General features: G+C 65.7%; 48 protein-coding genes and 1 tRNA gene (2 of these 49 running past the window's edge). 23 read left to right on the forward strand and 26 right to left on the reverse strand.

Going from position 1 to position 57,296, the window contains the following annotated elements:
- From pheT to VSR34_RS02215, 12 genes are all read right to left on the reverse strand, one after another.
- Positions 1–2,271, reverse strand: the 5' portion of a protein-coding gene (gene pheT / locus VSR34_RS02160; RefSeq protein WP_342961748.1) for a phenylalanine--tRNA ligase subunit beta. 174 nt of this gene lie to the left of the window's left edge; only the first 2,271 of its 2,445 coding nucleotides appear in the window; it begins with the start codon at positions 2,269–2,271; the stop codon falls past the left edge of the window.
- 109 nt (positions 2,272–2,380) lie between these two features.
- Positions 2,381–3,394: a phenylalanine--tRNA ligase subunit alpha gene (gene pheS, locus VSR34_RS02165; RefSeq protein ID WP_028210143.1), complete on the reverse strand. Its 1,014-nt coding sequence runs from the start codon at positions 3,392–3,394 to the stop codon at positions 2,381–2,383.
- A 223-nt stretch (positions 3,395–3,617) separates the two neighbouring features.
- A complete protein-coding gene (rplT, locus tag VSR34_RS02170; protein WP_004192938.1) occupies positions 3,618–3,977 on the reverse strand; it encodes a 50S ribosomal protein L20 in 360 nt (119 codons plus the stop codon).
- 30 nt (positions 3,978–4,007) lie between these two features.
- Positions 4,008–4,205 (reverse strand): 50S ribosomal protein L35, encoded by a 198-nt coding sequence (rpmI, locus tag VSR34_RS02175; protein ID WP_004191477.1) that lies wholly within the window; start codon positions 4,203–4,205, stop codon positions 4,008–4,010.
- A gap of 276 nt (positions 4,206–4,481) precedes the next feature.
- Positions 4,482–5,003: a translation initiation factor IF-3 gene (infC, locus tag VSR34_RS02180; RefSeq protein ID WP_081715833.1), complete on the reverse strand. Its 522-nt coding sequence runs from the start codon at positions 5,001–5,003 to the stop codon at positions 4,482–4,484.
- Between the two features lie 50 nt (positions 5,004–5,053).
- The gene (gene thrS / locus VSR34_RS02185) at positions 5,054–6,961 is read right to left on the reverse strand and encodes a threonine--tRNA ligase (protein WP_342961749.1); all 1,908 of its coding nucleotides are present in this window, start codon (positions 6,959–6,961) and stop codon (positions 5,054–5,056) included.
- A 279-nt stretch (positions 6,962–7,240) separates the two neighbouring features.
- Positions 7,241–7,317 (reverse strand) — tRNA-Val (locus VSR34_RS02190).
- 74 nt (positions 7,318–7,391) lie between these two features.
- Positions 7,392–9,641 (reverse strand): bifunctional (p)ppGpp synthetase/guanosine-3',5'-bis(diphosphate) 3'-pyrophosphohydrolase, encoded by a 2,250-nt coding sequence (locus tag VSR34_RS02195; protein WP_342961750.1) that lies wholly within the window; start codon positions 9,639–9,641, stop codon positions 7,392–7,394.
- 87 nt (positions 9,642–9,728) lie between these two features.
- Entirely contained in the window at positions 9,729–10,082 is a 354-nt protein-coding gene (locus tag VSR34_RS02200; protein WP_028210147.1) for a RidA family protein, read from the reverse strand.
- 96 nt (positions 10,083–10,178) lie between these two features.
- The gene (locus VSR34_RS02205; protein WP_342961751.1) at positions 10,179–11,072 is read right to left on the reverse strand and encodes an alpha/beta hydrolase; all 894 of its coding nucleotides are present in this window, start codon (positions 11,070–11,072) and stop codon (positions 10,179–10,181) included.
- Between the two features lie 287 nt (positions 11,073–11,359).
- On the reverse strand, positions 11,360–12,001 hold the full coding sequence (locus VSR34_RS02210) for a CoA transferase subunit B (RefSeq protein WP_028210149.1): 642 nt from the start codon (positions 11,999–12,001) through the stop codon (positions 11,360–11,362).
- A 15-nt stretch (positions 12,002–12,016) separates the two neighbouring features.
- A complete protein-coding gene (locus tag VSR34_RS02215) occupies positions 12,017–12,724 on the reverse strand; it encodes a CoA transferase subunit A (RefSeq protein ID WP_028210150.1) in 708 nt (235 codons plus the stop codon).
- A gap of 257 nt (positions 12,725–12,981) precedes the next feature.
- Here VSR34_RS02215 and VSR34_RS02220 point away from each other — a divergent pair, with 257 nt between their 5' ends.
- Positions 12,982–13,554: a LuxR C-terminal-related transcriptional regulator gene (locus tag VSR34_RS02220; protein ID WP_028210151.1), complete on the forward strand. Its 573-nt coding sequence runs from the start codon at positions 12,982–12,984 to the stop codon at positions 13,552–13,554.
- A 46-nt stretch (positions 13,555–13,600) separates the two neighbouring features.
- On the opposite strand, the gene VSR34_RS02225 is transcribed toward VSR34_RS02220, so the two are convergent.
- The gene (locus VSR34_RS02225) at positions 13,601–14,041 is read right to left on the reverse strand and encodes an acyl-CoA thioesterase (RefSeq protein ID WP_028210152.1); all 441 of its coding nucleotides are present in this window, start codon (positions 14,039–14,041) and stop codon (positions 13,601–13,603) included.
- Between the two features lie 66 nt (positions 14,042–14,107).
- Complete coding sequence (locus VSR34_RS02230; protein ID WP_028210153.1) at positions 14,108–14,887, reverse strand: SDR family oxidoreductase; 780 nt, start codon at positions 14,885–14,887, stop codon at positions 14,108–14,110.
- A gap of 176 nt (positions 14,888–15,063) precedes the next feature.
- Here VSR34_RS02230 and VSR34_RS02235 point away from each other — a divergent pair, with 176 nt between their 5' ends.
- A complete protein-coding gene (locus tag VSR34_RS02235) occupies positions 15,064–16,737 on the forward strand; it encodes an electron transfer flavoprotein-ubiquinone oxidoreductase (RefSeq protein ID WP_342961752.1) in 1,674 nt (557 codons plus the stop codon).
- Between the two features lie 107 nt (positions 16,738–16,844).
- Here VSR34_RS02235 and aroC read toward each other — a convergent pair whose 3' ends face one another.
- The 3 genes from aroC to VSR34_RS02250 all read right to left on the reverse strand — a co-directional run bounded on the left by aroC (position 16,845) and on the right by VSR34_RS02250 (position 20,663).
- A complete protein-coding gene (aroC, locus tag VSR34_RS02240; RefSeq protein ID WP_028214659.1) occupies positions 16,845–17,945 on the reverse strand; it encodes a chorismate synthase in 1,101 nt (366 codons plus the stop codon).
- Positions 17,946–18,115: 170 nt separating this feature from the next.
- Positions 18,116–20,104 (reverse strand): MFS transporter, encoded by a 1,989-nt coding sequence (locus tag VSR34_RS02245; protein ID WP_342961753.1) that lies wholly within the window; start codon positions 20,102–20,104, stop codon positions 18,116–18,118.
- A 103-nt stretch (positions 20,105–20,207) separates the two neighbouring features.
- On the reverse strand, positions 20,208–20,663 hold the full coding sequence (locus VSR34_RS02250; RefSeq protein WP_028214657.1) for a CBS domain-containing protein: 456 nt from the start codon (positions 20,661–20,663) through the stop codon (positions 20,208–20,210).
- 299 nt (positions 20,664–20,962) lie between these two features.
- Between VSR34_RS02250 and VSR34_RS02255 the strand changes: the two genes are divergently transcribed.
- The 3 genes from VSR34_RS02255 (at position 20,963) to VSR34_RS02265 (ending at position 23,560) form a co-directional block, all read left to right on the forward strand.
- Positions 20,963–22,315 carry an O-acetylhomoserine aminocarboxypropyltransferase gene (locus VSR34_RS02255; RefSeq protein ID WP_028231704.1) on the forward strand — a complete coding sequence of 451 codons (1,353 nt, stop codon included), beginning with the start codon at positions 20,963–20,965 and terminating at the stop codon, positions 22,313–22,315.
- On the forward strand, positions 22,312–23,151 hold the full coding sequence (locus tag VSR34_RS02260) for an alpha/beta hydrolase (protein WP_342961754.1): 840 nt from the start codon (positions 22,312–22,314) through the stop codon (positions 23,149–23,151). The genes VSR34_RS02255 and VSR34_RS02260 overlap by 4 nt, the downstream gene beginning before the upstream one ends.
- 88 nt (positions 23,152–23,239) lie before the next feature.
- The gene (locus VSR34_RS02265; RefSeq protein WP_028214655.1) at positions 23,240–23,560 is read left to right on the forward strand and encodes an Mpo1-like protein; all 321 of its coding nucleotides are present in this window, start codon (positions 23,240–23,242) and stop codon (positions 23,558–23,560) included.
- 54 nt (positions 23,561–23,614) lie between these two features.
- Here the strand turns inward: VSR34_RS02265 and VSR34_RS02270 are convergent, their stop codons facing one another.
- On the reverse strand, positions 23,615–24,916 hold the full coding sequence (locus tag VSR34_RS02270) for a YihY family inner membrane protein (protein ID WP_028214654.1): 1,302 nt from the start codon (positions 24,914–24,916) through the stop codon (positions 23,615–23,617).
- A 112-nt stretch (positions 24,917–25,028) separates the two neighbouring features.
- On the opposite strand from VSR34_RS02270, the gene wrbA reads away from it, so the two are divergent.
- The 4 genes from wrbA (at position 25,029) to VSR34_RS02290 (ending at position 28,560) form a co-directional block, all read left to right on the forward strand.
- Complete coding sequence (gene wrbA, locus VSR34_RS02275; RefSeq protein ID WP_028214653.1) at positions 25,029–25,646, forward strand: NAD(P)H:quinone oxidoreductase; 618 nt, start codon at positions 25,029–25,031, stop codon at positions 25,644–25,646.
- Positions 25,647–25,750: 104 nt separating this feature from the next.
- On the forward strand, positions 25,751–26,083 hold the full coding sequence (locus VSR34_RS02280) for a DUF2069 domain-containing protein (protein WP_342961778.1): 333 nt from the start codon (positions 25,751–25,753) through the stop codon (positions 26,081–26,083).
- Positions 26,084–26,276: 193 nt separating this feature from the next.
- On the forward strand, positions 26,277–27,713 hold the full coding sequence (locus VSR34_RS02285) for an FAD-binding oxidoreductase (RefSeq protein ID WP_028214651.1): 1,437 nt from the start codon (positions 26,277–26,279) through the stop codon (positions 27,711–27,713).
- Positions 27,714–27,753: 40 nt separating this feature from the next.
- Positions 27,754–28,560: a metallophosphoesterase gene (locus tag VSR34_RS02290; protein ID WP_028214650.1), complete on the forward strand. Its 807-nt coding sequence runs from the start codon at positions 27,754–27,756 to the stop codon at positions 28,558–28,560.
- A gap of 21 nt (positions 28,561–28,581) precedes the next feature.
- Here the strand turns inward: VSR34_RS02290 and VSR34_RS02295 are convergent, their stop codons facing one another.
- Both VSR34_RS02295 and VSR34_RS02300 read right to left on the reverse strand, forming a co-directional pair.
- Entirely contained in the window at positions 28,582–28,725 is a 144-nt protein-coding gene (locus VSR34_RS02295; RefSeq protein ID WP_167334429.1) for a hypothetical protein, read from the reverse strand.
- A gap of 175 nt (positions 28,726–28,900) precedes the next feature.
- The gene (locus tag VSR34_RS02300) at positions 28,901–29,839 is read right to left on the reverse strand and encodes a LysR family transcriptional regulator (protein WP_028214649.1); all 939 of its coding nucleotides are present in this window, start codon (positions 29,837–29,839) and stop codon (positions 28,901–28,903) included.
- 156 nt (positions 29,840–29,995) lie between these two features.
- On the opposite strand from VSR34_RS02300, the gene VSR34_RS02305 reads away from it, so the two are divergent.
- The 5 genes from VSR34_RS02305 (at position 29,996) to VSR34_RS02325 (ending at position 37,180) form a co-directional block, all read left to right on the forward strand.
- Positions 29,996–31,624: an efflux transporter outer membrane subunit gene (locus VSR34_RS02305; protein ID WP_342961755.1), complete on the forward strand. Its 1,629-nt coding sequence runs from the start codon at positions 29,996–29,998 to the stop codon at positions 31,622–31,624.
- A 12-nt stretch (positions 31,625–31,636) separates the two neighbouring features.
- Positions 31,637–33,871 (forward strand): FUSC family protein, encoded by a 2,235-nt coding sequence (locus tag VSR34_RS02310; RefSeq protein ID WP_342961756.1) that lies wholly within the window; start codon positions 31,637–31,639, stop codon positions 33,869–33,871.
- Positions 33,861–34,061 (forward strand): DUF1656 domain-containing protein, encoded by a 201-nt coding sequence (locus VSR34_RS02315; protein WP_028208049.1) that lies wholly within the window; start codon positions 33,861–33,863, stop codon positions 34,059–34,061. The genes VSR34_RS02310 and VSR34_RS02315 overlap by 11 nt, the downstream gene beginning before the upstream one ends.
- A 52-nt stretch (positions 34,062–34,113) precedes the next feature.
- Complete coding sequence (locus tag VSR34_RS02320; RefSeq protein WP_028214646.1) at positions 34,114–34,977, forward strand: HlyD family secretion protein; 864 nt, start codon at positions 34,114–34,116, stop codon at positions 34,975–34,977.
- Between the two features lie 244 nt (positions 34,978–35,221).
- Positions 35,222–37,180 (forward strand): propionate--CoA ligase, encoded by a 1,959-nt coding sequence (locus tag VSR34_RS02325; protein ID WP_342961779.1) that lies wholly within the window; start codon positions 35,222–35,224, stop codon positions 37,178–37,180.
- 88 nt (positions 37,181–37,268) lie between these two features.
- Here the strand turns inward: VSR34_RS02325 and VSR34_RS02330 are convergent, their stop codons facing one another.
- Together VSR34_RS02330 and VSR34_RS02335 are read right to left on the reverse strand one after the other, a co-directional pair.
- Positions 37,269–38,087: a 5'-methylthioadenosine/adenosylhomocysteine nucleosidase gene (locus VSR34_RS02330; protein ID WP_342961757.1), complete on the reverse strand. Its 819-nt coding sequence runs from the start codon at positions 38,085–38,087 to the stop codon at positions 37,269–37,271.
- A gap of 41 nt (positions 38,088–38,128) precedes the next feature.
- Positions 38,129–40,504, reverse strand: a complete 2,376-nt coding sequence (locus tag VSR34_RS02335; RefSeq protein WP_028214643.1) for a UvrD-helicase domain-containing protein — start codon at positions 40,502–40,504, stop codon at positions 38,129–38,131.
- Between the two features lie 278 nt (positions 40,505–40,782).
- On the opposite strand from VSR34_RS02335, the gene VSR34_RS02340 reads away from it, so the two are divergent.
- Positions 40,783–43,662 carry a valine--tRNA ligase gene (locus VSR34_RS02340; protein WP_342961758.1) on the forward strand — a complete coding sequence of 960 codons (2,880 nt, stop codon included), beginning with the start codon at positions 40,783–40,785 and terminating at the stop codon, positions 43,660–43,662.
- A gap of 81 nt (positions 43,663–43,743) precedes the next feature.
- Entirely contained in the window at positions 43,744–44,625 is an 882-nt protein-coding gene (gene galU / locus VSR34_RS02345) for a UTP--glucose-1-phosphate uridylyltransferase GalU (protein WP_028214641.1), read from the forward strand.
- Positions 44,626–44,726: 101 nt separating this feature from the next.
- Here galU and VSR34_RS02350 read toward each other — a convergent pair whose 3' ends face one another.
- From VSR34_RS02350 to VSR34_RS02365, 4 genes are all read right to left on the reverse strand, one after another.
- Positions 44,727–44,954 (reverse strand): sulfurtransferase TusA family protein, encoded by a 228-nt coding sequence (locus VSR34_RS02350; protein ID WP_028214640.1) that lies wholly within the window; start codon positions 44,952–44,954, stop codon positions 44,727–44,729.
- Between the two features lie 120 nt (positions 44,955–45,074).
- Positions 45,075–46,130: a Gfo/Idh/MocA family oxidoreductase gene (locus tag VSR34_RS02355; protein WP_342961759.1), complete on the reverse strand. Its 1,056-nt coding sequence runs from the start codon at positions 46,128–46,130 to the stop codon at positions 45,075–45,077.
- Positions 46,131–46,192: 62 nt separating this feature from the next.
- Entirely contained in the window at positions 46,193–47,233 is a 1,041-nt protein-coding gene (gene iolG / locus VSR34_RS02360; RefSeq protein ID WP_342961760.1) for an inositol 2-dehydrogenase, read from the reverse strand.
- Entirely contained in the window at positions 47,226–48,116 is an 891-nt protein-coding gene (locus VSR34_RS02365) for a MurR/RpiR family transcriptional regulator (RefSeq protein ID WP_028214637.1), read from the reverse strand. Before VSR34_RS02365 ends, iolG begins: the two co-directional genes overlap by 8 nt.
- A gap of 335 nt (positions 48,117–48,451) precedes the next feature.
- Between VSR34_RS02365 and VSR34_RS02370 the strand changes: the two genes are divergently transcribed.
- The 7 genes from VSR34_RS02370 to iolB form a co-directional block, all read left to right on the forward strand.
- A complete protein-coding gene (locus tag VSR34_RS02370; protein ID WP_238328106.1) occupies positions 48,452–49,468 on the forward strand; it encodes a sugar ABC transporter substrate-binding protein in 1,017 nt (338 codons plus the stop codon).
- A 290-nt stretch (positions 49,469–49,758) separates the two neighbouring features.
- Positions 49,759–50,922 (forward strand): ABC transporter permease, encoded by a 1,164-nt coding sequence (locus tag VSR34_RS02375; RefSeq protein ID WP_342961761.1) that lies wholly within the window; start codon positions 49,759–49,761, stop codon positions 50,920–50,922.
- Positions 50,923–50,937: 15 nt separating this feature from the next.
- Positions 50,938–51,747: an ATP-binding cassette domain-containing protein gene (locus VSR34_RS02380; RefSeq protein ID WP_028214634.1), complete on the forward strand. Its 810-nt coding sequence runs from the start codon at positions 50,938–50,940 to the stop codon at positions 51,745–51,747.
- Positions 51,748–51,785: 38 nt separating this feature from the next.
- Entirely contained in the window at positions 51,786–53,786 is a 2,001-nt protein-coding gene (gene iolC / locus VSR34_RS02385) for a 5-dehydro-2-deoxygluconokinase (protein ID WP_342961762.1), read from the forward strand.
- Positions 53,783–55,774: a 3D-(3,5/4)-trihydroxycyclohexane-1,2-dione acylhydrolase (decyclizing) gene (gene iolD, locus VSR34_RS02390; protein WP_342961763.1), complete on the forward strand. Its 1,992-nt coding sequence runs from the start codon at positions 53,783–53,785 to the stop codon at positions 55,772–55,774. Before iolC ends, iolD begins: the two co-directional genes overlap by 4 nt.
- A gap of 30 nt (positions 55,775–55,804) precedes the next feature.
- On the forward strand, positions 55,805–56,719 hold the full coding sequence (gene iolE, locus VSR34_RS02395; RefSeq protein WP_342961764.1) for a myo-inosose-2 dehydratase: 915 nt from the start codon (positions 55,805–55,807) through the stop codon (positions 56,717–56,719).
- Positions 56,716–57,296: the 5' portion of a 5-deoxy-glucuronate isomerase gene (iolB, locus tag VSR34_RS02400; RefSeq protein WP_028214465.1), read on the forward strand. The gene runs 223 nt beyond the window's last position; the window shows 581 of its 804 coding nt (coding positions 1–581); the start codon lies at positions 56,716–56,718; its stop codon lies off the right edge, out of view. The genes iolE and iolB overlap by 4 nt, the downstream gene beginning before the upstream one ends.

The raw sequence follows: 57,296 nt of genomic DNA on the forward strand, positions 1-57,296 counted from the left end.
ATCGAAGAGCGCAACCCTCTGCACAATCCGGCAAGGCTCATCTTGCATGCCCTTCTGGAACTCGTCGAGCAGCGCTTGCACCTCGATCTTTTGATCGACGACAAGCGCGATGTCACGGCGGACCGGCGGGAATTTCGAGACTTCGCCAGGCGTGGGCAGATCGCGCGCCATCAGTGCCTCGGCCTCGACTTCGAAGAGGATCGGCGCGTGCGGCAGGTCGTACTTCTGCATCCAGCGCGGATGCAGCTCGCCGATCCAGCCCACGGCACGGCCATCGACTTCGATGCGCGCGCTACGTCCCGGGTGCAGCGCAGGGTGCTCGGCCTTCACGAAACGCGGCGCCTTGGCTGCGCCAAGCGGTGCGAACAGCGCTTCCAGGTCACCCTTGACGTCGAAGAAGTCCACGCCGCGCGTTTGCACGCCCCACTGCTCTTCGAGCGCGGGACCGTAGGCAAGCGCGCCGATCATCTGCGGTTGTGCGAAACCTTCGACCGTCATCTCACCGGCCTTGATCGACGGATCGTGCAGGAACACGCGACCCGCTTCGAACACGCGCACGCGGTCCGCGCGGCGATTGAGGTTGTGGCGCAGCACGTTGACGAGGCTGCCGAACAGCGTCGTGCGCATGACCGAGAGCTGGCTCGCGATCGGGTTCAGCAGCTTCACGGGATTGGCATTGCCCGCGAAGTCCTGCTCCCACTCGGCATCGACGAAGCTGAAGTTGATCGTCTCGGCGTAGTCGCGCGCGGCGAGCGCGTGACGGATCGCGTGGATCGAGCGGCGCGTTTCGTGAGTCGCGCGCATTTCGCTGCGCGCCACCGGCGGAAGCGCCGGAATCTTCTCGAAACCATAGATGCGCGCGACCTCTTCGATCAGGTCTTCCTCGATCTCGATGTCGAAACGATAAGGCGGCGGCGTCACGCTGAACGACTCATCGCCATCGCGTTCGAACGCAAGACCGAGGCGCGTGAAGATCTCCGCGATCTCGTCGGCGCCGATCTTCACGCCGATGATGCGGTTCGCGCGTGCCACGCGCATCTTCACCGGCTCGCGCTTTGGCACGTTGACCGTTTGATCGTCGACCGGGCCGGCTGCGCCGCCGCAGATATCGAGGATCAGCTGCGTGATGCGCTCGATGTGCTCGACGGTCGTCGACCAGTCCACGCCGCGCTCGAAGCGATGGCCGGCATCGGTCGAGAAGTTGTAGCGGCGCGAGCGGCCACGAATGCTGTCCGGCCACCAGAACGCGGCTTCGAGATAGATGTTCGTGGTGTCGAGCGTGACCGCCGTGCTGTCGCCGCCCATGATGCCCGCGAGGCTTTCGATCTCGCGGTCGTCGGCGATCACGCCCACGGTCTCATCGACTTCGACGGTGTTGCCGTTGAGCAGCTTGAGCGTCTCGCCTTTGCGGCCCCAGCGCACGTCCATCGAGCCATGGATCTTGTCGAGATCGAACACGTGCGACGGGCGGCCTAGTTCGAGCATCACGTAATTCGAAATGTCGACGAGCGCCGAGATGCTGCGCTGGCCCGAGCGCTCGAGACGCTCGACCATCCACGCAGGCGTCTTCGCGCGCGCATTCACGCCACGGATCACGCGGCCCGAGAAACGGCCGCACAGGTCCGGCGCCGAAATCTTCACGGGCAGCTTTTCGTCGAGCTTCACCTCGACTTTCGGATACACGGGCGCCGCAAGCGGCGCGCCGGTGATCGCCGCCGTTTCGCGCGCGACGCCGTACACCGAAAGGCAATCGGCCTTGTTCGGCGTGAGCTTGATTTCGAAGATGGTGTCGTCGAGATTGAGCGCTTCGCGGATATCCTGACCGATGGGCGTGTCTTCGGGCAGGATCATCAGGCCGCTGTGGTCTTCCGAGAGCTTGAGCTCGCGCGCCGAGCACAGCATGCCCTGGCTTTCCACGCCGCGCAGCTTCGAGAGCTTGATCGCAAAAGGCTTGCCGCCTTCTTCGGCGGGCGGCAGTTCGGCGCCCACGAGCGCCACGGGCACCTTGATGCCGGGCGCGACGTTGGGCGCGCCGCACACGATCTGCAGCGTGGCGCCGGTGCCGGCGTCGACCTGCGTGACGTTGAGCTTGTCGGCATCGGGATGCTTCACGACTTCGAGCACGCGGCCCACGACGATCTTCGTGGTGGGCGGCGCGGCCGGGCTCAGGCCTTCGACTTCGAGGCCGGCCATGGTGAGCGCATGGGCCAGTTCATCGGTCGTGAGCTTCGGATCGACAAAGCTTCTCAGCCAGGATTCGGGGAATAGCATTTGGTTTTACGTTCCAGACAGATTGTGACCGTCGCGAGGGCGGGTTCCCGCGCACCTTCTTCAGATGCTGCGTCCGCCTCGCGCTCTGCAAGCGAATGCGTCGCTTCGATCAGGCGAACTGGCGCAGGAAGCGCAGATCGCCTTCGAAGAACAGGCGCAGGTCCTGCACACCGTAACGCAGCATCGTCAGGCGTTCGAGGCCGCTGCCGAACGCAAAGCCGATGTAGCGCTCCGGGTCGAGGCCCATGTTGCGGATCACGGTCGGATGCACCTGGCCCGAGCCCGAGATCTCGAGCCACTTGCCGGCATTCTTGCCCTGCTCGAACATCATGTCGATTTCGGCCGAAGGCTCCGTGAACGGGAAGTACGACGGACGAAAGCGCACCTGGATGTCGTCACGCTCGAAGAACTTCTTGAGGAAGTCGGTGTAGACACCCTTGAGGTCTGCGAAGCTGATGTTCTCTTCGATCCACAGGCCTTCGACCTGGTTGAACATCGGCGAGTGCGTGGCGTCGCTGTCCACCCGATACGTGCGGCCCGGCACGATCACCTTGATGGGCGGCGTGTGCGTGCGCGCGTAGCGCACCTGCATCGGGCTCGTGTGCGTGCGCAACAAAAGCTGACGGCCATCGGCGTCCTTGCCGTCCACGTAGAACGTGTCCTGCATCGAGCGCGCCGGATGGTTTTCCGGGCTGTTGAGCGAGGTGAAGTTGTACCAGTCGGTTTCGATCTCGGGACCGTCGGCCACGTCGAAACCAATCGAGCCGAAGATGCGCTCGACGCGCTCCCACGTTTGCATCACGGGGTGCAGGCTACCGGTGCCGGTGCCGCGGCCCGGCAGCGTGACGTCGATCGCCTCGGAGGCGAGGCGCTGGTTCAGCAGTGCGTCGGCGAGCGCCTGGCGGCGCGCGTTGAGCGCGGCTTCCACCTGCTGCTTGACGGCGTTGATGCGCGCGCCCTCGGTCTTGCGCGTTTCCGGGTCGAGCTTGCCGAGGCCCTTGAGCAGTTCGGTCAGCGCGCCGGATTTGCCGAGAAAGCGGGCCTTTTCGTTTTCGAGCGTGTTGACGTCCGGGGCGGCAGCGAAAGCGCGTTGCGCGTCGTCGACAATCTGGTCCAGATCCATTGATCCCATCTTTTCAGCGTCAGAGTTTGAGACTTGGAGCGTCTGCGCGCCCGCGGCACACCATGATGAAACCTGGCGACGGCGGCGCGAAGACACTGCATGAAGCGGCGCAAGAAGCGTAATTACCAACAAAAACGGGGCTCGGTGAGGAGCCCCGTTTTTGTTGCAGCATCACCGCGACTACCGGAATGTCTGCTGCAACGAACCTGCGCAATACCTGCTATCAGGCAGCGACGGCGGCCTTCACCTGCTTGACGATCGCAGCAAATGCAGCCTTGTCGAACACAGCCATGTCAGCCAGAACCTTGCGGTCGAGTTCGATCGAAGCCTTCTTCAGGCCGTTGATGAACACGCTGTAGGTCATGTCGTGCTGACGCACCGCCGCGTTGATACGCGTGATCCACAGTGCGCGGAACACACGCTTCTTGTTGCGGCGATCGCGGTAGGCGTACTGGCCCGCGCGCATGACCGCCTGCTTGGCGATGCGATAGACGTTATTGCGACGGCCGCGGTAACCCTTGGCCAGGTTGATGATTTTCTTGTGGCGGGCCCGTGCGGTAACCCCACGTTTGACTCGAGGCATGTTTCGCTCCTGTGAGTATCGGTTGAGGGATTACGCGAACGGCAGCATTGCGCGCACGGAGTTCAGATCGGAATCATGAACTGCCGTTGCACCGCGCAGATGGCGCTTGTTCTTGGTGGTCTTCTTCGTCAGGATGTGACGCTTGAAGGCTTGACCGCGCTTGACGGTACCGCCCGGACGAACCACGAAGCGCTTTGCAGCGCTCTTCTTGGTCTTCATCTTCGGCATGACAGACAACTCCATTATTTGATGGACATGGGTGTGCGGCTGGCGCAGTGTCGGAACACCTTGCCCTCTGACCGCCCTTCGAAACCCACTCCACTTGTTTTGGCGACTGGCTGATAGTGCTAACCGCCGCTTTCAGGAAAAACGCCCGTTTGCCGCACTTGACGTGCGGCGCGCGGGCGCCGTTCCGGAACCTGCTTCCCGCCTTCTGCGCGCCATGGCGCCGAAAGCGTCAATCGAAATTTTTCGGGCATCGCACGAACCGCGCGACGCGCCGGATTACTTCTTCTTCTTCGGAGCGAGCACCATGATCATCTGGCGCCCTTCCATCTTCGGCATCTGCTCGACCTGACCGACTTCTTCGAGGTCGGTGCGCAGGCGTTCGAGCATGCGCATGCCGATTTCCTGGTGGGCCATTTCGCGGCCGCGGAAACGCAACGTGATCTTCGTCTTGTCGCCATCGTCAAGGAAGCGGATGAGATTACGCAGCTTGACGTTGTAATCGCCATCGTCGGTACCCGGGCGGAATTTGACTTCCTTGACCTGGATGACCTTCTGCTTGAGCTTGGCCTCGTGCTGCTTCTTCGATTCCTGGTACTTGAACTTGCCGTAGTCCATCAGGCGGCACACGGGAGGCACCGCCTGCGGGGCAATTTCAACCAGATCGACGTCCTGCTGTTCCGACATGCGGAACGCATCTGCCAGCTTTACGATGCCGAGCGGCTCGTTCTCGATTCCGACGAGACGCACCTCGGGTGCAGTGATTTCACCGTTGATGCGATGCGACTTATCCGTAGCGATGTTACGTTTCCTCTAAAGATTAAAAAAACGAGCCGCGCTGCCGCAGTGGCTTACCTGAACGTCTTGACGTCTTCCGCAAGACGCGCTGTAAAGGCATCGACCGGCATGACACCCAGATCGACGCCGCCACGGGCACGCACGGCTACCGTTTGTGCTTCACGCTCCTTGTCGCCGACTACGAGCAGATACGGGACCTTCTCAAGCGTGTGCTCGCGTATTTTATAGCTAATTTTCTCGTTGCGCAAATCGGCCACCACTCTAAGCCCTTGTTTTTGCAACGATTGAACCAGATTCGCGGCATATTCGGCCTGACTTTCCGCGATATTCATCACAACGGCCTGCACCGGAGCGAGCCACGGCGGCATCGCGCCGGCATGGTGCTCGATCAGAATGCCGAGGAAACGCTCCATCGAACCGAGGATGGCGCGGTGCAGCATGATCGGCCGGCGGCGGCTGTTGTCCTCGGCCACATATTCGGCGCCGAGGCGCTCCGGCAGGACCATGTCGAGCTGCAGCGTGCCGCATTGCCACGAGCGGCCAAGGGCGTCCTTGATGTGGTACTCGACCTTCGGACCGTAGAACGCGCCCTCGCCCGGCAACTCTTCCCACTGCAGGCCGCAGGCCGTCAGCGCCTCGCGCAGGCCCTGTTCGGCGCGATCCCACGTCTCATCCGTCCCCGCGCGCGAATCCGGGCGCAGCGAGAGCTTGATGTCGATGTGATCGAAGCCGAAATCCTTGTAGATGCTCATCGCCAGCGTGTTGAAGGCGATCGACTCGCTGATGATCTGGTCTTCCGTACAGAAGATGTGCGCGTCGTCCTGGACGAAGCCGCGCACGCGCATCAGGCCGTGCAGCGCGCCCGACGCCTCGTTGCGGTGGCACGAGCCGAACTCCGCGTAGCGCAGGGGCAGATCGCGGTACGAACGCAGGCCGTGGTTGAACACCTGCACGTGGCCCGGGCAATTCATCGGCTTGATCGCGTAGTCGCGCTTTTCCGACTCCGTCGTGAACATGTTTTCACGATAGTTCTGCCAGTGACCCGACGCCTCCCAGAGCGAGCGGTCCATGATCATCGGCGTCTTGATTTCGTCGTACCCCGCGACACGCAGGCGGCCGCGCATGTACTGCTCGACCTGCTGCCAAAGCGTCCAGCCCTTGGGGTGCCAGAACACCATGCCCGGCGACTCGTCCTGCATGTGGAACAAGTCGAGCTGCTTGCCGAGCTTGCGGTGGTCGCGCTTTTCGGCCTCCTCGAGCATGTGGAGGTACTGGTCCTGGTCTTCCTTCTTCGTCCAGGCCGTGCCGTAGATGCGCTGCAGCTGCTCGTTCTTCGAGTCGCCGCGCCAGTAGGCGCCCGCGACCTTCATGAGCTTGAAGACTTTCAGCTTGCCCGTGGACGGCACGTGCGGGCCGCGGCAGAGGTCCGTGAAGCCGCCGTGCGAGTACAGCTTGATTTGCTCGGCGCCCGGGATCGACTCGATGATCTCGGCCTTGTACTTCTCGCCGATGCTCTTGAAGTAGTCCACGGCCTCGCCACGCGTGACGACGCGGCGCGACACCGGCTCATCCTTCTTCGCGAGTTCCTGCATGCGCTTTTCGATCTTTTCGAGATCTTCGGGCGTGAAGGGGCGGCTGTAGGCGAAGTCGTAGTAGAAGCCGTTGTCGATGACCGGTCCGATCGTGACCTGGGCCTCCGGGTACAGCTCCTTCACTGCGTACGCGAGCAAGTGCGCCGTGGAGTGACGGATGATGTCGAGGCCGTCGGCATCCTTGTCCGTGACGATGGCGAGCGATGCGTCGCGATCGATCAGCGTCGACGTATCGACCAGCTCACCGTCGAGCTTGCCGCCGAGCGCCGCCTTGGCGAGACCGGGGCCAATCGAAGCCGCCACTTCGGCGACCGTGACGGGATGATCGTACTGTCGAACCGAACCGTCGGGCAGACGTATCGCAACCATGTTTTTCTCCAGAAGTGCCGCGAAGGCACATCGTGTTGTTCGTGGGAACGCAGCGCGGAAAACTTCGCGACAAAAAAAATGCGGCCCCGCTTTCGAGGGGCCGCATTCACTTTTCAAACCAGACTGCACAGGCGAAAGAGGTCCTCGACTAGCGTCGCTCCGAAGTAGTTTCGGTGAACGTTCGCGGTGTCATAACCGTATTCGCCTTATGGCGCTTCCTTTAAAGGTGCAGCGCTTACTGCGGTTGAGCCCCTGGCAAAACCAGAAGCTCGATTTCGTTGGTAGGCTCGATTGGACTCGAACCAACGACCCCCACCATGTCAAGGTGGTGCTCTAACCAGCTGAGCTACGAGCCTGAAGAAGAGAGATTATATGAAGTAGCCGCACACTTGGCAAGTGCTTTTTTGCGGCGCGGCAATGCCGCACCGTCTCAGCCTTTGCGCGACGCCCGCACCACGCCGCCCACCTCACCGAGCAGCACGCAGGCACGCTGGATTTGCGCGGAGTTCGACACTTCGACCGTGAACTGCATGTACGCCGCATTGCGGCGGGACTGTGTCTTCACTCCGATCACATTCATCTTTTCGCGCGCGAATACCTCGGAGATGTCGCGCAGCAGCCCCTGGCGGTCGGTCGCCTCGATCGAGATGTCGACCGGATAGACGGACTGGCCACGCCCGCCCATCACATCGGCGGACCACGTGGTGTGCAGCACGCGCTCGGGCGCCCTGTCGGCCATGCGCAGAAAGGTCGGGCAATCGCTGCGGTGGATCGACATGCCCTTGCCTCGCGTGACGAAACCGCTGATCGCGTCCGGCGGTGCCGGCCGGCAGCAGCGCGCGAGCTGCGTGAGCAGCGCGTCCACGCCCACCACCAGCACGCCCGACGACCCGCCATGCGCGACGTTCGCGCCGCTCGCGCGCTTGGTTAGCTGCTCGGGCGTTTCCTCTTCCGACTCGGCCGTGGGTGCGTCGTGCAAGGCATGCTCGACGTTGCGCAGGCTGAACTCTTCCTTGCCTACCACGCTAAAAAGCTCGTCCGTCGACTTGAAGCCGAGCTTGGCCGCAAGCTGATCGAGATTGACCGACGTGCGGCCCTCGCGCTGCAGCGTCTTTTCCACCATCGCGCGGCCGTTGGCGATGTTTTCCTGCGCGTCGATCGCGTTGAACCACGCGCGCACCTTCTGGCGCGCCCGGGTGCTGTGCAGGTAGCCCAGCTGCGGATTGAGCCAGTCGCGCGACGGCCCGCCCTCCTTCACCGAAACGATCTCGACCGTCTGGCCGTTGCGCAACTGGGTGTTGAGCGGCACCATCGCGCCGTCCACGCGCGCACCGCGACAGCGATGACCGAGCTCGCTGTGCAGGTGATAGGCGAAGTCGAGCGGCGTTGCACCCTGCGGCAGTGCGATCACGCGCGCCTGGGGCGTGAGAACGTAGATGTGGTCGTCGTCGAGCGTAGCCTGGCGCAGCTGCTCCCACGGCTGGCGCCCGTCCGACACATCGTCCTTCCACGCCAGCAGCTGGCGCAGCCACGCGATCTTCTCGTCGTAACTGCTGCTCGCGCTGAACTGGCCGCCGTAACCCTTCGCGCCGGCTTCCTTGTAGCGCCAATGCGCGGCCACCCCGTACTCGGCGAACTGGTGCATTTCCTGCGTACGGATCTGCACCTCGAATGCACGGCCGTCGTCACCGATCACGACCGTATGCAGCGACCGGTAGCCATTGGGCTTGGGCCGCGAAATATAGTCGTCGAACTCCTTCGGCACCGGCTGCCAGAGGTTGTGCACGATGCCGAGCACCGTGTAGCAATCCTTGATATCGGGCACGATCACCCGGAACGCGCGCACGTCATAGAGCTCGGCGAAGTCGATCTCCTTGCCGCGCATCTTCTTCCAGATGCTGTAGATGTGCTTGGGGCGCCCGCTCACCTCGGCCGGGATATGTGCCGCGGCAAGCTCGCGCTGCAACCGTGCGATCGCCTCCGACACGTAGCTCTCGCGCTCGACACGCTTTTCATCGAGCAGCTTCGCGATGCGTTTGTAGGTGTCCGGTTCCTGGAAGCGGAACGCGAGGTCCTCGAGCTCCCACTTCAGCTGCCAGATGCCCAGCCGGTTGGCGAGCGGCGCATAGATCTCGAGGGTCTCGTGGGCGATTTCGGGCGCTGGCGTGACTTTCGCCGCCGCGTAGAACCGCAGCGACTGCACCCGCGACGCGAGCCGGATCAGCACGACGCGGATGTCCTGCGCGAACGCGAGCAGCATCTTGCGCAGCGATTCGACCTGCGCACGCCGCGCCGCCTGGGCGTCGCGCCCTTCACGGCCCGATTCGGGCACCGACTGCTGCGCGGCACGCAGGCTGACGGTGCCAAGGCGCAGCAGCTTGCGAACGTCGAACACGAGCTTCGCCACTTCCGTGCCAAAACGCGCTTCGATCGTGGCCTCCGGATCGTCGAGATGCGGCGCGAGATTGAAGAGCGCGGCGGCGAGCACCGCAGGCGGATCAACATTGAGCCGGCCCATGATCGACGCCGTGCCCTGCGCATGCTCGACGAGCGGCTCGCCCGTGGAAAGACGCGCGTCACCCGCGTGCTCGCGCACGAATGCAAGTGCGTCGGCAAGCGACGGCAGCGGGCCGGGATCGGCGGGAACCGCGGGGGCGGGAGGGACTGTGTCGCGACTCATGAGACGATGCCCGTCGGCATACCGGACGGGCGACAACGGAATGGATCAAGCACACTCGAACACGTGCGGAGAATCAACGAATTGCGCTCAGTCGCGCTGCGCGGCCACCACGACGATCTCGACGAGGCACTCGGGATTTGCGAGCTTCGCTTCGACAGTCGCGCGCGGCGGCGTCGCGCCTTGCGCGACCCATTTGTCCCACTCGGCGTTCATGCCGGGGAAATCCTTCATGTCTGCAATGTAGATCTGCACCGAGAGCAGCAGCGACTTGTCGCTGTTCGCTTCGCCCAGCAGGCGGTCGATGTGGCCGAGCACTTCACGCGTCTGGCCTGCGATGTCCTGCTTCGTGTCCTCGGCGATCTGGCCGGCAAGGTAGACGGTGCCGTTGTAGATAGCGGTTTCCGAAAGACGCGGGCCAACGTGGTGACGAATGACTGCCATGAAGATTCCTGTTGAGAAGTGAAAAACGGTCGACTTCCGCGCCGGCGCGATCGAGCACGCATAACAGCGCACGGGAACAGGCCGGCGAATCTCATATTATGACGCGCGAAGGGCCTCGCCGTCGAAGAAACGGCGCGCGATCGCGATCTGGTCGGCCGAGAGGAATGCAGGCGCGTGCCCGACGCCATCGATTTCGACGCTCGACACGTTACGGCCGGTCTCGACCATTTTCGCCACCGTCTCACGCGAAAGCAGGTCCGACAGCGCCCCGCGCACCACCAGCACGGGTCCTTCGAACGCCGCGAGCGAGCGCCACAAATACTTCTCGCCCTCCTCGTTCTGCGCGGGGGTGGCCGCCTTCAACGGCGCCGCAATGCGCGGATCGTAGCGATAGCGCCACTGGCCCTCCACTTCGTGCAGCAACGGTGTATTGATCTCGCGCCACTCCCCGGCGCTCAGCGGACCGAACGATGCCGCGAGCAGCGCCGCATTGTCGATGCCTTCCTGAAGCGTAGCAAAGCGCTCGTCGCGCCCGACGTAGTCGCCGATGCGCGCGAGCGACGCGGGCTCGATGTGCGGCCCGACGTCGTTGAGCAGCATGCGGCCAATGGGCGTACCGGGCAGCCCCGCGAGCGCCATGCCGATCAGGCCGCCCATCGAGGTGCCGAACCAGTCCACCTTCTCGGCGCCGGTGCGTGCGATCAACGTGACCATGTCAGCCACGTACTGCGCGACCCCATAGCAGCGCGGATCGGGCAGCCACGACGATAGCCCGCGCCCGGCCACGTCGGGGCACACGACACGGTATTCGCCGGCCATCGCGGCGGCGAAACGGTCGAAGTCGCGCCCCGAGCGCGTGAGTCCGTGCACGCAGACGAGCACGCGCGGATTGGCGGCGTCGCCCCACTCGGTGTAAGCGATGCGGTGGAGGCCCGCGGGACTCAGACACTGGACGTACTGCTGACGCGGCGCGGCGGTCGATTCGGACATCGCAGGATCCTCGCTGAAAGGGGGCTCAAGGCTTTGGGCCGATTGTAGACGGCTTTGACGCGCTGCATGGACGGCAATGCCGCACGCACACCTCGCGCGCGGGGCCTTGCGGCCTGATCTCTGGCGCGCCCGAGCGCCTTTTGCGCGGCGCCTGGCCCTGCCATCCGGCGTATGCCGTTCGGCCGACGTTTCGACGAGGCGCCCATGGGCAACAATGCAGACACTGCAAAACGAAACGGGCGAGACCAAAGTCTCGCCCGCTGTAAATCATGCTTGCACTACGACGTTCAGCTCACGGCGCTGACATCGAGCGGCGCTCCGGTCTTCGCCTTGATCTCGTCCACCGTCACGCCCGGCGCGAGTTCGGTCACTTTCAGGCCCGCGTCGGTCACTTCCATTACGCCAAGGTCGGTGATGATGACGTCGACCACGCCCACACCCGTCAGCGGCAGCGTGCAGGCGTCGAGAATCTTGTGCTGGTCGCCCTTCGCCACGTGTTCCATCAGCACGACCACGCGGCCAACACCGGCCACGAGGTCCATCGCGCCGCCCATGCCCTTGATCATCTTGCCGGGGATCATCCAGTTGGCCAGATCGCCCTTCTCGCTCACCTGCATCGCGCCGAGGATAGCGAGGTTGATGTGGCCGCCGCGAATCATCGCGAACGAGTCCGCCGAAGAGAAGATCGACGAACCCGGCAGCGTCGTCACGGTCTGCTTGCCGGCGTTGATCATGTCGGCGTCCACCTGGTCTTCGGTCGGGAACGGGCCGATGCCGAGCAGGCCGTTTTCCGACTGCAGCCAGACCTCCATCCCCGCGGGCACGTGGTTGGCCACGAGCGTCGGCAAGCCGATGCCGAGGTTCACGTAGAAGCCGTCCTGCAGTTCTTTCGCCGCGCGCGCGGCCATTTGGTCACGATTCCATGCCATGGTCGGTCTCCTTCCTCAGTTGCCCGATGCTGCGCGCACGGTGCGTTGTTCGATGCGCTTTTCCGGGTGCGCGTTGAGCACGATGCGCTGCACGAAGATGCCCGGCGTATGGATGGCGTCCGGATCGAGTTCGCCGTTCTCGACGATCTCCTCCACTTCCGCCACGGTGATCTTGCCCGCCATCGCGCACATCGGGTTGAAGTTGCGCGCCGTGCGGCGGTACACCAGGTTGCCCGACTTATCCGCCTTCCACGCCTTCACGAGCGCCACGTCGGCCGTGAGCGAATGCTCGAGCACGTAGTGCTTGTCGCCGAACTGGCGCGTTTCCTTGCCTTCGGCGATCAGTGTGCCGAAGCCCGTGTTCGTGAAGAACGCCGGAATGCCCGCGCCGCCCGCGCGCAGCTTTTCGGCCAGCGTGCCCTGCGGCGTGAACTCGAGCTCGAGTTCGCCCGACAGATACTGGCGCTCGAATTCCTTGTTCTCGCCCACGTAGGACGAGATCATCTTCTTGATCTGGCGCGTCTCCAGCAGCTGGCCGAGGCCGAAGCCGTCCACGCCCGCGTTGTTGCTGATGCAGGTGATGCCCTTCACACCCGTGTCGCGCAGCGCGCCGATCAGCGCCTCGGGAATGCCGCACAGCCCGAAGCCGCCAACCGCGAATGTCTGGCCGTCCTTGACGATGCCCTCGAGCGCGGCTGCCGCGCTTTTATAGACCTTGTTCATCTGTGTGTCCCTTCCTCGTATGGAAATCCGCCAATCCGGTCTGGCGCGCGGACGTCTACCGCGTCCGGATTTTCAATTCTAGTCATGCGCCGGTGGCGCTGCCGTGAAGCCGGCTGCGCCACCGAGGCCCGCGCACGTGCCCGAACGAGCCGCGCGAGCTTGCAAACCAGACTCTCCGATGGGTGCAAAGCGTACGCTGGCCCCCTGTTGCGGCACAATACGCAAAACTACATAAAGCAATACCCGCACCGTCCGCCATGGCCGCTACCACCCAACCCGCCGAACGCTCCGCCCTCGACTACCAGACAGCGTTCCATCTCGCGCCCATCGGCCTCGTGCTGGCGCGCGAGCGCACCATCATGGATTGCAACGACCAGGTCGCCGCCATTTTCCGCTGCTCGCGAGAGACGCTGATCGGGCAGTCGTTCCAGGTGCTCTACCCGTCTGCCGACGAATTCGAGCGCATCGGCGCACGCATTCCGCCGATCATGACGGCCCAAGGCAGCTACGCCGACGACCGCATCATGAAGCGCGCCAACGGCGAACTTTTCTGGTGTCACGTCACAGGGCGATCACTCGACCGCGCCGAGCCGCATGCGGCAGGTGTCTGGACGTTTGAAGACCTGAGCGCGACGCGCCGCGTGGCCATCGAACTCACGCCGCGCGAGCGCGAAATCGCCGCGCAGCTCGTGACGGGCAAGACTAGCAAGCAGATCGGGCGAGTTCTGGACATCAGCCCCCGCACCGTGGATGTCTATCGCGCGCGGCTGATGCGCAAGTACGACACCGGCAACGCCACCGAGCTGCTGCAGCGGCTGCTGGGCCAGTAGTGCCAGCAGTCGCGCACAGCGCCCCGCGGTGCGTGCCGTGGGGCGGTCATCCCACCCGGTCCGACTTCACCAGCGCCGCATGCTCGATGGTCGCACGCAGCATTTCCGGGATCGGCACCGATTTCCCCGCCGCGTAGTCGATCCAGACGCAGCGCGCGTTTCCGCGCGCGTAGAGCGTGTCCGGCCCGTCGGCGCGGCGCAGCTCGAAGCCCGTGTCGAAGCTGCTGCGGCCGGGCTGGCCCACCGTCATCGTGCAGACGATGTCGCCCGGGTAATGGAGCTGCTTGAGAAATTCCATCGAAGCATTGACGATCACGGGCCCCTGACCCTCACCGCTCTCGGCGGCCACGCCCAGGTGCTCGAACCAGGAAATGCGCACCTGCTCCATGTAGCGGAAATAGACCGTGTTGTTCACATGGCCGAACGCGTCCATGTCGCCCCAGCGGATCGGCATGGTCATTTCGAATACGGGATGGTAGTCACTCATTGCACTTCGACTTCTTGTTGTTTCGATAAAACGGAATGCCGACGGCCGGCCGGGGTCCGCCTGCGTTCAGGTCAGTCCAAAGCCGTCGTCGGCGGTGATGATCGCGCCGTTCATGAACGACGACTCGTCGGCGGCGAGCAGCAGCAGCAGGCCGTCCAGGTCTTCGGGCTTGCCGACGCGATGGCGCGGCAGCATCGAAATGAGCTTTTGCCCCTGCTCGGTCGACCAGTGGTGATGGTTGATTTCCGTGTCGATGTAGCCGGGGCAGATCGCGTTCACATTGATCCCATGACGGCCCCATTCCAGCGCCATCGCCTTCGTCATATGCACGACCGCGGCCTTGCTGATCGCGTACAGGCCGATTTGCGGCAGCACGCGCAAACCCGCCATCGATGCAATGTTGATGATGCGGTAGGCCGGCGTCGCGCCGCCGCCGTTGCCGCGCATGATCATGCGCTTCGCCACCTCCTGCGCCACGAAAAAGGCGCCGCGCGTGTTGGTGTCGAACACGTATTCGAAGTCGGCGGGCGTGACGTCGGCGAGCTTTTGCGTCGTCGAGACGCCGGAATTGTTGACGAGGATGTCGATGGTCCCCGCCTCGGTTTCCGCATGCGCCACGGCCGAGCGGATGCTTTGGTAGTCGGTCACGTCGAGCGAGACGACGTGCGCGGCGCCCCCGCTGGCCTCGATTTCCGCGCGCAGTTCCTTGAGCCGCTCCACGCGTCGGCTCGCCAGCACGACTTTCGCCCCCGCCTGCGATAGCACCTGGGCGAAGCGCTTGCCGAGCCCGCTGGAGGCGCCCGTGATCATCGCCACCTTGCCTTCCAGATTGATCGAACGGCCCATATCCGGTTCCTGTCCAGAGGTGAATGAGCGCCAGAACACGGCGTAATCAGCGCGCCGAACCCAGCGCCCACAAATAGAACGGTCGTGCTAATGTTACCCTGCTGGGTTGCGGCACGGGAAACGTTACCCGACAATACGAACCCGAAAAAAGTATTCTAATGGCAAGAGGAGCATTGATGACCCCCGCAAGTCTTTTGGAGCAGTACGGCCCACGCGAGTCGATGGAATACGACGTGGTGATCGTCGGCGGCGGCCCCGCCGGGCTGTCCGCGGCGATCCGCCTGAAGCAGCTGGCCGCCGAAAAAGGCGCTGAAATTGGCGTCTGCGTGCTGGAGAAAGGCTCGGAGATCGGGGCGCATATCCTCTCGGGCGCGGTCATGGATCCGCGCGCCCTCAATGAGCTGATTCCCGACTGGAAGGAACAGGGCGCACCGCTGAACGTGCCCGTGACCGAGGATAAATTCCTCTTCCTCTCGGAATCGGGCGCGAAGTCCGTGCCGAACTGGGCACTGCCCGACAACTTCAAGAACCACGGCAACTACGTCATCAGCCTCGCGAACGTCACGCGCTGGCTGGGCCAGCAGGCCGAGGCGCTGGGCGTGGAGATCTTCCCGGGCTTCCCGGCCGCCGAAGTGCTCTATAACGACGATGGCTCGGTCAAGGGCGTCGCCACCGGCAACATGGGCGTGGGCAAGGACGGGGAGCCCACCGAGAACTTCCAGCTCGGCATGGAGCTGCATGCGAAGTACACGCTGTTCTGCGAAGGTTGCCGCGGCCACCTGGGCCGCCAGCTCAACGAGAAGTTCAAGCTCGGCAAGGACGCCGATCCGCAGGTCTACGGCATCGGCATCAAGGAACTGTGGGAGATCGATCCCGCGAAGCACCAGCCGGGCCTCGTGATCCACACGGCCGGCTGGCCGCTCGAATCGGACACCTACGGCGGCTCGTTCCTGTATCACACCGACAACAACCAGGTGATGGTGGGTTTTGTCGTCGGTCTCGCGTACCAGAATCCGTATCTCTCGCCGTTCGAGGAATTCCAGCGCTACAAGACGCACCCGGAAATCCGCAAGTATCTGGAAGGCGGCAAGCGCGTGTCGTATGGCGCGCGTGCGATCACGGCGGGCGGCCTCATGTCGCTGCCCAAGCTCGTGTTCCCGGGCGGCGCGCTCGTGGGCGACGATGCGGGCTTTCTGAACGCCTCGCGCATCAAGGGCAGCCACGCGGCGATCAAGACCGGCATGCTCGCAGCGGACGCCGCATTCGAAGCCGTGCAGGCCGGCCGCCAGAGCGACGAGCTCGCGGCGTACCCGGAAGCGTTCAGGCAGTCGTGGCTCTACACGGAGCTGTACAAGGCGCGCAACTTCAAGCAGTGGATGAGCAAGGGCCTGTACCTGGGCACGCTGATGGTGGGCATCGAGCAGAAGCTGCTGGGCGGCAACGTGCCGTGGACGCTGCATCACCAGCATCGCGATCACGAGATGCTGAAACCGGCGTCGCAGTGCAAGCCGATCGAGTATCCGAAACCGGACGGCAAGCTCACGTTCGACCGGCTCTCTTCCGTGTTCATCTCGAACACGAACCACGAAGAGAACCAGCCTGCGCACCTCACGCTCAAGGATGCGAGCGTGCCCGTGAACGTGAACCTGCGCACCTACGCGGGACCGGAAGCGCGCTTCTGCCCGGCCGCGGTGTACGAGTTCGTGAAGAACGACGATGGCAGCGACCGCCTGCAGATCAACGCGCAGAACTGCGTGCACTGCAAGACCTGTGACATCAAGGACCCGACGCAGAACATCGTATGGGTGACGCCGGAAGGCGGCGGCGGTCCCAACTATCCGAACATGTAAGACCGGAAGACGAAAGAAAAGCCGTTTCGGGTGGGAGCCCGAAACGGCTTTTTTGTTGTCCGCGCAACGTTGTCGACCGGCACGCAGTGCGGTCGTGCAAGTTCAGATCACTCGTCGCTTGCCGCGATCTTCGGTGTCGAAACCTCGACATCGGCGTTTTGCGCGCGATGGCGCAGCGCGTGATCGATCAGCACGAGCGCGAGCATGGCCTCGGCGATCGGCGTCGCACGAATGCCGACGCACGGATCGTGGCGGCCGAAGGTCTCGACCGTCGCGGGCGCGCCCGCCTTGTCGATCGAGCGGCGCGGCGTGCGGATGCTCGAAGTCGGCTTGATGGCGATCGAAACGGTGATGTCCTGCCCCGTCGAGATGCCGCCGAGCACGCCACCGGCGTGGTTGCCGTGAAAGCCGTTGGGCGTGAGCTCGTCGCCGTGCACCGAGCCGCGCTGCGCCACGCTCGCGAAGCCCGCGCCGATTTCCACGCCCTTCACCGCGTTGATGCCCATCATGGCGTGCGCGATATCGGCATCGAGCCGGTCGAAGAGCGGCTCGCCCCAGCCCACCGGCACGCCACTCGCCACCACGTTCACGCGCGCGCCGATCGAGTCGCCGTCCTTGCGCAATGCGTCCATGTAGTCCTCGAGTTGAGGCACGACATCAGCGTTGGGCACGAAGAACGGATTCTGGTGCACGTGCTCCCAGCTCACGAACGGCACGTCGATCTCGCCCAACGAGCGCATGTAACCGCGCACTTCCACGCCGAAGCGCTCGCGCAGCCACTTCTTCGCGACCGCGCCCGCCGCCACCGTGGGCGCCGTGAGGCGCGCCGACGAGCGGCCGCCGCCGCGATAGTCGCGAATGCCGTACTTCTGCCAGTAGGTGTAGTCGGCGTGACCGGGCCGGAAGGTCTCGACGATGTTGCCGTAGTCCTTGCTGCGCTGGTCGGTGTTGCGGATCAGGAGCGCGATGGGCGTGCCCGTGGTGCGTCCTTCGAACACGCCCGAGAGAATTTCGACCTGATCCGCTTCCTGACGCTGCGTGACATGGCGCGACGTGCCAGGACGGCGGCGGTCCAGGTCGGTCTGGATGTCGGCTTCGGTGAGGGCCATGCCGGGCGGGCAGCCGTCGATGACGCAGCCAATGGCCGGGCCGTGGGATTCGCCGAAGGTGGTGACGGTGAAAAGCGTACCGAGCGTGTTGCCGGACATGGCAGTCGTCCAAAGTGATTCGGGGAATCTGCCATTATGCCAGCCCGCGCGCGGCGACGCCCGAGCGCATGGTCGGGTGTCGCCGCAGGCTCGCCGCTTTGACCACCATGCTGGCGGTGCCTTGCCGTACTGGTCTGCGGACGCGTCGAGCTATCGCACGCGGCTTCGCATCAGCGCCGCGCGCCGCGCAACTGAGCCACCGTGTCCTGCAAGCGTTCCAGCGTGGCGTCGGCCGCCGCGATGGGCTCCCCCACCGCGAGCGTCAGCCGGCGCGTCAGGCCGCGCCGCAGCGGCCGCCGCTCCTGACCGGAAGCCGCGAAGCGCGAGAACGTGCTGCCCCAAAGACCGCGCAACGCCATCGGCACGACGGGAACCGGCGAGCGCCGCAGGATTTCGCTCACGCCATGGCGAAAGGGGTTCATCTCGCCCGTGCGCGTGAGCTTGCCCTCGGGAAAGATGCAGACGAGATCGCCATCCGCCAGCGCTGCCGCGCACGCGTCATAGGCCTTGGCGAGCGCCACCGGATCCTCGTGCGCGGGCGAAACCGGAATGGCCTTCGCGTGGCGGAAGACCCAGCCGAAAAAAGGCGAGCGAAAGATCTGCTGATCCATCACGAAGCGGATCGGCCGCGGGCTCTCGGCCATGATGACGATCGCGTCGACATAGCTCACGTGATTGCAGACCAGTACCGCCGCGCCCTTGGGCGGAATGCGCCCGGCATTTACGAGCCGCACGCGGTAGACCGTATGCACGAGCACCCACGCCATGAAGCGCAGCAGAAACTCGGGGACGAGCGTATAGATGTAGGCCGCCACGACGATATTGAGCAGCGCCGTAGTGAGAAAGAGACCGGGAATGCCGACGCCCGCGGTCGTGAGCGCCATCGCCATGAGCGACGAGACGATCATGAAGAGCGAATTGAGAATGTTGTTCGCGGCAATGATGCGCGCCCGGTGGCTCGGCGCGCTGCGGCTCTGGATCAGCGCGTAGAGCGGCACGCTGTAGAAGCCGCCGAACATGGCCAGCAGGAACAGGTCGGCGAGCACGCGCCAATGCGCGGCGCCGCGCAGGAACTCGCCGACCGAAAGCAGATGGGGCGCGGCAGGCAGCGTGTGGCTCGCGAAGAACAGATCGATGCCGAACACGCTGATCCCGATCGAGCCGAGCGGCACGAGGCCGATCTCGATGCGCCGCCGCGAGAGCCGCTCGCAAAGCAGCGAACCCGAGCCGATGCCGAGCGAGAACATCGCGAGCAGCAGGGTCACGACGTCGGCGTCGGCCGACAGCACGTCCTTGGCGAAATTGAAGAACGAGGCGAGAAACGTCGCGCCGACGAACCAGAGCCACGAGATGCCGAGCAGGCTCAGGAACACGGTGCGGTCGCCGTGCGCGAGGCGCAGATTGCGCCAGGTTTCGGAAAGCGGATTCCAGTTGATGCGCAGGCCTGGCTGCGACGGCTCGCACGGCGGCACGAACGCGGAGGCGACCCGCCCCACCAGCGCGATGACGATGCACATGCCGCCGAGCCACCACGCGCCGAGCGGTGGCCCGACGGGTGCCGCTTCATCCGTCGCCCCGAGGCCCGCCGCCACGCCGCCGAGGATCGTGCCGAGCAGGATCGCGACGAAGGTGCCCATTTCGACGAGCCCGTTGCCGCCGACCAGTTCGTCGGAGGCGAGCCGCTGCGGGAGATACGCATACTTGACCGGCCCGAACACCGTGGAGTGCACACCCATGAGGAAGGTGCACGCATAGAGCAGCGGCGCGCTGTGCATCCAGAAACCCGCCGCGCCGACCAGCATGACCGCGATCTCGAAGGTCTTGACCCAGCGCATCAGCATCGCCTTGTCGTATTTGTCGGCGACCTGGCCCGAGGTCGCGGAAAACAGCACGAACGGCAAGATGAAAATGGCCGAAATCAGGAACGCGACCGTCTTGGGATCGACGCCGGAGAATCGCGCGGCCTGATACGTGACGAGCGACGTGAAACCGATCTTGAAGACGTTGTCGTTCATCGCCCCGAGGAACTGCGTCCAGAAAAACGGGGCAAAGCGGCGCTGGCGCAGCAGCGCGAACTGCGAAGCATGGCCGGCGTCGTGGCGCGATTCGCGTGCGGCTTCTTCGTCGCGCGGCGTTGCGGGTATCGGTCTATCGTTCATCGAGTAGGATTGCACTGACGGAATTTGCAGGCTCCAGACGCGAAAAAGCGCGCCTGATGCGCGCTTTTCCATGCGTGGATGGCGATGAGGTCGCCCGGTTTGCTCAGCGCGCCGGCTGACGCTCCTCCTCGGGCCAGTCGCGGATATAGGCCTTGAGCAGCTTGTTTTCGAAGCCTTGCGCCTCCACCACGGCCTTCGCGACGTCGTAGAACGAGATCACGCCCATGAGCGAGCGGCTTTCCATGACCGGCAGATAGCGCACGTGATGTTCGAGCATCATGCGGCGCACTTCGTCGACCTCGGTTTCCGGCGTGCAGGTGATGGGATGATCGTCCATGACCTTGCGGATCGTCGTGGTGCCGACGCTGCCGCCGTTGGCGCGCAGCGTGAGGATGATCTCGCGGAACGTGAGCATGCCGACCAGATCGCCGTACTCCATGACGACGAGCGAGCCGATGTCGTGTTCGGCCATCGTGTTGACTGCCTCGTGCAGCGCAGTGTCGGGCGTGACGGTGAAGAGCGTGTTGCCCTTCACCTTGAGGATGTCGCTGACACGCATGATGTGTCTCCGTAAATACAGCAAATAATGGGGAAAGCTCAATGAAAAGATACCTACCTCTTTTCGATCCTAGCGGAAAGAGTCTTAAAAGGAAAGCCGCGCGGCATGGGGCAGGCCGGTCTCCGGGCGGTGCGCGAAGGGCCGTGGGGCGGGCGTTCCAGTCCTGACACCCGGCGCGCCCGGAGGCCTTTCATCCGGCCCGCAAATCGGCCGGTCCCATGCCCCCGCACCACGCCGCCAGTGTTACGATGCCCTTCACTCCCGACACAGCGCCGGTTCGCGCCGGCCGCGCCGCCACGATGTCATCGACGCCCGATACCCGTTTCGACACGCTCGCGCTGCACGCCGGCGCGGCGCCCGACCCTGCCACCGGCGCCCGCGCGACGCCGATCTACCTCACCACCTCGTTCTCGTTTCGCGACACCGATCACGCCGCCGCGCTGTTCAACATGGAGCGCGCCGGCCACGTGTACTCGCGCATCTCGAACCCGACCGTCGCCGTGTTCGAGGAGCGCGTGGCCGCGCTCGAAGGTGGCGCGGGCGCGATCGGCACGGCCAGCGGCCAGGCGGCGCTGCATCTCGCGATCGCGACGCTCATGGGCGCGGGCTCGCACATCGTCGCCTCGGCGGCGCTCTATGGCGGCTCGCACAACCTGCTGCACTACACGCTCAGGCGCTTCGGCATCGAAACGACCTTCGTGAAGCCAGGCGATCTCGACGCCTGGCGCGCTGCGCTGCGCCCGAACACGCGCCTCCTGTTCGGCGAGACGCTCGGCAATCCGGGCCTCGACGTGCTCGACATCGAAGCAGTCGCAGAGATCGCGCACGCACACGGCGTGCCGCTCCTCGTCGATTCGACGTTCACCACGCCGTGGTTGCTGCGGCCGTTCGAGCACGGCGCCGATTTCGTCTATCACTCGGCCACCAAGTTTCTGGGCGGCCACGGCACGACGATCGGCGGCGTGCTGGTGGACGGCGGCACGTTCGACTTCGACGCTTCGGGCCGCTTTCCCGAATTCACCGAGCCCTATGCGGGTTTTCACGACATGGTGTTCAGCGAGGAAAGCACCGTTGCGCCCTTCTTGCTGCGCGCGCGGCGCGAGGGTTTGCGCGACTTCGGCGCTTGCCTGCATCCGCAAGCCGCGTGGCAGTTGCTGCAAGGCATCGAAACACTGCCGCTGCGCATGGAGCGGCACGTCGCGAACACGCGGCGCATCGTCGAATTCCTCGCCGCGCACGAGGCGGTGGAATCGGTCGCGTGGCCCGAGCTGCCGGACCATCCCGATTACGCGCTCGCGAAGCGCCTGCTGCCGCGCGGCGCCGGCGCCGTGTTCAGCTTCAACCTGCGCGGCGGCCGCGCGGCGGGCAAGCGCTTCATCGAATCGCTCACGCTGTTCTCGCATCTGGCCAATGTCGGCGATGCCCGCTCGCTCGTGATCCACCCCGCCTCGACCACGCACTTCCGCATGGACGCCGCCGCGCTCGCCGCCGCCGGTATTGCAGAGGGCACGATCCGGCTCTCGATCGGCCTCGAGGACCCAGCCGATCTGGTCGACGACCTCAAGCGCGCATTGAAGGCGTCGCAAAAGACCGAAGCGTCGAAGGCCCAGGCCGGCGCACAGGCAAAAGCCGCCGGCAAGGAGGCGCCATGATCGTCGATGTCGCCGGCAAGCCGGTTTACGCCTATACGGCCTCGCGTCCCATCGACGGCGCACTGCCGTTCGCGGTGTTCGTGCACGGCGCGCAGCATGACCATAGCGTCTGGGCGCTGCAATCGCGCTATTTCGCGAACCACGGCTTCAACGTGCTGGCCGTCGATCTGCCGGGCCATATGCGCAGCGCCGGGCCGGCACTCACGAGCATCGGCGCGCTCGCCGACTGGCTCGCCGCGCTGCTGGATGCCGTGAACGCGCCGCAGGCCTTCGTTGCGGGCCACAGCATGGGCTCGCTCATCACGCTCGAATTCGCCGCCCGGCATCCTGAGCGCGCGGCGCGTATCGCCCTGCTCGCCACCGCTTTCCCGATGACGGTCGCGCCCACGCTGCTCGAGGCCGCGCGCGAGCGCGAGCCGGAAGCGATCGCGCTCGTCAACGCATGGTCGCACTCGACGCTCGCCGCCAAGCCGTCGAGCCCGGGCCCGGGTTTCTGGCTGCGCGGCGTGAACCGGCGCCTCATGGAGCGAGTGTCAGCGCGTGGCGAGGCCCAGCTTTTCCACACCGATTTCGCGGCTTGCAACGCCTATGCCGACGGTCTCGCTAGCGCGACAAAAGTACGCTGTCCGGTGCGTATGGTCGTCGGCCGCCGCGACGCGATGACGCCGCCACGCGCGGCGCGCGCGCTTGGAGAGGCGCTCGCGAAAGCCGGCGCGCAAGTGGACACAGTGACGCTGGACGCGGGCCACGCGCTGATGACCGAGCAGCCCGACGCGACGCTCGATGCGCTCTATACCTTTGCAACGCAGCAAGCGCCCCGCGTGGGGAATGGCTGAGACCGGCTACGGTTGCACGGCCGTTCGGAACGCCGGAAAATGACAGGTCCAACCGTCCCCTGCGCGCCCGCGCAGAAAGGAGGAGACGATGCACCCCACCACCCATGGCGAGCACTTTTCGAGCTTCGCGGAGTTCTATCCGTTCTACCTCAGCGAGCACAGCAATCTCGTGTCGCGGCGGCTGCATTTCATCGGGTCGCTCGGCGTGATCGGCTGCGTCGCCATGGCGATCGCCACCGGCAACTGGCTCTGGCTGCCGGCCGCGATCGTGTGCGGCTACGGCTTCGCGTGGGTCGGGCATTACAGATTCGAGAAGAACCGCCCGGCCACCTTCCGCCATCCCATCTACAGCCTGATGGGCGACTGGGTCATGTTCGCGGACATCTGCCGCGGGAAGATCTCACTCTGAGTTTTCCGTCTGCTTCGAATTTGCCTCGACAGCGCGCCGCGCATGCCGCACCGCTCACGCCGCCGGATGCGGCATCACCGGCGAATGCGCCTCGGTCAGCACATCCAGGCGCCGTGCCGCGAGCAGCGAGGCGAGCGAAATCGAGAGCTTGTCGTTGTCGAGCGCACCGAGCAGCATGGGCGCGTCGATGCTGCTCGATTTGAGCTGATACGCGAGTTCCTCGCGATCGATAACGAAGCGATCGAAGATGCGCGCAGCCGGAATGCGCGCCGGATTGCCGATCAGCAGGAACAGCGTCTTCCCACGGTCCTCTTCTTCGAGGCGACCCACGAGCTTGTCCTCTTCGAGGCCGTCGATCAGGCGCGTCACCGTGGCGAGGTCACGCCGCAGCAACTGTGCGAGCTGCCCGGACGTGCGGCCCGGCTCGCCCGCTTCGCGCGCTTGCGCAAGACCGGCTAGCAGTTCGAGCGCGTCGAGCAGATCACTGCCGGGAAAGCTCGGCCGGTCGAAGCGACCGGTGCGGATCTCGGGCAGCGCCGAGGTGATCATCGCGCCGACGAGCGTGATGAACCAGCTGAGGTACATCCACAGCAGGAACATCGGTGCGGCGGCGAACGCGCCGTAGACAGCCGTATAGGTCGGAATGCGCCGCACGTAGAAGCCGAAACCGCGCTTGGCCACCTCGAACGCGATCGCCGCGGTGAGCCCGCCCACCAGCGCGTCGCGCCACTGCACGCGGCAGTTCGGCAAATAAACGTACATCATCGTGAACGCGAGCGCCGTGAGCGGCAGCGACGCGCCGAAGAGCAGCCAGTCGAAGAGGCCTGAGACGTGCTGCTCGGTCGCGATGACAGCGGAGCGCGTGAACACGTACGAGGAGATCGACAGGCTCACACCGATCAGGATCGGCCCCAGCGTGAGAATGGCCCAATAGACGAGCACGCGCTGCGCGAAGGGTCGCGCCTTGCGCACGCGCCAGATGAGGTTGAAGGCAGACTCCACGGTCATCATGGTCATGACCGATGTGACGAAGAGCACGATCATGCCCATCGTCGTGAGGCCCTTGGCCTTCGAGGCAAACTGGTTCAGATATTTGAAGATCTGGCTGTTGATCTGCGCCGGCATGAGGTGGTCGGCGAGAAAGGCCTGCAGCGAGCTCTGGAACGAGGCGAAGATCGGAAAGGCCGTGAAGAGCGCGAACGCGACCGTCGCGAGCGGCACGAGCGAGAGGAGCGTGGTGAACGTGAGGCTGCCCGCGACCTGCGGAATGCGATCTTCGCGGCTGCGCCACGCCGCGAAGCGTGCCAGCCGCTTCACGATGTCCAGATCGATCTTGATCCTCGACAGCACATCCATTGGCCTGCCTTCCTTGCTTTGCCCTTGCATTGCCCTTGTATCGTCTGAACGGCGAGGCGCCGCATCGGCGGCGAACCCAACCCCTATAATAGCCCGTCCACCACGAGGCCCGATGAAACCGATTCTTGTTCTTTACTACAGCCGCCACGGCGCAACGCGCGAGCTTGCACGCGCGATCGCCCAGGGGATCGACAGCGTGCCCGGCGCCGAAGCGCGCGTGCGCACCGTGCCGCCCGTCTCCACGGTTTGCGAGGCCACCGAGCCCGATATCCCTTCTGACGGCCCGCCCTATGTCGAGTTGCACGATCTCGAAGAATGCGCGGGTCTCGCGCTCGGTTCGCCCACGCGCTTCGGCAACATGGCCGCGCCGCTCAAGTATTTCCTCGACGGCACCACGCCGCAGTGGCTCTCGGGCGCGCTGGCCGGCAAGCCCGCCTGCGTGTTCACGTCGACGGGCAGCCTGCACGGCGGACAGGAAAGCACGCTGCTCACGATGATGCTGCCGCTGCTCCATCACGGCATGCTGCTCGTGGGCATCCCCTACACCGAAAGCGCGCTCACGACCACGCAAGGCGGCGGCACGCCCTACGGCGCCTCGCATCACGCGCGCCATGACGCGCGCGGCCACGGCCTGAGCGCCGAAGAAAAGACGCTGGCAAGCGCGCTAGGCGTGCGGCTTGCACGCGCTGCGCTTGCGCTGGCCACCGCTGAACAAGGCAAGCGGCCATGAACACGAGAGCGCGTGGCGCACCGGAGCCCGGAGCACAGCCCGATGAACCGCCCGCCGCGCATTCCGTCGTGCAGCGCCGTGGGGCCGCGCTCGGCGCCCTGGCGATGCTCGCCGCGCTCACGCTGCTGTGCATCGCGTGGGAATGGCGGCTCGCGCCGTTGCGCCCCGGCGGCAGCGCGCTCATGCTCAAGGCCGTGCCGCTCGCCATCGCGCTGCCGGGCGTGCTGCGCAGGCGGCTCTATACGCTGCAATGGGCGGCGATGCTCGTACTCCTCTACTTTGCCGAGGGCATCGTGCGCGGCATGACCGATCCCGCCCCGGGCAACCGGCTCGGCTGGGTGGAGGTCGCGCTTGCACTCGGCTTCTTCGTCTGCGCACTCGCGTACGTCGCGCCGTACAAGCGTGCCGCGCGGCGCGCCAGGCGCGAATCGTCCTGAGCAGTGCGGCAAACGCACGGCGGCGATCCTGCGCGCCTTTGCCTTGCACGCGCCGGCTCCGCTGGCACTGCGCGAAGGCCCGCAGCGTGTCACACTGAACGCCTGAGCCCCACGCACTGCAATGCCTCCAATGCCCATCGCGCCACGCGTGAGCCGCGCGCCGCGTGCGATGCGCGTGAAACACCGACACACCATGACCGACTCCACCCGAAACGCCCCACCAGCCTTTCTCGACGCCTGCGCCGCCGCCATTGGCGCGCAAAACGTCCTGACCGACACGCACGACACGGCCCCTTATCTCGCCGACTGGCGCCGCCGCTATCAGGGCGAGGCCCTCGCCGTGCTCTGCCCGGCCGATGCGCAGCAAGTCGCCGCGGTCGTGAAGCTCGCGCACGCACACCGCATCGCGCTCGTGCCGCAAGGCGGCAACACGGGTCTCGCGGGCGGCGCGACGCCCGACGCCAGCGGCCGGCAAGCCGTGCTGAGTCTGCGTCGCCTGAACCGCGTGCGTGAAATCGATGTGCAGAACAACACGATCACGGTCGAAGCGGGCGTGATTCTCGCCGAAGTCCAGGCGCGCGCGAAGGACGCCGACCGCCTCTTCCCGCTTTCGCTCGCAGCCGAAGGCAGCTGCACGATCGGCGGCAATCTCTCGACCAATGCAGGCGGCACCGGCGTGCTGCGCTACGGCAACGCGCGCGAGCTGTGCCTCGGCCTCGAAGTCGTCACGCCACAGGGCGAGATCTGGGACGGCCTGCGCGGGCTGCGCAAGGACAACACCGGCTACGATCTGCGCGACCTCTTCATCGGTGCCGAGGGCACGCTCGGCGTCATCACCGCAGCGGTCATGAAGCTGCATCCGCTGCCGGCCGCGCGCGTCACCGCACTCGCCGCGCTCGGCTCGGCGCATGCGGCGCTCGACTTCCTCGCGCTCGCGCAGCGCTATGCCGGGCCGCTCCTCACGGGATTCGAGCTGATGTCGGACTTCTGCATGCAGCTCGTCGGGCGCCATTTCCCGCAGCTGCGGTACCCGTTCGCGGAGCGTCACGCTCAGGTCGTACTGCTGGAACTCGCGGATAACGAAAGCGAAGAACACGCGCGCGCGCTATTCGAGCGGCTCATGGAAGACGCGCTGGAACAAGGTCTCGTGGAAGACGCCGTGGTCGCCGAAAGTCTCGCGCAGTCGCAGGCCTTCTGGAACATCCGCGAGCACATTCCGCTCGCGCAGGCGCAGGAAGGGTTGAACATCAAGCACGACATCGGCGTGCCGATCTCGCGCATCGGCCACTTCATCGAGGAAACCGATGCCGGGATCGCGCGCACCGTGCCCGGCGCACGCATGGTCACGTTCGGCCATCTCGGCGACGGCAACCTGCACTACAACGTGCAGGCACCCGAAGGCGGCGACCCGAAGCGCTTCCTGGCCGAAAACGAGAAAACGCTGAACCGCATCGTCTACGACAGCGTGGAGCGCCATCGCGGCACCATCAGCGCCGAACACGGACTCGGGCAATTGAAGATCGACGAGAACATGCACTACAAGAGCGAGGTCGAACTCGCGCTGATGCGCGCGATCAAGACCGCGCTCGATCCGCTGAACCTGATGAATCCGGGGAAAGTGCTGCGCTGAAAAGCCAGGAACGTAAGGAGCCCTGACCGTGAAAACTCCCGTGAAGGTGCGCGTGCTGTCCGACCTGCATCTGGAAAACGACGAGCCCGATACGATCCCGCACGCGCAAGCCGATCTCGTGGTGCTGGCGGGCGACATCCACAATCACGGGCTGGGGCTGCGCTGGGCGGCGCAAACGTTCGATCCGCGGGTGCCGGTCGTGTACGTGCCCGGCAACCACGAGTACTACGACGGCGACCTGGGCGCGCTGGAAACCGCGATGGTCGACGCGGCCTCGACGCTCGATAACGTGCATTTCCTCAACGACGGCGTCTATGTCGATCCGGCTGGCCGTTTTCGCGTGCTCGGCACGACGCTGTGGGCCGACTTCGCGCTCTTCGGCGCAGACGACGCCGCACGCGATGCCGCCATCGCGGCCGCGATGCGCGTGATGCTCGACTTTCGCGGGTTGATTCAGGTGTCGTGGCCGGCGAGCCCGCAAGCGGGCGCGCGCGACTTCACGCCAGCGGACTCGATCGCGCTGTTTGCGCGCTCGCGCGCGTGGCTCGAAGCGGAACTGGCCAAGCCCTTCGCGGGCAAGACGATCGTCGTCACGCATCACGCGCCGCACAGGCAGAGCCTCGCGCCGCGCTATGCGCAAGATCCGGTTTCGGCGGGGTTCGTGAGCGATCTCGATGCGCTGGTGCGCACGCCAGTCGCGCTATGGGTGCACGGCCACACGCATACGTGCTTCGACTACACGGTCAACGGCACGCGCGTGGTGTGCAATCCGCGCGGCTATCGCGACCGTCGCACCGGGCTGCCGGAGAATCCCGCTTTCGCGTGGGACAAGGTGGTGGAAATCTAGCGAAGGAAGAGGCCCGCGGCGTTAGCGCATGCGCGCGTCGTCGCGGCGCACGCGCAGTGTCACGGGCTCGAGTTGCGCGCGCCGCATGCGCAGCAGGTCGCGCGATGCCGCGATGCCGATCAGGCCCATCATCACGGCGATGCCGATCATCAGATGCGTATCCATTCAAGTCCTCGGTGATGGCAATAGTGGGTGGCGTGAATCAGTCGCGCTACCTTACCAAGCCGGCGTGCGACAGGGCGTAAGGAAGTGTTGCCATCCGCGCAAGCTGTAACAAGCTGTCACAGCCCGAGCGCGTATCGTGATCGGCGTCGATGTGGCCAGCCAGGGCGCTGCGCGTTCAGGTGCGCGCGAACCGGCGCAGCTCGGTCTGGTCGCGCGCCAGCGTCGAAGGCGTGCTCTCGCGCAGCAGTTCCACCCATGTGCGGATCTTCGCGTCGAGATACTGTCGCGACGGATACACCGCGAACACGTTCATCTCCTGCGACTTGTACTCCGGCAAGATCCATTGCAACTCGCCGCTGCGCAGGCCGCTGATCGCCGAGTAGATCGGCAGCAGGCCCACGCCCATGCCCTCGCGCACGGCCACGGCCATCGCCTCCGCCACGTTCACCTGGAAGGTCGCCGGGCCGAGGTCGATCGTCGCTTCGCCGTCCGGACCCGTGAACTGCCACTGCGACATCGGAAACACGGGCGTCACCATCTGCAAACAAGTATGGTTCGCGAGGTCGGCGGGCTTTTGCGGCACGCCGCGCTTTTCCAGATACGCTGGCGAAGCGACCGCGATGCTGAACGCGCTGGCGAGCCGCTGCGACACGAAGCCCGAGTCCGGCAGATCGGTCGCGACGACGAGCGCCACGTCATAGCCCTCGTCGAGCAGGTCCGGCATGCGCTGCGCAAGCGTGAGCTCCACGTGCACGTCCGGGTAGCGCTGCTGGTACTGCCCCACCGCCGGCACCACATAGTGCTGGCCGAAGCTCGTCATCGCATGGACCTTGAGCTTGCCCGAGGGGCGCGCATGGGCGTCGCCGGCTTCCGCTTCGGCCTGATCGACATAGGCGAGGATCTGCTCGCAGCGCTGCAGGTAGCGCTCGCCCGCCTCGGTGAGCGCGATGCGGCGCGTCGTACGGTTCAAGAGCCGCGTGCGCAGGTGCGCCTCCAGATCGGAGACCGCGCGCGACGCATAAGCCGTGGTCGTGTTCAGGTATTGCGCCGCGCCCGTGAAGCTGCCCGCCTCCACCACCCGGACGAATACACGCATGTTTTGAAGCGTATCCATACCAATCCTCTATCTGACACACGAATTGTTTCACATTTCGCAAGACCGATTATCTCGCTTTCCGTAAAAATGCCTTGCATCCTTACCGGTTATTCACCAATCGCTCGAAAAATATAATGACGCACAGTGATTCATAGTCAAGAAAAGGAGTAAATCGTGCAGTCTCCGGTACCGAAAGGACTCGCCGCACTCACGGTTCTTACGTTCTCGTTGATAATCGCGGGCTGCGCCAGTACCGGGGGCATCGCACCGCAAGCGAAGCAGGCCGAAGCGGCGCAACTCGACGCCGGCTCGGCGATCCGCGCGGCCAGCACCGATGCCGGCTGGCCCGCCAGCGACTGGTGGCGCGGCTACAACGATCCTCAGCTGAACGCCTGGATCGAGGCCTCCGTGGCCGGCAACCCCTCGCTTGCCGCCGCGCAGGCACGCGTGCGCGAAGCGCGCTCGATGGTGGGCGTGGCCCAGGCCGGCCTCCTGCCGCAAATCAACGGCAGCATGTCGATTCAGCGCCAGCAGTGGTCCGACAACGTCTATTACGGGCCGGGCCCGCTCGCCGGGGCGAACACGTGGAACAACACGGCCACGCTTGGCCTGTCGTATCACCTCGATCTCTGGGGCCAGGACAAGAACAACGCCGAGCGCGCGCTGGACGTGGCCCACGCCAGCGCCGCCGACGCGCGCGCGGCCCAGCTCGAGCTCGAAGTCAACGTCACGCGCACCTACATCGAGATGTCGATGAACTACGCGCTGCTCGACATCGCGAAGCAAACGCTCGCCCAGCAGCAGCGCATTCTCGCGCTCGCGCAAAAGCGCCTCGCGGGCGGCATCGGCACGCAGCTCGAAGTGAGCCAGGCGCAAACGCCGTTGCCCGAGTACGAGCGCCAGATCGACGCGCTCGAAGAATCCATCGCGCTCGGCAAGAACCAGCTCGCGGCGCTCGCGGGCAAAGGCCCCGGCGCCGGCGAATCGATCCAGCGCCCGGCGCTCTCGCTCGCCGCGCCGGCGGGCCTGCCTTCGGCGCTGCCCGCCGAGCTGATCGGCTATCGCCCCGATGTGGTGGCGGCGCGCTGGCTCGTTGCCGCGCAAGCCCGTGGCATCGACGTCGCCAAAGCCGAGTTCTATCCGAACGTGAACCTGCTCGCCTCGATGGGCGGCTACGCGGCGGCCGGCCCGCTGTTCCAGTTCCTGAAGTCGATGAGCGGCAGTTACTCGGCGGGCCCCGCGCTCTCGCTGCCGATCTTCGACGGCGGCCGACTGCGCGCCCAGCTCGGTGCGCAGTCCGCGGCTTACGACATCGCGGTCGACCAGTACAACCAGACGATCGTCACCGCGCTCAAGGAAATCGCCGACCAGGTCGTGCGCATGCGCTCGCTCGCCACCCAGGAAGACGATGCGCACCGCTCGGTGGCCGTCGCGCAGCGCAGCTACGATCTCGCTCAGGAAGGCTTCCGCCGCGGCCTGACCGACTACGTGAACGTGCTGATCGCGCAAACGCAGTTGCTGCGCGCACAGGAAGGCGTCGCGCATGTCCAGGCCGAGCGCCTCGCCGCGCATGCCACGCTCGTCGCGGCGCTGGGCGGCGGCATGATCGACGCATCGAGCGAGGCCTCCATGAAAGGCCCGACCGATGCCGAGCAACTGCCCGCGCACGGCAAGAAGACGCGCGCCGTGCCGCTGATGCCCGCCGCACTGCTGGCGCCGCATTCGCCGCAGGCTTCGCGCGGACCGGACGCCGCCGATGCAGGCGCATCGGGCGAGGCCGGCGCAGCCGGCGCGGCGCACTAAGGCGGCCGGATCATGCAAGCATCCACGCCCTCACCCTCGCAGCCGGTCAGCGAGCGCTTCTACGCCGCGCTCACCGACTGGGCCCGCACCGACGGCCTCGTCTGGATCTACGTCTTCAAGGCAATCGTCGCCGCGCTGCTCGCGCTCGGCATCGCCATGAAGCTCGACCTGCCGCAGCCGCGCACGGCCATGACGACGGTGTTCATCGTGATGCAGCCGCAAAGCGGCCCTGTGTTCGCGAAGAGCTTCTACCGGATCTGCGGCACGCTGGTCGGGCTCGTCGTCATGCTCGCGCTGATCGGCCTGTTCGCCCAGCAGCCGGAGCTTTTCATCGTTTCGACGGCGCTGTGGGTGGGCCTGTGCACCGCGGGCGCCGCGCGCAACCGCAACTTCCGCTCGTACGGCTTCGTGCTCGCGGGCTACACGGCGGCGCTGATCGGCATTCCGGCCTCGCAGCATCCCGACACCGCGTTCATGTCGGCCATGACGCGCGTGGCCGAGATCTCGATCGGCATTCTCTGTTCGGGCTTCGTGAGCGCCGTGCTGTTCCCCCAATATACGGGCGAGCTGCTGCGTTCGAGCGTGCGGCGGCGTTTCTCGTCGTTCGTCGACTACGTTTGCGCGGCGCTCGCCGGGCGCATCGACCGCTCGCATATCGAGGCGAGCAATGCGCGCTTCGTCGCCGACGTCGTGGGCCTCGAGGCGAACCGCAGCATGGCCGTGTTCGAGTCGCCCGATGCGCGCATGCGCGCGGGGCGTCTCGCGCGCCTGAACAACGAGTTCATGACCGCCTCGACGCGCTTTCACGCGCTGCATCAGCTGATGAACCGGCTGCGCGCGGACGGCTCGGCGGCGACCGTCGAAGCGCTGGAGCCGTACTTCCGCGAGATCGCGCCGCTCTTTGCGAAAGCGGGCGAACCGGTGCTCACGGCCGCCGACGCGTCGCACGTCTCGAAGCAGCTGGACGACTATCGTTCGATGCTGCCCAAACGCGTACGCACCACACGCGCCGAGCTCGAAGCGCAAGGCGCTGCGAGCCTCCTCGACTTCGACACGGCCACCGAGCTCCTCTACCGCTTCGTCCATGAAATGACCGAGTACACGGCCACCTACGCTTCGCTCGCGGTCGATACGCACTCGCGGGAAAAGTGGATCGCGCGCTACGTGCCGAAGACGAATTCGATCGCGGCAGGCGTAGCGGGAGTGCGGGCGGCGGTCGTGATGACGCTGCTCGGCGCGTTCTGGATCGCCACCGCGTGGCCGAGCGGGACGAACCTCGTGCTCAACGCGGCCGCGACCTGCGCGCTCGCCTCGTCCGCGCCGCAACCCTCGCGCATGGCGACGCAGATGGCGCTAGGCACCGTGCTCGCATCGTTCGTCGGGATGATCCTCACGTTCGGCGTGTTTCCGCACATCGACGGCTTTGCGATGCTGTGCGTCGCACTCGCGCCGGCGCTCGCGTTCGGCGTCTTCCTCACGACGCGCCCGAAATACGCCGGCTGCGGCGTGGGCTACTGCATCTTCCTGTGCTTTCTCGCGGGCCCCGACAATGTCGTGCAGTACAACCCGGGCAGCTACATGAACGACGCGATGGCGCTCGTCGCCTCGATGGCGGTCTCGGCTCTCGCATTCGCCGTGCTGCTGCCGCCCTCCACGCCGTGGCTGCGCGAGCGTCTGCTCGCCGACCTGCGCGGCGGCGCCGTGCAGGCTTGCCGTGCTCGCCTCACGGGACTGCGCAACCGCTTCGAAAGCGGCGCGCGCGACCTGATGTTCCAGCTCTCGGCGATCGCCGGCAACGACGAAACGCAACGCCGCGACACGCTGCGCTGGCTCTTCTCGACGCTCGAAGTGGGCAACGCCGCGCTCGATCTGCGCCACGAGCTGACCACGCTGCCCGCGCAGCCGCGCAACGCGAAGGGAACGGCATGGCGCGTGGCGACCGACGCGACGCTCGAAGCCGTGAGCGCCCTGTTCAAGCGCCCGAGCGAGGCGCGTTACCGCGACGCGCTCGAGAAAACCGAGCGCGCCATCGATGCCATCCATACCGTGCTGCAGGGCCTCTGGAAGCCAGTGGCAACGAGCACGGCCGACCGCAGCGACAGTACCTCTCGCGAAGCGCGCCACCAGTTGCAGCGCATCCAGAGCCATCTGCATTTCATCCGCACCGCGCTCATCGACCCGCAATCGCCGCTCGCGGCGTACGCGGGCCATGAGAGCGCGAGCCAGGGAGCCAACCATGCCTCGTGACGTCGCGTTTCTCGACGCCTATATCCCGGCGATCGTCCTGCTCTTCATTCTGGGCGCCGCGATCACCTGGGTGCTCGATTCCGTGCTGGCCAGAACCGGCCTCTACCGGGTCGTGTGGCACCCGTCCCTCTTTCGCGTGAGCCTGCTCGTGGTCGTGTGCTGCGTGCTCGGGCTCGCCGTTTATCACTGAATGCGTCGCTCAAGGCGTCGCTGATTGCATAGCTGAACGAATCAACCGAATCATGACAATCCGCAACCTCATTGGCTTTATCGCGACGGCCATCATTTTCGTCGTCGCCATTCTGGTCGGGCGCGTCCTCTGGGTGCACTACATGGACGAGCCGTGGACCCGCGACGGCCGCGTGCGCGCCGAAGTCGTCAACGTCGCCCCCGACGTCTCGGGCGCCGTGGTCGAGCTGCCCGTGCGCGACAACCAGTTCGTGCACAAGGGCGACCTGCTCATGCAGATCGACCCCTCGCACTATCAGATCGCCGTCGAGCAGGCCCAGGCCGCCGTGGCCGCGCGCAAGGCCGAGCTGACGATGCGCCAGGACGATGCGCGCCGCCGCGCGGACATGGACAGCCAGGTCGTCTCGGCGGAAGCCCGCGAAAACGCCTCGCATACGGCCAATTCGGCGCAGGCGCAGTACCAGCAGGCGCTCGCCGCGCTCGACGCCGCGAAGCTCAATCTCGAACGCACGCGCGTGGTCTCGCCCGTGGACGGCTACATCACGAACCTGCAGGTGTTCCAGGGCGACTACGCGACAGCGGGCCAGGCGAAACTGGCCGTGGTGGACAGCCATTCGTTCTGGGTCTACGGCTACTTCGAGGAAACCAAGCTGCCGCACGTGAAGGTGGGCAACAAGGCCGATATCAAGCTCATGAGCGGCGGCACGCTCGAAGGCCACGTGGAGAGCATCTCGCGCGGCATTTACGATCGCGACAATCCGCAAAGCCGCGAACTGCTCGCCGACGTGAATCCGACCTTCAACTGGGTGCGGCTCGCGCAGCGCGTGCCGGTGCGCATCCACATCGACAAGATTCCGGACGACATGGTGCTCGCCGCCGGAACGACCTGCACGGTGGTCGTGAAGCCGGGCACGTGAGCGACCCACGCCGGCTGCGCGCGCACCGTCAGCCGATCCGCCCAAACAGGGGAACGCCAGCACGGTGTTCCCCTTTTTTCTTGCCGCACGCAAGCGAGCGCCTGGCGAGGCGCCCCCCACCGGCACCGTGCGTAGCACGCGCGGCAAATCATGGACAACCCGCGTTGTCCTCGAACGTTGCACTGCACTATCCTGAGAAACCAGCGCCAGATCCGGCCGCTCAAATCATCGGCTGCCACGTCGGCTGCACCTCGGCACGCGTGAGCACGACCAGCACGGGAGGGAGGCAGTCATGCGTTACCGCGATTTTCACCGCGAATCGATCGCGCACCCCGACGACTTCTGGCGCCGCGAGGCCGGGCGCATTCACTGGGAGACGCCGTTCGACCAGGTGCTGGACCGCTCGAACCCGCCGTTCGCGCGCTGGTTCTGCGGCGGCCGCACGAACCTGTGCTTCAACGCCGTCGACCGCCATCTCGCGGCGCGGGCGCACCAGAACGCGCTCGTCTACGTGTCGACCGAGACCGGCATCGAGCGGCAGTACACCTACGCCGACCTGCACGCCGAAGTCAACCGCATGGCCGCCGTGATGCGCTCGCTGGGCGTGGCCCGCGGCGAGCGCGTGCTGATCTATCTGCCGATGATTCCCGAGGCCGTTTTCGCCGTGCTCGCCTGCGCGCGCCTGGGGGCGATCCATTCGGTGGTGTTCGGCGGCTTTGCGGCGCCGAGCCTCGCCGCGCGCATCGACGATGCGAAGCCCGTGCTGCTCGTGACCGCCGACGCCGGCGCACGAGGCGGCAAGGTGATCGACTACACGCCGCTCGTGGACGAAGCGATGGCGCGCGCCGAACACGCGCCGCCCAAGGTGCTCCTCATCGACCGCCAGCTCGCGCCCGAGCGCTTGAACGCGCCCTATCTCGTCGACTACGAGCCGCTGCGCGAGCAGCATTACGACGTGCAGATTCCCTGCGAATGGCTCGAATCGAACGAGCCTTCGTACATCCTCTACACCTCGGGCACGACGGGCAAACCCAAGGGCGTGCAGCGCGACGTGGGCGGCTATGCGGTGGCGCTCGCGGCTTCGATGGAATACGTCTTCGAGGGGCGCGCCGGCGACACCATGTTCACGGCGTCGGACATCGGCTGGGTCGTGGGCCACAGCTACATCATCTACGCGCCCCTGCTCGCGGGCATGACCACCGTGATGTACGAGGGCACGCCGGTGCGACCCGACGGCGGCATCTGGTGGCGTCTCGTCGAGCAGCATCGTATCAACCTGATGTTCACCGCGCCCACGGCGATCCGCGTGCTCAAGAAGCAGGACCCGGCGCTCCTGCGCGCCGCCGACCTTTCGAGCCTGCGCACGCTCTTCCTCGCGGGCGAGCCGCTCGACGAGCCCACGGCCCAATGGATCTCTGACGCACTGGGCAAACCCGTCGTCGACAACTACTGGCAAACGGAGACCGGCTGGCCCATGCTCGCGATACAGCGCAGCGTGGAAGCGCTGCCGCAAAAGCTCGGCTCGCCCGGCGTGCCCTGCTACGGCTACGACCTCGTGCTGCGCAACGAGCATACGGGCGAGCCCTGCGCGCATGGCGAGAAAGGCGTGATCGCGCTCGGCTACCCCCTGCCGCCCGGCTGCATGCAGACCGTGTGGGGCGACGACGCGCGCTTCGTTACGACCTACTGGGAAAGCGTGCCCGGCCAGCAGGTGTACTCGACCTTCGACTGGGGCGTGCAGGACACGGACGGCTACGTGACGATCCTCGGCCGCACCGACGACGTCATCAACGTGGCGGGCCATCGACTGGGTACGCGCGAGATCGAAGAGGCGATCTCTTCGCATGCGGCCGTCGCGGAAGTGGCCGTGGTCGGCGTGCAGGATGCGGTGAAGGGTCAGGCCGCGCTGGCTTTCGTCGTGCTGCGCGATGCGAATGCGGCAGCCGATCCGGCCGCTGCGCAGAAGCTCGCAGCGGCGTTGGCCGCGACGGTGGACCGGCAGCTCGGCGCGATCGGACGGCCCGCGCGCGTGCACTTCGTGCCGGCGCTGCCGAAGACGCGTTCCGGCAAGCTGCTGCGCCGCGCGATCGCGGCGCTTGCCGAAGGCCGCGATCCGGGCGATCTGCCGACCATCGAGGACGCCTCGGCGCTGCAGTCGATACGCGAGGCGGTCAGTTCGGATGACAGCGCGGGCAACGGCTGAGCGGCGCGCGCTGGTTTTTGAATGGCGCTGACTGGCGCTGATTGGTGCCGATTGGTGCTGAATGGTGCCGCTTGGTGCTATCTGCCACTCAGCGCGCGAGGGGCCGGTATCCAGCCAGAAAACGCTTGAGGATGCCCGTCGAGTAAGTGCCCGCGATATCGGTGAGGAAGCTCGAGAACGACGTGCTCGCGTGCTCGTCGGCGGTATCGGAGATCGTGCGCACCACTGCGCAGGGCACGTCGTACTCGTGGCAGACCTGGGCGAGCGCCGCGCCTTCCATCTCGACCGCGAGCGCATCGGGCAACAGCGCGCGCAGGGCGTCCACGGCGGCGGCGCTCGCCACGAACTGGTCGCCGCTGATCACGAGCCCGCGATGCACCTGCGGCAACGCGGTTTCGAAGCGCGGCAGCGCGGCCTTGTAGCGCGCCTTCAACGCCGCGCCCTCTTCCGCGATGAACCGCTCGCAGGCAACGGCAAGCGCCTCGACCAGCGCATGTTCGGCGTCGAAGCGCGAGCGCGCGAGCAGCGGAATCTCGTGACGCGGGAACAGCGGCTCGGCGTTCATGTCGTGCTGGAGCAGCGTTTCGCCGACCACCACGTCGCCCACGTGGACGCCCGCGCCCACGCCGCCCGCGACACCCGTGAAGACGATCGCCTCCACGTCGAACGCATGGATCAACGCGCTCGCCGTGGCCGCCGCCGCCACCTTGCCGACGCGCGCGAGCGTCACCACACACGGCGCCCCGTGCACCGTGCCGATGTGATAGTCGCGCCGGCCGAACGTGTGCGTGCGCACGCCCGATTCGGCCTGCATCGCCGCGATCAGATCGCCGAGTTCCTGGGGCAGCGCGGCGAGCACGCCGAGCGGGCGGGCGGTCGCGCCGCTCGCCTGGGTCGAGAGATTCATTGTCGAGAGATTTCCGTCTGGTTCGTCAAAAGGCTTGGGCGTTACTCCACCGCCTGCAGCTTGGCCACCGCCAGCGCGAGCCACTTCTCGCCGTGGCGCTTGAAGCGCACCTGCGCCTTCGCGTCGGTGCCGCTGCCTTCGAGCGCCGTGATCGTGCCTTCGCCGAACTTCGTGTGGAACACGCCCTGGCCGACGCGAAAGCCCGTCTCGGCCGCGCGCTGCTCATTGGCGAAGGCGGGGGCCGGGCTCTTGTCGGCGATATAGGCGTCGCGCTCGCGACGGCCGCCGCCGCTGCCATCGCCGCCACCGGGTCGCGCGAACCAGTCGCGCCCCCAGCCTGCGTTGTCGGAGCGGCCGCCCCAGCGCGCGCCCGCTTCGACCTTGGGCGTGAGCCACTTGAGCGATGCCTCCGGCAGTTCGTCGAAAAAGCGCGAGCGCACGTTGTAGCGCGTCTGGCCATGCAGCAGACGGCTCTGCGCGAACGAGATATAGAGCCGCTCCTTCGCGCGCGTGATCGCCACGTACATGAGGCGGCGCTCTTCTTCGAGGCCGTCGGCCTCCATCGCGCTGTTCTCGTGCGGGAAGAGCCCCTCTTCGAGACCGGTGATGAACACCGCCGTGAATTCGAGGCCCTTCGCCGCATGAACCGTCATCAGCTGCACGGCGTCCTGGCCCGCCTGCGCCTGGTTGTCGCCGGCTTCGAGCGACGCGTGCGAGAGGAAGCCCGCGAGCGGCGTCATGAGGTCGGGGTTCTGCGCGGGGTCCGTGATCGCGGGCGCGTCGAGCACTTCGATTTCGCCGTCCTGCGAGACGATCTCCGGCACCGCGCTCGCGCCCGGTCGCAGCGGAATCGAGCGCGCGGGTGTATCGAGTCCGTAGCCCGCCTCGCTCACGAACGCCGTGGCCGCATTCACGAGTTCCTGCAAGTTCTCCAGACGGTCCTGGCCTTCGCGCTCGGTCTGATAGAACTCGGCGAGGCCGCTCAGGCGCACCGTGTATTCGACGGTTTCCGGCAGGCTCATCTGCGCCGTCTCGGCGCGCATCTTCGCGATCAGGTTCGCGAAGCCGCCAAGGCTCGTGCCCGCCTTGCCCGTGACGTACGGAATGGCCGCGGCCATCGAGCAGTTGTAGAGGCGCGCCGCGTCGGCGAGCTGTTCGATCGAGCGTGCGCCGATGCCGCGCGCGGGGAAGTTCACCACGCGGGCAAAGGCCGTATCGTCGTTCGGGTTGTCGATCAATCGCAGATAGGCGAGCGCATGCTTCACTTCCTGGCGCTCGAAAAAGCGCAGCCCGCCATACACCTTGTACGGCACGCCCGCGTTCACGAGCGTGTGCTCGATCGTGCGCGACTGCGCGTTGCTGCGGTAAAGAATGGCGATCTCGTTGCGCGCGAGCCCCTGGTTGATGAGCGCGCGAATCTCCTCGACGATCCAGCCCGCCTCCTGCGAATCGGTCGCCGCCTCGTACACGCGCACCGGCTCGCCGTGGCCCGCATCCGTGCGCAGATTCTTGCCCAGGCGCCGCGAGTTGTGCGCGATCAGGTGGTTCGCCGCATCGAGAATGTGGCCGTGCGAGCGGTAGTTCTGCTCCAGCTTGATCATGTGCTTCACGCGGAACTCGTTTTCGAAGTCGCGCATGTTGCCCACGTTCGCACCGCGGAACGCGTAGATCGACTGGTCGTCGTCGCCCACCGCGAAGATCGCGTTGCCCGGGCCCGCGAGCAGCTTGAGCCACGCGTACTGGAGCTTGTTGGTGTCCTGGAACTCGTCGACGAGGATGTCGCGAAAGCGCGCCTGATAATGCGCGCGCAGCGGCGGGTTGTACGCGAGCAGCTCGTAGCAGCGCAGCAGCAGCTCGGCGAAATCGACCACGCCTTCGCGCTGGCACTGCTGGTCGTAGGCTTCGTAGAGCTCGACGAACTTGCGGTTGAAGTCGTCGCTCACGTCCACGTCCTTCGGACGCAGGCCCTGCTCCTTCGCGTTGTTGATGAAGTACTGCAGGTTCTTGGGCGGGTACTTCTCGTCGTCGATGTTCAGGCCCTTCATCAGACGCTTGATGGCCGAGAGCTGGTCCGCCGTGTCGAGGATCTGGAAGGTCTGCGGCAGGCCGGCGTCGCGATAATGCGCGCGCAGCATGCGGTTGCACAGGCCGTGGAAGGTGCCGATCCACATGCCGCGCGTGTCGATGGGCAGGAGCGCCTGAAGGCGCCCCATCATTTCGCGCGCGGCCTTGTTCGTGAAGGTCACGGCGAGGATGGTGGACGGCGAGGCCATGCCCTGCTGGATCAGCCACGCAATGCGCGTGATGAGCACGCGCGTCTTGCCGCTGCCGGCCCCGGCCAGGATGAGCGCCGGCTCGTTGGGCAAGGTGACGGCGGCGAGTTGTTCGGGGTTCAGGTTCGCGAGCAGATCGGGCATGGGCAGAAAAGAAACGTGCCCCGGATGACCCAGGGGCGTGGCGCACTTCACAGGCGCACCGTTGAATGGCAGACCGCCATTATAAGTGCGCACACGCACGGCGGCTCGCGCGTCCCGGACACGGCGCGCCGGGCGCGCGGCCTGCCCGCTGCATGGACCTGCGCATGGACCCGCGCACGGGCCGCACATCGTGCCGCCCCGGCTGGCGCGTCGGCTGCGAGAGGACTTCCCCTTATAATCGAACGTTTCCGCATCCCTTTTTTCGGCAGATTCCACCCATGAGCGACAGCACGCTAGCGAAAAGCTTCGAGCCCCAGACGATCGAGGCCCACTGGGGCCCCGAATGGGAGCGTCGCGGCTACGCCGCCGCGACCTTCGAGCCCGGCCGCAACAACTTCTCGATCCAGTTGCCGCCGCCCAACGTCACCGGCACGCTGCACATGGGGCACGCGTTCAACCAGACGATCATGGACGGGCTCGCGCGCTACCACCGCATGCTCGGCGACAACACGCTGTGGGTGCCGGGCACGGACCACGCGGGCATCGCCACGCAGATCGTCGTCGAGCGCCAGCTCGACGCGCAAAAGATTTCGCGCCACGACCTGGGCCGCGAGAAGTTCGTCGAGCGCGTGTGGGAATGGAAGCAGCAGTCGGGCTCGACCATCACCGGTCAGGTGCGCCGTCTGGGCGCCTCGATCGACTGGTCGCGCGAGTACTTCACGATGGACGACAAGATGTCGGCCGCCGTGCGCGACGTGTTCGTGCGCCTCTATGAACAGGGCCTGATCTACCGCGGCAAGCGCCTCGTGAACTGGGACCCGGTGCTGCTCACCGCCGTCTCGGATCTCGAAGTGGCGAGCGAGGAGGAAAACGGCAACCTCTGGCACCTGCGCTACCCGCTCGCGGACGGCTCGGCCACGCTGACCGTCGCCACGACGCGTCCCGAGACCATGCTCGGCGACACGGCCGTGATGGTGCACCCGGAAGACGAACGCTATGCGCACCTGATCGGCAAGATGGTGAAGCTGCCGCTCACCGACCGCGAAATTCCGGTGATCGCCGACGAGTACGTGGACCGCGAGTTCGGCACGGGCGTCGTGAAGGTCACGCCCGCGCACGATTTCAACGACTACCAGGTGGGCCTGCGCCACGGCCTGCCGATGATCGAGATCCTCACGCTCGACGCGAAGATCAACGACAACGCGCCGGCCAAATACCGCGGCCTCGACCGCTTCGAGGCGCGCAAGCAGGTGGTCGCCGATTTCGAGGCGCTGGGACTGCTCGACTCGGTGCAGCCGCACAAGCTGATGGTGCCGCGCGGCGACCGCACGGGCGTGGTGATCGAGCCGATGCTCACGGACCAGTGGTTCGTGGCGATGAGCAAGCCCGCGCCCGAAGGCACGTTCAACCCCGGCAAGTCGATCGCCGAGACCGCGCTCGACGTCGTGCGCAACGGCCAGATCAAGTTCGTGCCGGAGAACTGGACGACCACCTACTACCAGTGGCTCGAAAACATCCAGGACTGGTGCATTTCGCGCCAGCTCTGGTGGGGCCACCAGATCCCGGCGTGGTACGGCGAGAACGGCGAGATCTTCGTCGCGAAGAGCGAGGAAGAAGCGCGCGCGCAGGCCGAAGCCAGGGGCTACAAGGGCGCACTCAAGCGCGACGAAGACGTGCTCGATACATGGTTCTCGTCGGCGCTCGTGCCGTTCTCTTCGCTCGGCTGGCCTGCGGATACGCCGGAACTGAAGGCCTTCCTGCCCTCGTCGGTGCTGGTCACGGGCTTCGACATCATCTTCTTCTGGGTGGCGCGCATGGTCATGATGACCACGCACTTCACCGGCAAGGTGCCGTTCGACACCGTGTATGTGCACGGCCTCGTGCGCGACGCCGAGGGCCAGAAGATGTCGAAGAGCAAGGGCAACACGCTCGACCCGATCGATATCGTCGATGGCATCGATCTCGAGACGCTCGTCGCCAAGCGCACCACGGGCCTCATGAATCCCAGGCAGGCCGCGACCATCGAAAAGAAGACGCGCAAGGAATTCCCGCAAGGCATTCCCGCGTTCGGCACCGACGCGCTGCGCTTCACGATGGCCTCGATGGCCACGCTCGGCCGCAACGTGAACTTCGACCTCGCGCGCTGCGAGGGCTATCGCAACTTCTGCAACAAGCTCTGGAACGCCACGCGCTTCGTGCTGATGAACTGCGAAGGCCACGACTGCGGGTTCAGCAAGCCGGGTGCTTGCCAGCCGGGCGATTGCGGCCCCGGCGGCTACACGGACTTCTCGCAGGCCGACCGCTGGATCGTCTCGCTCCTGCAGCGCGTGGAAGCCGAAGTCGCGAAGGGCTTCGCGGACTATCGCTTCGACAACGTGGCCAACGCCATATACAAGTTCGTCTGGGACGAATACTGTGACTGGTATCTGGAACTGGCGAAGGTGCAGATCCAGACGGGTACGCCCGAGCAGCAGCGCGCCACGCGCCGCACGCTGCTGCGCGTGCTGGAGACGGTGCTGCGCCTCGCGCACCCGGTGATTCCGTTCATCACCGAGGCGCTCTGGCAGAAGGTGGCGCCGCTCACCGACGCGTACCCGCAAGCGAATGGCAAAAATGCGCTGGAAGGCGAAGCATCGATCATGGTGCAGCGCTACCCGGTGGCGGAAGCGAAGAAGATCGACGAAAACGCGGAGCAATGGGCCGCCGACCTGAAGGCCGTGATCGACGCATGCCGCAACCTGCGTGGCGAGATGGGCCTCTCGCCCGCCACGAAGGTGCCGCTGCTGGCCACGGGCAATGCCGGGCGCCTCGCGACGTTCGCGCCCTATGCGCAGGCGCTCGCGAAGCTTTCGGAGGTCCAGATCATCGCCGACGAAGCGGCGCTCGATGCAGCTTCGGCAGGCGCGCCAGTTGCTATCGTGGGTACGGACAAACTGGTGCTGAAAGTGGAGATCGACGTCGCCGCGGAACGCGAACGCCTGTCGAAGGAAATCGCCCGCCTCGGCAATGAGGTGACAAAGTGCAAGGCAAAGCTAGGAAATGACAGTTTTGTAGCAAAAGCACCCGCAGCGGTCGTTGAGCAAGAGCAGAAAAGACTGGCAGAATACCAGGCAACGCTGGACAAGCTGACCGCGCAACTCACGCGGTTGCCGGCCTGAGAGCCATATCGGCAAGCAAGGCTGTAACGCACGGCGCCGCTCCCGCGGCGTCCTGCGAGCACCAGGACAGGGACGAAAGACATGCTGAAAGTGACAAAAGCGGTATTTCCGGTTGCGGGCCTCGGCACGCGCTTCCTTCCGGCCACGAAAGCGAGCCCGAAGGAAATGCTGCCCGTGGTCGACAAGCCGCTCATTCAGTACGCGGTCGAAGAAGCCGTGGCTGCGGGTATCACCGAAATGATCTTCGTGACCGGGCGCAGCAAGCGCGCGATCGAGGACCATTTCGACAAGTCGTATGAGATCGAGGCCGAACTCGAAGCGCGCGGGAAAGCCAAGCTGCTCGAGCTGGTGCGCAACATCAAGCCGAACAACGTCGATTGCTTTTACGTTCGCCAGCCCGAAGCGCTCGGTCTCGGCCATGCCGTGCTGTGCGCGGAAAAGCTCGTGGGCGACAACCCGTTCGCCGTGATTCTCGCCGACGACCTGCTCTACGGCACGCCGCCGGTCATGCAGCAGATGGTCGAGGTGTTCGACCACTACCATAGCTCGGTGCTCGGCGTGGAAGAGATCCCGCCCTCGGAAACGCGCTCCTACGGCATCGTCGACGGCAAGGAATGGGAAGACTCGATCGTCAAGCTCTCCGGTATCGTCGAGAAGCCGGCGCCCGAAGTCGCGCCGTCGAATCTCGGCGTGGTCGGCCGCTATGTGCTCAAGCCGCGCATTTTCGAGCATCTGAAGTCGATCAAGCCGGGCGCGGGCGGCGAGCTGCAGCTCACCGACGCGATCCAGTCGCTGCTCGCCGACGAGCAGGTGCTCGCGTACAAGTACCACGGCACGCGCTTCGACTGCGGCAGCAAGCTCGGCTATCTGAAGGCGACGGTGGAGTTCGCGCTGCGCCACCCGGAAGTCGGCGCCGATTTCGAGGAATATCTGCGTACGCGCAAGCCGGTGCTCGAAGGCTAGGCGCCCCCGGCAGGCGCCCCCGGCTGAGTCGTGCCGGACTGCATCAATGACAATGGCCCGCGTTCTCACGCGGGCCGTTTTTTTATCGTCTGCCGAGGTGATCAGCGACGGCGCATCAGAAACACGAACGTCTCTTCCTGCTTCGAGCTTTCCACGATCTCGTTGCCCGTTTGCTTCGCGAACGCGGCGAAATCGCGCTGCGACCCGGGATCGGTCGCGAGGACCTTTAGAATCTGACCGCTTTCCATGTCGGCGAGCGCCTTCTTGGCGCGCAGGATCGGCAGCGGGCAGTTCAGCCCGCGCGCATCCACTTCCTTGTGAACCTGAATCTGCATCGGGGTTGGATCCTTCGGTGGCGCACCGTCGCGGCGTGAGACGGCGCTGGCAATAGCGTCGATTTTACCGCAGCCACGGGGACCGCCGCTTGCCTCCCGATTGCCGCGCCCCGCTCACAGCGTCACCGCCGCCCCCGTGTGCAGCGATTCGCGCAGCGCCTGGCCGATGCGCGTCGCTTCCAGGGCGTCTTCGAGCGTCGCGCCCTGGCTCGCGTTCTGCACGTCACCGCGCTTTCGCGCCGCCACGTCCGTAACGAACGCCTGCGCCTCGATCAGGAACGCCTCTTCGAACCGGTCGAAGAACGTGGGCGTGCAAGCGCTTCGCACGCCGCTCGCGTCATAGATCTCCACGCGATTGGCACGCGGCAGGCGCCCGATCGCGAGCGCCCCCGCCGTGCCGATCACCTCGCTCGATGTGTCGTTGCCGTGCGCCATCGTGCGCGAGGCATAGAACATCGCGAGACGCCCGCCTTCGAATTCGCAGATGGCCACGCCGTTGTCCACGTCGCCGGATTCGCGCAGGCCTTCGTGCAGCGCGATGGCACCCGCCGCGTAGACGCGCGTGGCGCGCGGCTTGCCGAGCAGCCAGCGCGCGACGTCGATGTCGTGCACCGTGCAGTCGAGGAAGATGCCGCCCGAAGTCGGCGCGAAGCGCACGAAGAAACCTTCGGGATCGTTGAGGTCACAGGTCTGCGAGCGCACGAGAAACGGCCGGCCGATCGCGCCCGTCTGCACTTTTGTGTAGGCATCCTGATAACTTGGGTCGAAGCGGCGCATGAAGCCGATCGTCACCTGCCGGTCGGCATGGCGGCGCGCCACGCTCACCACGCGTTCGCATTCGGCCACGTCGAGCGAAAGCGGCTTTTCGCAGAACACGTGCTTGCCTGCTTCGAGCGCCTGCACGATCTGCCCGGCGTGCAGCGCCGAAGGGGTGACGAGCCACACCGCATCGACCGAGTCATCGGCGAGCAGATCGGCGTAGTCGGCATACAGTCGTGCGGCGGGCAACGCCTCGCGCGCCCACGCGAGATCCGCTTCGAGCGGACTGCACGCCGCCGCGAGCGTCGCCGCCGGCACGCGATGCGCCAGGTTCAGCGCATGCCGCCGCCCCAACCTCCCGAGTCCCGCCACGCCCACGCGCAACGGCCGGGCAACATCGATCGCCTGCATCCTTGCTCTCCTCGCTTGAGCCACGCTTGAACTGCGCTTGATCCTCACTCGCCCTCTGCGGATCAACCACCCACCGTCACCACCCGGCCTTCGCGCCACGACAGCGAAGCGGCTTCGGCCAGTTCGAGCGCCTTCAGGCCGTCGGCTACCGACGTGCGCACCGGCACGCCCTGCGTGACGGCCTCGTGGAAGTGCGCCATCTCGCGCGCATAGGCCGCGCGATAGCGTTCGAGGAAGAACGCCTCGGGCACGTCCTGCGCCACAGCCGTCTTCGACCACGCCACCACTTCGGTCGGCTTCATGTTGCCCGCCTGGAGCATGCCCCCGCTACCGAGCACCTCGAAGCGCTGGTCGTAGCCATAGGCCGCGCGCCGCGCCGTGTTGATCTGGCAGAGGCGCCCGCGCTTCGTGCGGATCGTCACCGCCGTCGAGTCGATGTCGCCCGCGTCGGCAATCGCCGGATCGGAAAGGCAGCTGCCCGTGGCGTGCACGCTCAGCGCTTCGTCGTCGAGAATCCAGCGGAAGATGTCGAAGTCGTGGATCAGCATGTCCTTGAAGATGCCGCCCGAGTGCAGGAGGTACTCCACAGGCGGTGCGCCAGGGTCGCGGCTCGTGACGATCAGCATCTCCGGCGTGCCGATCTCGCCCGCGTCGAGGCGCGCCTTGAGCGCGGCAAACGTCGGATCGTAGCGGCGCTGGAAGCCGATCATGCACACCACGCCGGCGCGCTCGACCGCCTCGGCGCACGCGCCTGCGCGCTCGATCGTGAGATCGACGGGCTTCTCGCAAAAGATATGCTTGCCCGCAGCGGCCGACTTCAGGATCAGTTCGGAGTGCGTATCGGTGCTCGAACAGATCACCGTCGCGCCGATCGATGCGTCGCCGAACGCGGCGTCCCCATCGGCCACCTGGGCGCCGTGCTGCGCGGCGAGCGCGGCGGCGGCCTCGCGGTTCACGTCGATCACGTACTTGAGGCGCACGCCCGGCTGGCGCGCGAGATTCGCCGCATGAATGCGGCCGATGCGTCCCGCGCCGAACACGGCCACATCCAGCGTTTGCGCTGCTCCGCTTGCTCCGCTTGCGCCGCTTGCTCCGTTAGTCATCGTATCCTCCGGTGTCGGTCGATTCTTCCACGTTGAGTTCGAGCCGGTACGCAAGCGCAATGAAGAGCGCCTGGCACAGGCAGAAGGTGCTGGTGAGCGAGCGGAACGCAAACGCGCTCCCCTCCTTCACATAGAGTTGCGCGGTCGCATGGCGCGCGAGCGGCGAAAGCTGGCTGTCGGTAATGACGAGCGTTCTGGCGTGATGTTGTTGCGCCACGCGCAGGCAGTATTGGGTTTCCTTGCCATAAGGCGCGAAGCTGATGGCGATCACCACGTCGCCCTTCTTCACGCTGCGAATCTGCTCGTGGTACATGCCGCCGAGGCCGGAGACGAGATGCACGCGCTTCCTCGTGTGCTGCAGCGCGTAGACGATGTAACTCGCCACCGGAAACGAGCGGCGCACGCCGACCACATAAATGTTGTCCGCCTGCTCGAGCATCGTCACGGCTTCGTCGAACTGCGCGCCGTCGAGTCCCGCTTCGAGCTCGTCGAGGCCGCTGCGGCAAGCGCCGATGAACTCGCGCGCGACGGCGCCGCCCATCTCCGGGCTCGCCTCGCCTTCCTTCGCGTCGATCAGCTGACGAATGCGCTGCTGGTAGCTCGTGGCCGATGCGCCCTGGCCCGCATACGCCTGGCGGAACACCGCTTGCAGATCGGAAAAGCCCGAGAAGCCGAAGCGCTGCGCGAAGCGCACCACGGCCGAAGGATGCACGCCGCAGCTCGCGGCAATGTCGCTCGTGCGGTCCATCATCACGCTCGCGCGGTGCTGCTCGATGTAGGTCGCGATGCTTTTCAGCTGGCGCGGCAGTGCCTCGTAATCGCCCGCGATGCGCTGCATCAATTCATCCACGCCCGCTACGGCGTCGGTCGTTTCATCCGCCATGATCGTTTTCCTTGCTCATTGCCGCACTGCCGCAAAGCCTTCTCTGGCTTGCATTCCACGGCATGTCGACGGAGCCGATTATAGGCAGCGTGTCACACGAATGGAACAGATTTTCCATTTTTATTTGCAATGAAATTTTCGTTGCAAGTCGCGAGGCGATGTCCTAATCTTGTCGATGAGCGCGGCATGGGGCGCAACGGTTCACGACGATGCGCACACACTCTGCACAACAACGCGCGGCTGCGGCGCTCGCCCCAAGAACGAACGACAGACCGAAAAAGGTGGAGACAATGACTCAACGCAAGGGCAAGACGATGCTCCGAAGGTTGGCCGCAATGCTCGCGCTGGCAGCGGGACTGAGCGGCGTGAGCGTCCTCGGCGCGCAAACGGCGCAGGCCGCCGACGCGCATTTCGTGCTGATCAGCCACGCGCCCGATTCCGACTCGTGGTGGAACACGATCAAGAACGCCATCAAGCAGGCCGACGAAGACTGGAACGTCGAGACCGACTATCGCAATCCGCCCAACGGCGACATCGCCGACATGTCGCGGCTGATCGAACAGGCCGCCGCGCGCAACTACGACGGCGTGATCGTCACCATCGCCGACTACGATGTGCTCAAGAGTGCCATCGGCAAGGTCACGGCCAAGAAGATTCCGCTCGTGACGATCAACTCGGGCACCGAGGAGCAAAGCGCGCAGCTCGGCGCGATCATGCATGTGGGCCAGCCCGAATATGTCGCGGGCCACGCCGCAGGCGAGAAGGCCAAGGCGGCGGGCGTCAAATCGTTCCTGTGCGTGAACCACTTCGCCACCAACGCCGTTTCGTTCGAGCGCTGCCGCGGCTTTGCCGACGCGCTCGGCGTGGACTACAAGTCTTCGACGATCGACTCGGGCCAGGACCCGACCGAGATCCAGTCGAAGGTGAGCGCGTATCTGCGCAATCATCCGAACACGGGCGCGATCCTCACGCTCGGCCCGGTGCCGGCGGCCGCCACGCTGAAGGCAGTCGACCAGATGGGCCTTGCGGGCAAGATCTACTTCTGCACGTTCGACTTCTCGGACGACATTGCGAAGGCGATCCGCGCGGGCACGATCCAGTTCGCGATCGACCAGCAGCCGTACTTGCAGGGCTACATCCCGGTGGCCGTGCTCGCGATCGTGAAGAAGGATCACACCACGGATCCGCAAAAGATCCGCCAGATTCTCGAAGCGAATCCCAAGTTCAAGCAGCGTCTCGAAACCTATGGCCTGCAGCCCTCGTATGGCCCGAAAAATATCCGCTCGGGCCCGGGCTTCATCACCAAGGAGAATCTCGACAAGGTCGTGAAGTTCGCGGGTCAATACCGCTAGGTTTTTCTTCTACAACGCGCGGCGACGGCTAGCATCTTCCGATGCCCATCGCCCCTCGCCAGCCTCGCCGCGCGCCATTCACCGTGTTGCTTTTACTGCAAGGCAGTGGCTTGTGGGGAATGCGCTCGGGTATTCGTCATTGCGTGAGACTGGAGCGGTCAATCGAGCTCCGGTCGACCGCTTACCAGGCATGGGACCGGAGCAGGTGCTCTGCGCCAACTCCGGTCGACAGTTCTACATGGGACCGGAGTAAGTGCTAAAGCACCAACTCGGTCGACAAAGGAGACATCATGGGTGTAGCCGGCAAACACTTCCCCTCGCACGCACCGGAGAGCGGCGCTCAAGAGACGCCCACGCCGCAGCCAGGGGCCAGCGACGAACGCGTGCGCCGCGAATCGTGGTTCGGCCACCTGCTCGGCCGCCCCGAATTCGCCGCGATTTCCGGCACCGTGCTGGTCTTCGCCGTCTTCGCGATCGGCGCGGGCGGCTCGGGCATGTTCGATCTCGACGGCGTGATGAACTGGTCGCAGGTTGCCGCTTACCTTGGGATCCTGAGCGTTGGCGCCTGCCTGCTCATGATCGCCGGCGAGTTCGATCTCTCGATCGGCTCGATGATCGGCTTCGCCGGCATGATGGTCGCAATCCCCACGATGTACTTTCACTGGCCCATCGCGCTGTCGATTCTGTTTGCGTTCGTGGGCTGCGTCGCGCTCGGCGCACTCAACGGCTACCTCGTGATGCGCACGCGGCTGCCCTCGTTCATCGTCACGCTCGCGTTCCTCTTCATTCTGCGCGGCCTGACGCTCGCACTATCGATCATGTTCGCCGACCGCACGATCGTCTCGGGCGTGGGCGACGTCGCCAGGGCCGACTTCCTGACCAACCTGCTCTTTCACGGCACGGCGTTCAAGGGCCTGTTCGTGGCGCTCGCGCATGTCGGCATCGGCAGGATGCTCGACAACGGCCAGCCGCTCGTGCCCGGCGTGCCCAAGGTCATTCTCTGGTGGTTCGCGCTCGTCGCGATCGGTGCCTTCGTGCTCGCCAAGACGCGCTACGGCAACTGGATCCTCGCCGTCGGCGGCGATTCGAACGCCGCGAAAAACGTCGGCGTGCCCGTGAAGCGCGTGAAGATCTCGCTCTTCATGCTCACCGCGTTCTGCGCATGCCTCTTCGCCGTGCTGCAGGTTTGCGACATCGGCTCCGCCGCCGCGGACCGCGGTCTTCAGAAGGAGTTCGAAGCGATCATTGCCGCGGTGATCGGCGGCACGCTGCTAACCGGCGGCTACGGCTCGGTGATCGGAGCCGCGTTCGGCGCCCTCATCTTCGGCGTCGTGCAGATCGGCATCACCTATACGAACATCGATTCCGACTGGTTCCGCGTGTTCCTCGGCGTGATGCTGCTGATTGCCGTGCTCTTCAATCACTATGTGCGCCGCCGCGTCGCGCAATCGTAAGCCGGAGATGCTCAAATGTCCGATACGCTCAATCCCGCAAACGACGACACGATTCTCGCGCTCGAGAACGTCAGCAAGTACTTCGGCAAGGTCATCGCGTTGAACGGCGTCACGCTGCGCCTGAAGCGCGGCGAGGTTCACTGCCTGCTCGGCGACAACGGCGCGGGCAAGTCCACGCTGATCAAAACGCTCGCCGGCGTGCACCAGCCCACTTCGGGCCAGTACTTCGTCGACGGTAAGCCCGTGACGTTCGACTCGCCGAAGGACGCGCTCGATCTCGGCATCGCGACCGTCTATCAGGATCTCGCGCTCGTGCCGCTGCTCTCTGTCGCGCGCAACTTCTTCATGGGCCGCGAGCCGCAGAAAAAGCTGTTCGGCTTCATCAACGTGATGGACCTCGATGCGAGCGCCGCGATCGCCAAGGAACGCCTCGCCGGCATGGGCATCAACGTGCGCGACCCGCATCAGGCCATCGGCACGATGTCGGGCGGCGAAAAGCAATGTCTCGCCATTGCGCGCGCCATTCACTTCGGCGCACGCGTGCTGATTCTGGACGAGCCCACCGCCGCGCTCGGCGTGAAGCAAAGCTTCAACGTGCTCAAGCTGATTCATGCGGCGCGGGCCAAGGGCATCTCGGTGATCTTCATCACGCACAACGTGCATCATGCCTACCCCATCGGCGACTCGTTCACGCTGCTCAATCGCGGCCGCTCGCTCGGCACCTATACGAAAGAGACGATCAGCAAGAACGAAGTGCTCGACATGATGGCGGGCGGCGCGGAAATGCAGAAGATGATCGCCGAGCTTGACGGCGCGACCATTTGAGCATCGCACGCCTCGCACAGAACTCCTCAGGAATCCATATGGCCCACACTCGTTCAACTCCGAGCCGCTTCGCCACCGGACGCAGCCGCGACATCATCTGCCTCGGCCGCCTCGGTGTCGACCTCTACGCGCAGCAGGTGGGCGCGCGGCTCGAAGACGTCTCCACCTTTGCGAAGTATCTGGGCGGATCGTCCGCGAACATCGCCTTCGGCTGTGCGCGTCTTGGCCTGAAATCGGCAATGCTGACGCGCGTGGGCGACGATCACATGGGGCGCTTTCTCGTCGAAACGCTTGCGAAAGAAGGCTGCGATACGAGCCACGTGCGCGTGGACCACGAACGCCTCACGGCGCTCGTGCTGCTGGGCCTGAAGGACCGCGACACGTTCCCGCTGATCTTCTACCGCGAAAACTGCGCCGACATGGCCGCCGACGCGCAAGACTTCGACGAGGCATTTATCGCTTCGTCGAAGGCGCTGCTCATCACCGGCACGCACTTCTCTACCGCGCAAGTGAACCGCACGAGCCTCGCCGCCCTCGACTACGCGCGCCGCAACGATGTGCGCACCGTGCTCGACATCGATTACCGGCCCGTGCTCTGGGGCCTCACGGGCAAGGCCGATGGCGAAACGCGCTTCGTGGCGAGCGAAGGCGTGAGCGCGCATTTGCAGCGCATTTTGCCGCTCTTCGATCTCGTGATCGGCACGGAGGAAGAGTTTCGCATTGCGGGCGGCAAGGAAACGCTCGTCGATGCGCTCGAGCGCGTGCGCGAAGTCTCGGGCGCGACGCTCGTCGTCAAGCGCGGGCCACTCGGCTGCCAGATCGTGGAAGGCGCGGTGCCCGCCTCGATGGACGAACTGCCGATGCAGCGCGGCGTGGAAGTCGAGGTGCTCAACGTGCTGGGCGCCGGTGACGCGTTCGCTTCCGGCTTCCTCTCCGGCTGGCTGCGCGACGCAACGCTCGATGAATGCGCACGCGCGGCCAACGCGTGCGGTGCGCTGGTCGTCTCGCGGCACGGCTGCGCGCCCGCCATGCCCACGCCGGTGGAACTCGACTACTTCCTGCGCGAAGCCGCCGCCGAACCGGCGCGCATGCGCCGCCCCGACCGCGACGCGACGCTCGCGCGCCTGCATCGCGTCACGCCCGCGCGCACGCCGCGCGACGAAGTGCTCGGCTTCGCGTTCGATCATCGCAACCAGTTCTTCGATCTCGCGCAGCAGACGGGCGCGGACGAAACGCGCATTGCGCATCTGAAGAATCTCTTCGTCGAGGCGGTCGCGCAAACCGAGCGCAGCCTTGGCCTGCAAGGATGCATCGGTGTCCTGATCGACGACCGCTACGGCCAGGACGCGCTCAATGCCGCGACCGGGCGCGGCTGGTGGATCGGCCGGCCGGTCGAGCTGCCGGGCTCCGTGCCGCTCGTGTTCGATCACGGCCGCTCGATCGGCACGACGCTCGCCACCTGGCCGATCGAACACACGGTGAAATGCCTCGTGCAGTTCCACCCCGACGAGCCCATCGAACAGCGCATCGAACAGGAAACGCAACTGCGCGCGCTCTACGATGCCACCCAGGCGAGCGGCCACGAGTTGCTGCTCGAAGTGATCCCGCCGAAGCTCAATGGCAAGCCGAATGCGCCGGATACCGTCTATCGCGCACTCAAGCGGCTCTACAACATCGGCCTCTACCCGGAATGGTGGAAGCTCGAACCGATGGATGCCGCCCAATGGCACGACATCGATGCGCTGGTCGCCGAGCGCGACCCGTATTGCTGCGGCGTCGTGCTGCTCGGGCTTTCCGCGCCCATCGAGCAGCTCGTGGAAGGCTTCCGTGCGGCCGCGACATCGAACACCTGTCGCGGTTTCACCGTGGGCCGCTCGATCTTCTACGAGCCGAGCCATGCGTGGCTCGCGGGCGAGATCGGCGACGACGAAGTGATCGCCCGCGCGCGCCGCGCTTTCGAAACGCTCATAGGCGCGTGGCGCGCGGCGCGCGCCGACGCTCGCGGCACGCACCCCAAACACGAGGAGAAAGCGGCATGAACCAACGCATCGCTCCTGTCGGCGACGTCTCGCCGGAAAGCCCGCACAACGCAGCGCCGGCCAACCACGCGAGCACGGTACGGCTCACGGCGGCGCAGGCGCTCGTGCGCTATCTCGCGGCGCAGCGCGTGGCGAGCGAAGACGGCTCGGGCCGCACCGAGCCGCTGTTCGGTGGCGTGTTCGCGATCTTCGGGCACGGCAACGTGGCCGGCATCGGCGAGGCGCTTTATCAGTATCGGCATGAGCTGCCCACGCTGCGCGCACACAACGAGCAAGCCATGGCGCACAGCGCGATCGCGTATGCGAAGGCGCATTTTCGCAGGCGCATGATGGCGGTCACGACCTCGATCGGCCCAGGCGCCACCAATCTCGTCACGGCGGCCGCGCTCGCGCATGTGAACCGCCTGCCCGTGCTGCTGCTGCCCGGCGACATCTTCGTTTCGCGCGAACCCGATCCGGTGCTGCAACAGCTCGAGGATCTGCACGATGGCGGCGTCTCGGCGAACGACGCGCTCAAGCCGGTGTCGCGCTACTTCGACCGCATCGTGCATCCCGCGCAACTGCTCACGGCGCTGCCGCGTGCGCTGCGCGTGCTCACCGACGCAGCGCTCTGCGGCCCCGTTACGCTCGCGCTGCCGCAGGACGTGCAGGCAATGGCGTGGGACTACCCGGCGAGCTTCTTTACACCGCGCCTTGTCACGTTCCACGCGAGCGCGCCCATTCAGGCCGAGATCGATGCGGCGCTCACGCAGCTGCATCGCGCGAAACGCCCGCTCATCGTGGCGGGCGGCGGCGTGCTGTACTCGCGCGCGTCGCAGGCGTTGCGCACGCTTGCCGCTTCGCGCGGCATACCCGTTGCCGAAACGCAGGCGGGCAAAGGCTCGCTCGCCTGGGACGATCCGCTCAACGTGGGTGCGATCGGCGTGACGGGCTCGCCCGCCGCCAACGAACTCGCGCGCGACGCCGATTGCGTGCTCGCCGTGGGCACGCGTCTGCAGGACTTCACGACCGGCTCCAACTCGCTCTTTGCCAACGCGCACGTGATCGGCGTGAACGCCAACGGCTTCGACGCGCTCAAGCATCACGGCCTGGCCGTGCAGGCCGACGCGCGCGAGGCGCTCGCCGCGCTCAACGACGAGCTGATCAACTGGCGCGCCGACGCGAACTGGACCGCCCGCGCCCAGCGCCTCGCCAATGAATGGCGCGCGAGCGTCGAACGTCTCACGCATGCGCGCGGGGAACGCGACACCCTGCCCTACGACGCCGACGTGATCGGCGCGGTACAACGCTCGTCTAACCGTTCATACACCGAAGATATCGTCGTCTGCGCGGCCGGGACGCTGCCTGCCGAGTTGCACAAGCTATGGCGCGCGGGCCGGCCCGGCGCCTATCACGTCGAATACGGCTACTCGTGCATGGGGTACGAAATCGCGGGCGGTTTGGGCGCGAAGCTTGCCCGGCCCGATCGCGAGGTCATCGTCATGGTGGGCGACGGCAGCTATCTGATGATGAACAGCGAGATCGCCACCTCGGTCATGCTGGGCGCGAAGCTCATCATCGTCGTGCTCGACAACCGCGGCTATGGGTGCATCAACCGCCTGCAGCAGGCCTGCGGCGGCGCGCCGTTCAACAACCTGTTCGACGACTGCGCACAAGGGCCGCTCGGCGCGCCGCGCATCGACTTCGCCGCGCATGCCCGCTCGCTCGGCGCACAGGCCGAACACGTGGCGAACGTGGCGGAACTCGAAGCGGCGCTGCAGCGCGCACGCGCCTCGTCGCGCACCTACGTGGTCAGCATCGACACCGACCCCGCGCGCACCACCGAGGAAGGCGGCTGGTGGTGGGAAGTCGCGGTGCCCGAGGTGTCGACGCGGGTAGCCGTGCGGGAGGCGCGCTCGCGCTATGAAGCGCATATCGCCGAGCGTGGCGGACGCGCGCAGGCAGAAGACGACGGCCTCGCTGGCGCCAACGAACCCGATCAAGCATGACGAGCCTGATAGAGACATCGAGGAGCGCACATGAGCGCATTTGAAGTACGCATCGGCATCAACCCGCTGTCGTGGATGAACGACGACCTGCCTTCGCTTGGCGGCGAGACGCCGCTCGCTCAGGCGCTCACCGAAGGGCGCGAGATCGGTTACGAGGGCTTCGAACTCGGCAACAAGTTTCCGCGCGAGCCGCAGGCGCTCAAGGCGCTGCTCGCGCAATACGATCTCTCGCTCGTCTCCGGCTGGTACTCGGGCATGCTCGCGCGGCGCAGCGTGGAGGAAGAAATCGCCGCGGTGGAAAAGCATCTGGACCTGCTCGCGCAGAACGGCGCAACGGTGATGGTGTACGGCGAGGTCGCCAATTCGATCCAGGGCGCGCCGCGGCCGCTCTATCAACGGCCGCGCTTCTTCAGCGACAAACAGTGGGACGAATACGCCGCGCGCGTGGACGCCTTCGCGCGCCATACGCTCTCGCGCGGCGTGCGCCTCGCGTATCACCACCACATGGGCGCCTATGTCGAAACGCCCGCCGACGTCGACAAGCTCATGGCGCGCACGAGCGATGCAGTGGGCCTCCTCTTCGACGCGGGCCACATGACGTTTGCGGGCGGCGACCCGATAGCCGAACTCGACAAGCACATTGCGCGCGTGTGCCACGTCCACTGCAAGGACGTGCGCCCCGCTGTCATCAAGCTTGCGCGCAACCGCAACTGGAGCTTTCTCGACGCCGTGCTCGCCGGCGCGTTCACCGTGCCCGGCGACGGCGCCGTCGATTTCCCTGCGATCGTCGCGCGCCTGAAACGTCACGGCTATCGCGGCTGGCTCGTAGTCGAAGCCGAGCAGGACCCTGTCGTCGCACCATCGTACGAATATGCGCAAAAGGGTTACCGCACGCTGCGCACACTCGTCGATGCTACGGACACCCAATCGAAGGAGGCAGCATGACTCTGCTGGTCAAGGCCTCGCGCGAAGGCCAGACGATCGCGCGCGTCACGCCCGACACCGCGGGCTGGCGCTATGTCGGTTTCGCAGCCTATCGGCTCGGCAAGGACGAGGTCGTCTACGTATCCGAGCCCGATCGCGAAAGCTGCATCGTCGTGCTCTCGGGTGCGGTGGATATCGAAGCCGGCGGCGAGCGCTGGTCGAGCCTCGGCTCGCGCGACAGCGTATTCGAAGACGCCGCGCCCTACGCGCTCTACGTGCCGCCCCGCGTGAAGGCCACGGTGCGCGCGACGCGAGAAGCCGAGGTGGGGGTGGCGAGCGCGCCGGCCAAAGGCACGCTGCCAATCCGCCTCATCGAGCCCGCGCAGATGAAGCGCTCCACGCGCGGCAAGAACGCGAATACGCGCTACGTCTGCGATATCCTGCCGCAAGACGCGGCCGCCGAATCGCTGCTCGTGGTCGAGGTGCGCACGCCTTCGGGCCACTCGTCGAGCTACCCGCCGCACAAGCACGACGCCGACCGTCTGCCGCAGGAAAGCGCGCTCGAAGAAACCTACTATCACCGGCTCAACCCGCGGCA

The organism is Paraburkholderia sp. JHI2823 (assembly GCF_038900695.1).
GTDB classification, from domain to species: domain Bacteria; phylum Pseudomonadota; class Gammaproteobacteria; order Burkholderiales; family Burkholderiaceae; genus Paraburkholderia; species Paraburkholderia mimosarum.

What these genes read in the sequence shown, in the direction of transcription:
- rpmI (WP_004191477.1), bottom strand. Translation starts at nt 4,205, where the DNA reads ATGCCGAAGATGAAGACCAAGAAGAGCGCTGCAAAGCGCTTCGTGGTT.
- thrS (WP_342961749.1), bottom strand. Translation starts at nt 6,961, where the DNA reads ATGGTTGCGATACGTCTGCCCGACGGTTCGGTTCGACAGTACGATCAT.
- VSR34_RS02210 (WP_028210149.1), bottom strand. Translation starts at nt 12,001, where the DNA reads ATGGCATGGAATCGTGACCAAATGGCCGCGCGCGCGGCGAAAGAACTG.
- VSR34_RS02245 (WP_342961753.1), bottom strand. Translation starts at nt 20,104, where the DNA reads ATGAACGATAGACCGATACCCGCAACGCCGCGCGACGAAGAAGCCGCA.
- VSR34_RS02330 (WP_342961757.1), bottom strand. Translation starts at nt 38,087, where the DNA reads ATGAATCTCTCGACCCAGGCGAGCGGCGCGACCGCCCGCCCGCTCGGC.
- VSR34_RS02230 (WP_028210153.1), bottom strand. Translation starts at nt 14,887, where the DNA reads ATGGGCCGTTCGATCAATCTGGAAGGCAAGGTGGCGATGATCACGGGC.
- VSR34_RS02235 (WP_342961752.1), top strand. Translation starts at nt 15,064, where the DNA reads ATGACCCCCGCAAGTCTTTTGGAGCAGTACGGCCCACGCGAGTCGATG.
- aroC (WP_028214659.1), bottom strand. Translation starts at nt 17,945, where the DNA reads ATGTCCGGCAACACGCTCGGTACGCTTTTCACCGTCACCACCTTCGGC.
- iolC (WP_342961762.1), top strand. Translation starts at nt 51,786, where the DNA reads ATGGCCCACACTCGTTCAACTCCGAGCCGCTTCGCCACCGGACGCAGC.
- VSR34_RS02225 (WP_028210152.1), bottom strand. Translation starts at nt 14,041, where the DNA reads ATGAGTGACTACCATCCCGTATTCGAAATGACCATGCCGATCCGCTGG.
- VSR34_RS02295 (WP_167334429.1), bottom strand. Translation starts at nt 28,725, where the DNA reads ATGGATACGCATCTGATGATCGGCATCGCCGTGATGATGGGCCTGATC.
- VSR34_RS02310 (WP_342961756.1), top strand. Translation starts at nt 31,637, where the DNA reads ATGCAAGCATCCACGCCCTCACCCTCGCAGCCGGTCAGCGAGCGCTTC.
- galU (WP_028214641.1), top strand. Translation starts at nt 43,744, where the DNA reads ATGCTGAAAGTGACAAAAGCGGTATTTCCGGTTGCGGGCCTCGGCACG.
- VSR34_RS02335 (WP_028214643.1), bottom strand. Translation starts at nt 40,504, where the DNA reads ATGCCCGATCTGCTCGCGAACCTGAACCCCGAACAACTCGCCGCCGTC.
- VSR34_RS02370 (WP_238328106.1), top strand. Translation starts at nt 48,452, where the DNA reads ATGCTCGCGCTGGCAGCGGGACTGAGCGGCGTGAGCGTCCTCGGCGCG.
- wrbA (WP_028214653.1), top strand. Translation starts at nt 25,029, where the DNA reads ATGAAACCGATTCTTGTTCTTTACTACAGCCGCCACGGCGCAACGCGC.
- VSR34_RS02380 (WP_028214634.1), top strand. Translation starts at nt 50,938, where the DNA reads ATGTCCGATACGCTCAATCCCGCAAACGACGACACGATTCTCGCGCTC.
- VSR34_RS02220 (WP_028210151.1), top strand. Translation starts at nt 12,982, where the DNA reads ATGGCCGCTACCACCCAACCCGCCGAACGCTCCGCCCTCGACTACCAG.
- VSR34_RS02195 (WP_342961750.1), bottom strand. Translation starts at nt 9,641, where the DNA reads ATGAGTCGCGACACAGTCCCTCCCGCCCCCGCGGTTCCCGCCGATCCC.
- VSR34_RS02215 (WP_028210150.1), bottom strand. Translation starts at nt 12,724, where the DNA reads ATGAACAAGGTCTATAAAAGCGCGGCAGCCGCGCTCGAGGGCATCGTC.
- iolD (WP_342961763.1), top strand. Translation starts at nt 53,783, where the DNA reads ATGAACCAACGCATCGCTCCTGTCGGCGACGTCTCGCCGGAAAGCCCG.
- VSR34_RS02375 (WP_342961761.1), top strand. Translation starts at nt 49,759, where the DNA reads ATGGGTGTAGCCGGCAAACACTTCCCCTCGCACGCACCGGAGAGCGGC.
- VSR34_RS02250 (WP_028214657.1), bottom strand. Translation starts at nt 20,663, where the DNA reads ATGCGTGTCAGCGACATCCTCAAGGTGAAGGGCAACACGCTCTTCACC.
- VSR34_RS02355 (WP_342961759.1), bottom strand. Translation starts at nt 46,130, where the DNA reads ATGCAGGCGATCGATGTTGCCCGGCCGTTGCGCGTGGGCGTGGCGGGA.
- iolG (WP_342961760.1), bottom strand. Translation starts at nt 47,233, where the DNA reads ATGACTAACGGAGCAAGCGGCGCAAGCGGAGCAAGCGGAGCAGCGCAA.
- VSR34_RS02265 (WP_028214655.1), top strand. Translation starts at nt 23,240, where the DNA reads ATGCACCCCACCACCCATGGCGAGCACTTTTCGAGCTTCGCGGAGTTC.
- rplT (WP_004192938.1), bottom strand. Translation starts at nt 3,977, where the DNA reads ATGCCTCGAGTCAAACGTGGGGTTACCGCACGGGCCCGCCACAAGAAA.
- VSR34_RS02255 (WP_028231704.1), top strand. Translation starts at nt 20,963, where the DNA reads ATGTCATCGACGCCCGATACCCGTTTCGACACGCTCGCGCTGCACGCC.
- VSR34_RS02365 (WP_028214637.1), bottom strand. Translation starts at nt 48,116, where the DNA reads ATGGCGGATGAAACGACCGACGCCGTAGCGGGCGTGGATGAATTGATG.
- VSR34_RS02300 (WP_028214649.1), bottom strand. Translation starts at nt 29,839, where the DNA reads ATGGATACGCTTCAAAACATGCGTGTATTCGTCCGGGTGGTGGAGGCG.
- VSR34_RS02315 (WP_028208049.1), top strand. Translation starts at nt 33,861, where the DNA reads ATGCCTCGTGACGTCGCGTTTCTCGACGCCTATATCCCGGCGATCGTC.
- VSR34_RS02340 (WP_342961758.1), top strand. Translation starts at nt 40,783, where the DNA reads ATGAGCGACAGCACGCTAGCGAAAAGCTTCGAGCCCCAGACGATCGAG.
- pheS (WP_028210143.1), bottom strand. Translation starts at nt 3,394, where the DNA reads ATGGATCTGGACCAGATTGTCGACGACGCGCAACGCGCTTTCGCTGCC.
- VSR34_RS02270 (WP_028214654.1), bottom strand. Translation starts at nt 24,916, where the DNA reads ATGGATGTGCTGTCGAGGATCAAGATCGATCTGGACATCGTGAAGCGG.
- VSR34_RS02280 (WP_342961778.1), top strand. Translation starts at nt 25,751, where the DNA reads ATGCTCGCCGCGCTCACGCTGCTGTGCATCGCGTGGGAATGGCGGCTC.
- VSR34_RS02320 (WP_028214646.1), top strand. Translation starts at nt 34,114, where the DNA reads ATGACAATCCGCAACCTCATTGGCTTTATCGCGACGGCCATCATTTTC.
- VSR34_RS02200 (WP_028210147.1), bottom strand. Translation starts at nt 10,082, where the DNA reads ATGGCAGTCATTCGTCACCACGTTGGCCCGCGTCTTTCGGAAACCGCT.
- VSR34_RS02205 (WP_342961751.1), bottom strand. Translation starts at nt 11,072, where the DNA reads ATGTCCGAATCGACCGCCGCGCCGCGTCAGCAGTACGTCCAGTGTCTG.
- iolE (WP_342961764.1), top strand. Translation starts at nt 55,805, where the DNA reads ATGAGCGCATTTGAAGTACGCATCGGCATCAACCCGCTGTCGTGGATG.
- VSR34_RS02260 (WP_342961754.1), top strand. Translation starts at nt 22,312, where the DNA reads ATGATCGTCGATGTCGCCGGCAAGCCGGTTTACGCCTATACGGCCTCG.
- VSR34_RS02285 (WP_028214651.1), top strand. Translation starts at nt 26,277, where the DNA reads ATGACCGACTCCACCCGAAACGCCCCACCAGCCTTTCTCGACGCCTGC.